The sequence below is a fragment of the Psychrobacter sp. NC44 genome (genome assembly GCF_904846655.1).
Lineage (GTDB): Bacteria > Pseudomonadota > Gammaproteobacteria > Pseudomonadales > Moraxellaceae > Psychrobacter.
Genome location: NZ_CAJHBN010000001.1, coordinates 173,014 through 230,684, shown reverse-complemented (window position 1 = coordinate 230,684; position 57,671 = coordinate 173,014). Strand labels below are relative to the sequence as shown.

46 protein-coding genes and 1 pseudogene (2 of these 47 only partly in view) are annotated in these 57,671 nt (G+C 43.9%); 19 read left to right on the top strand and 28 right to left on the bottom strand.

The window, feature by feature from the left end; all coding sequences use genetic code 11:
• A protein-coding gene (gene xseA / locus JMX95_RS00890; protein ID WP_201553717.1) for an exodeoxyribonuclease VII large subunit crosses the window boundary here: on the top strand, window positions 1-1,396 show its 3' portion. It extends 119 nt beyond the left edge of the window; only the last 1,396 of its 1,515 coding nucleotides appear in the window; the start codon falls outside the window, past its left edge; its stop codon occupies window positions 1,394-1,396.
• A 62-nt stretch (window positions 1,397-1,458) separates the two neighbouring features.
• Window positions 1,459-1,707 (top strand): exodeoxyribonuclease VII small subunit, encoded by a 249-nt coding sequence (gene xseB, locus JMX95_RS00885; protein ID WP_045446121.1) that lies wholly within the window; start codon window positions 1,459-1,461, stop codon window positions 1,705-1,707.
• Between the two features lie 12 nt (window positions 1,708-1,719).
• Here xseB and pncB read toward each other — a convergent pair whose 3' ends face one another.
• The 6 genes and pseudogenes from pncB to JMX95_RS00855 form a co-directional block, all read right to left on the bottom strand.
• Window positions 1,720-2,961, bottom strand: a complete 1,242-nt coding sequence (pncB, locus tag JMX95_RS00880) for a nicotinate phosphoribosyltransferase (protein ID WP_201559798.1) — start codon at window positions 2,959-2,961, stop codon at window positions 1,720-1,722.
• Between the two features lie 87 nt (window positions 2,962-3,048).
• A pseudogene (locus JMX95_RS00875) lies at window positions 3,049-4,145 on the bottom strand (RNA-guided endonuclease InsQ/TnpB family protein).
• 327 nt (window positions 4,146-4,472) lie between these two features.
• Window positions 4,473-6,287 carry a bifunctional peptide-methionine (S)-S-oxide reductase MsrA/peptide-methionine (R)-S-oxide reductase MsrB gene (gene msrAB, locus JMX95_RS00870; RefSeq protein WP_087814394.1) on the bottom strand — a complete coding sequence of 605 codons (1,815 nt, stop codon included), beginning with the start codon at window positions 6,285-6,287 and terminating at the stop codon, window positions 4,473-4,475.
• 289 nt (window positions 6,288-6,576) lie between these two features.
• Entirely contained in the window at window positions 6,577-7,485 is a 909-nt protein-coding gene (locus JMX95_RS00865) for an ATP-binding cassette domain-containing protein (RefSeq protein WP_201559796.1), read from the bottom strand.
• Between the two features lie 75 nt (window positions 7,486-7,560).
• Window positions 7,561-9,492, bottom strand: coding sequence for a glycine betaine ABC transporter substrate-binding protein (locus JMX95_RS00860; protein WP_176393037.1), 1,932 nt, complete (start codon window positions 9,490-9,492; stop codon window positions 7,561-7,563).
• Window positions 9,493-9,841: 349 nt separating this feature from the next.
• The gene (locus tag JMX95_RS00855) at window positions 9,842-11,326 is read right to left on the bottom strand and encodes a coniferyl aldehyde dehydrogenase (RefSeq protein WP_176393036.1); all 1,485 of its coding nucleotides are present in this window, start codon (window positions 11,324-11,326) and stop codon (window positions 9,842-9,844) included.
• A gap of 602 nt (window positions 11,327-11,928) precedes the next feature.
• On the opposite strand from JMX95_RS00855, the gene lipB reads away from it, so the two are divergent.
• The 4 genes from lipB (at window position 11,929) to JMX95_RS00835 (ending at window position 14,581) form a co-directional block, all read left to right on the top strand.
• Complete coding sequence (lipB, locus tag JMX95_RS00850; protein WP_201559795.1) at window positions 11,929-12,711, top strand: lipoyl(octanoyl) transferase LipB; 783 nt, start codon at window positions 11,929-11,931, stop codon at window positions 12,709-12,711.
• 208 nt (window positions 12,712-12,919) lie between these two features.
• Window positions 12,920-13,450 (top strand): inorganic diphosphatase, encoded by a 531-nt coding sequence (locus JMX95_RS00845; protein WP_010198287.1) that lies wholly within the window; start codon window positions 12,920-12,922, stop codon window positions 13,448-13,450.
• Between the two features lie 161 nt (window positions 13,451-13,611).
• Entirely contained in the window at window positions 13,612-14,079 is a 468-nt protein-coding gene (locus JMX95_RS00840; protein ID WP_087814391.1) for a hypothetical protein, read from the top strand.
• Window positions 14,080-14,254: 175 nt separating this feature from the next.
• Entirely contained in the window at window positions 14,255-14,581 is a 327-nt protein-coding gene (locus tag JMX95_RS00835; protein ID WP_087814390.1) for a ribonuclease E inhibitor RraB, read from the top strand.
• Window positions 14,582-14,950: 369 nt separating this feature from the next.
• Here JMX95_RS00835 and cueR read toward each other — a convergent pair whose 3' ends face one another.
• Both cueR and JMX95_RS00825 read right to left on the bottom strand, forming a co-directional pair.
• Complete coding sequence (gene cueR / locus JMX95_RS00830) at window positions 14,951-15,343, bottom strand: Cu(I)-responsive transcriptional regulator (RefSeq protein ID WP_087814389.1); 393 nt, start codon at window positions 15,341-15,343, stop codon at window positions 14,951-14,953.
• Window positions 15,344-15,407: 64 nt separating this feature from the next.
• Entirely contained in the window at window positions 15,408-17,885 is a 2,478-nt protein-coding gene (locus JMX95_RS00825; protein WP_109590098.1) for a heavy metal translocating P-type ATPase, read from the bottom strand.
• 150 nt (window positions 17,886-18,035) lie between these two features.
• Here JMX95_RS00825 and JMX95_RS00820 point away from each other — a divergent pair, with 150 nt between their 5' ends.
• A complete protein-coding gene (locus tag JMX95_RS00820) occupies window positions 18,036-18,230 on the top strand; it encodes a heavy-metal-associated domain-containing protein (protein WP_109590099.1) in 195 nt (64 codons plus the stop codon).
• Window positions 18,231-18,371: 141 nt separating this feature from the next.
• On the opposite strand, the gene cadR is transcribed toward JMX95_RS00820, so the two are convergent.
• On the bottom strand, window positions 18,372-18,782 hold the full coding sequence (gene cadR / locus JMX95_RS00815; protein ID WP_045452168.1) for a Cd(II)/Pb(II)-responsive transcriptional regulator: 411 nt from the start codon (window positions 18,780-18,782) through the stop codon (window positions 18,372-18,374).
• Between the two features lie 152 nt (window positions 18,783-18,934).
• Here cadR and JMX95_RS00810 point away from each other — a divergent pair, with 152 nt between their 5' ends.
• Window positions 18,935-21,088, top strand: a complete 2,154-nt coding sequence (locus JMX95_RS00810) for a heavy metal translocating P-type ATPase (RefSeq protein ID WP_109590101.1) — start codon at window positions 18,935-18,937, stop codon at window positions 21,086-21,088.
• Between the two features lie 115 nt (window positions 21,089-21,203).
• On the opposite strand, the gene JMX95_RS00805 is transcribed toward JMX95_RS00810, so the two are convergent.
• Window positions 21,204-22,184, bottom strand: coding sequence for a GlxA family transcriptional regulator (locus JMX95_RS00805; RefSeq protein ID WP_109590103.1), 981 nt, complete (start codon window positions 22,182-22,184; stop codon window positions 21,204-21,206).
• 108 nt (window positions 22,185-22,292) lie between these two features.
• Between JMX95_RS00805 and JMX95_RS00800 the strand changes: the two genes are divergently transcribed.
• The 4 genes from JMX95_RS00800 (at window position 22,293) to JMX95_RS00785 (ending at window position 25,547) form a co-directional block, all read left to right on the top strand.
• On the top strand, window positions 22,293-22,838 hold the full coding sequence (locus tag JMX95_RS00800) for a cysteine hydrolase family protein (protein ID WP_087814383.1): 546 nt from the start codon (window positions 22,293-22,295) through the stop codon (window positions 22,836-22,838).
• 93 nt (window positions 22,839-22,931) lie between these two features.
• On the top strand, window positions 22,932-23,846 hold the full coding sequence (locus JMX95_RS00795; RefSeq protein ID WP_087814382.1) for an MBL fold metallo-hydrolase: 915 nt from the start codon (window positions 22,932-22,934) through the stop codon (window positions 23,844-23,846).
• 92 nt (window positions 23,847-23,938) lie between these two features.
• The gene (locus JMX95_RS00790; protein ID WP_087814381.1) at window positions 23,939-25,006 is read left to right on the top strand and encodes an LLM class flavin-dependent oxidoreductase; all 1,068 of its coding nucleotides are present in this window, start codon (window positions 23,939-23,941) and stop codon (window positions 25,004-25,006) included.
• Between the two features lie 262 nt (window positions 25,007-25,268).
• Complete coding sequence (locus JMX95_RS00785; RefSeq protein WP_045446094.1) at window positions 25,269-25,547, top strand: peptidylprolyl isomerase; 279 nt, start codon at window positions 25,269-25,271, stop codon at window positions 25,545-25,547.
• A gap of 370 nt (window positions 25,548-25,917) precedes the next feature.
• On the opposite strand, the gene JMX95_RS00780 is transcribed toward JMX95_RS00785, so the two are convergent.
• A complete protein-coding gene (locus JMX95_RS00780) occupies window positions 25,918-26,805 on the bottom strand; it encodes an SDR family NAD(P)-dependent oxidoreductase (protein WP_087814380.1) in 888 nt (295 codons plus the stop codon).
• Between the two features lie 189 nt (window positions 26,806-26,994).
• On the opposite strand from JMX95_RS00780, the gene JMX95_RS00775 reads away from it, so the two are divergent.
• Window positions 26,995-27,384, top strand: a complete 390-nt coding sequence (locus tag JMX95_RS00775) for a DUF1622 domain-containing protein (RefSeq protein WP_087814379.1) — start codon at window positions 26,995-26,997, stop codon at window positions 27,382-27,384.
• Between the two features lie 50 nt (window positions 27,385-27,434).
• Here JMX95_RS00775 and dusB read toward each other — a convergent pair whose 3' ends face one another.
• From dusB to JMX95_RS00760, 3 genes are all read right to left on the bottom strand, one after another.
• Window positions 27,435-28,466 (bottom strand): tRNA dihydrouridine synthase DusB, encoded by a 1,032-nt coding sequence (gene dusB / locus JMX95_RS00770; RefSeq protein ID WP_087814378.1) that lies wholly within the window; start codon window positions 28,464-28,466, stop codon window positions 27,435-27,437.
• Window positions 28,467-28,598: 132 nt separating this feature from the next.
• Window positions 28,599-30,644 (bottom strand): BCCT family transporter, encoded by a 2,046-nt coding sequence (locus JMX95_RS00765; protein WP_087814377.1) that lies wholly within the window; start codon window positions 30,642-30,644, stop codon window positions 28,599-28,601.
• Window positions 30,645-30,963: 319 nt separating this feature from the next.
• Window positions 30,964-31,404, bottom strand: coding sequence for an HIT family protein (locus JMX95_RS00760; protein WP_087814376.1), 441 nt, complete (start codon window positions 31,402-31,404; stop codon window positions 30,964-30,966).
• A 258-nt stretch (window positions 31,405-31,662) separates the two neighbouring features.
• On the opposite strand from JMX95_RS00760, the gene JMX95_RS00755 reads away from it, so the two are divergent.
• The 3 genes from JMX95_RS00755 to JMX95_RS00745 all read left to right on the top strand — a co-directional run bounded on the left by JMX95_RS00755 (window position 31,663) and on the right by JMX95_RS00745 (window position 36,157).
• Window positions 31,663-32,424, top strand: coding sequence for a hypothetical protein (locus JMX95_RS00755; RefSeq protein ID WP_227675916.1), 762 nt, complete (start codon window positions 31,663-31,665; stop codon window positions 32,422-32,424).
• Between the two features lie 205 nt (window positions 32,425-32,629).
• Window positions 32,630-34,516: a dihydroxy-acid dehydratase gene (ilvD, locus tag JMX95_RS00750; protein ID WP_201559793.1), complete on the top strand. Its 1,887-nt coding sequence runs from the start codon at window positions 32,630-32,632 to the stop codon at window positions 34,514-34,516.
• Window positions 34,517-34,897: 381 nt separating this feature from the next.
• On the top strand, window positions 34,898-36,157 hold the full coding sequence (locus tag JMX95_RS00745; RefSeq protein WP_087814373.1) for a cation:proton antiporter: 1,260 nt from the start codon (window positions 34,898-34,900) through the stop codon (window positions 36,155-36,157).
• Window positions 36,158-36,163: 6 nt separating this feature from the next.
• On the opposite strand, the gene JMX95_RS00740 is transcribed toward JMX95_RS00745, so the two are convergent.
• The 4 genes from JMX95_RS00740 to JMX95_RS00725 all read right to left on the bottom strand — a co-directional run bounded on the left by JMX95_RS00740 (window position 36,164) and on the right by JMX95_RS00725 (window position 41,235).
• Window positions 36,164-37,576 (bottom strand): serine hydrolase domain-containing protein, encoded by a 1,413-nt coding sequence (locus JMX95_RS00740; RefSeq protein ID WP_201559792.1) that lies wholly within the window; start codon window positions 37,574-37,576, stop codon window positions 36,164-36,166.
• A gap of 261 nt (window positions 37,577-37,837) precedes the next feature.
• Window positions 37,838-38,380 (bottom strand): beta-lactamase hydrolase domain-containing protein, encoded by a 543-nt coding sequence (locus tag JMX95_RS00735; RefSeq protein ID WP_087814371.1) that lies wholly within the window; start codon window positions 38,378-38,380, stop codon window positions 37,838-37,840.
• Between the two features lie 176 nt (window positions 38,381-38,556).
• On the bottom strand, window positions 38,557-39,474 hold the full coding sequence (locus JMX95_RS00730; RefSeq protein WP_087814370.1) for a MaoC family dehydratase: 918 nt from the start codon (window positions 39,472-39,474) through the stop codon (window positions 38,557-38,559).
• Between the two features lie 360 nt (window positions 39,475-39,834).
• A complete protein-coding gene (locus tag JMX95_RS00725) occupies window positions 39,835-41,235 on the bottom strand; it encodes a 3-oxoacyl-ACP reductase (protein WP_087814369.1) in 1,401 nt (466 codons plus the stop codon).
• 577 nt (window positions 41,236-41,812) lie between these two features.
• Here JMX95_RS00725 and JMX95_RS00720 point away from each other — a divergent pair.
• Both JMX95_RS00720 and ppk2 read left to right on the top strand, forming a co-directional pair.
• A complete protein-coding gene (locus JMX95_RS00720) occupies window positions 41,813-43,372 on the top strand; it encodes an acetyl-CoA C-acetyltransferase (RefSeq protein WP_087814368.1) in 1,560 nt (519 codons plus the stop codon).
• A gap of 248 nt (window positions 43,373-43,620) precedes the next feature.
• Window positions 43,621-44,634 carry a polyphosphate kinase 2 gene (ppk2, locus tag JMX95_RS00715; protein ID WP_228139068.1) on the top strand — a complete coding sequence of 338 codons (1,014 nt, stop codon included), beginning with the start codon at window positions 43,621-43,623 and terminating at the stop codon, window positions 44,632-44,634.
• A 291-nt stretch (window positions 44,635-44,925) separates the two neighbouring features.
• Here the strand turns inward: ppk2 and JMX95_RS00710 are convergent, their stop codons facing one another.
• From JMX95_RS00710 to rsmG, 10 genes are all read right to left on the bottom strand, one after another.
• On the bottom strand, window positions 44,926-45,273 hold the full coding sequence (locus JMX95_RS00710) for a PilZ domain-containing protein (protein ID WP_045446052.1): 348 nt from the start codon (window positions 45,271-45,273) through the stop codon (window positions 44,926-44,928).
• A gap of 55 nt (window positions 45,274-45,328) precedes the next feature.
• Entirely contained in the window at window positions 45,329-46,465 is a 1,137-nt protein-coding gene (locus tag JMX95_RS00705) for a DNA polymerase III subunit delta' (protein WP_201559791.1), read from the bottom strand.
• An 84-nt stretch (window positions 46,466-46,549) separates the two neighbouring features.
• Complete coding sequence (gene kdsB / locus JMX95_RS00700) at window positions 46,550-47,362, bottom strand: 3-deoxy-manno-octulosonate cytidylyltransferase (RefSeq protein ID WP_201559790.1); 813 nt, start codon at window positions 47,360-47,362, stop codon at window positions 46,550-46,552.
• Between the two features lie 37 nt (window positions 47,363-47,399).
• The gene (lpxK, locus tag JMX95_RS00695; RefSeq protein WP_201559789.1) at window positions 47,400-48,539 is read right to left on the bottom strand and encodes a tetraacyldisaccharide 4'-kinase; all 1,140 of its coding nucleotides are present in this window, start codon (window positions 48,537-48,539) and stop codon (window positions 47,400-47,402) included.
• An 85-nt stretch (window positions 48,540-48,624) separates the two neighbouring features.
• Window positions 48,625-50,412 (bottom strand): lipid A export permease/ATP-binding protein MsbA, encoded by a 1,788-nt coding sequence (gene msbA / locus JMX95_RS00690; RefSeq protein WP_227675915.1) that lies wholly within the window; start codon window positions 50,410-50,412, stop codon window positions 48,625-48,627.
• Window positions 50,413-50,506: 94 nt separating this feature from the next.
• Window positions 50,507-50,938, bottom strand: coding sequence for an ExbD/TolR family protein (locus tag JMX95_RS00685; RefSeq protein ID WP_201559788.1), 432 nt, complete (start codon window positions 50,936-50,938; stop codon window positions 50,507-50,509).
• Window positions 50,939-51,038: 100 nt separating this feature from the next.
• The gene (locus tag JMX95_RS00680) at window positions 51,039-51,773 is read right to left on the bottom strand and encodes a MotA/TolQ/ExbB proton channel family protein (protein ID WP_201559787.1); all 735 of its coding nucleotides are present in this window, start codon (window positions 51,771-51,773) and stop codon (window positions 51,039-51,041) included.
• A gap of 85 nt (window positions 51,774-51,858) precedes the next feature.
• On the bottom strand, window positions 51,859-53,004 hold the full coding sequence (locus JMX95_RS00675; protein ID WP_201559786.1) for a ParB/RepB/Spo0J family partition protein: 1,146 nt from the start codon (window positions 53,002-53,004) through the stop codon (window positions 51,859-51,861).
• Window positions 53,005-53,144: 140 nt separating this feature from the next.
• On the bottom strand, window positions 53,145-53,924 hold the full coding sequence (locus JMX95_RS00670) for a ParA family protein (protein WP_201559785.1): 780 nt from the start codon (window positions 53,922-53,924) through the stop codon (window positions 53,145-53,147).
• Between the two features lie 225 nt (window positions 53,925-54,149).
• Window positions 54,150-54,866 (bottom strand): 16S rRNA (guanine(527)-N(7))-methyltransferase RsmG, encoded by a 717-nt coding sequence (gene rsmG / locus JMX95_RS00665; protein WP_087814359.1) that lies wholly within the window; start codon window positions 54,864-54,866, stop codon window positions 54,150-54,152.
• A gap of 372 nt (window positions 54,867-55,238) precedes the next feature.
• On the opposite strand from rsmG, the gene JMX95_RS00660 reads away from it, so the two are divergent.
• A protein-coding gene (locus JMX95_RS00660) for an ATP-binding protein (protein WP_201559784.1) crosses the window boundary here: on the top strand, window positions 55,239-57,671 show its 5' portion. 423 nt of this gene lie beyond the right edge of the window; 2,433 of the gene's 2,856 nt are visible here — the first part of the coding sequence; it begins with the start codon at window positions 55,239-55,241; its stop codon lies off the right edge, out of view.

Sequence of the window (57,671 nt, the reverse complement as noted above, 5' to 3'; positions counted from 1 at the left end):
AGATACCGTTCTGCGGTTGAGTGACTATTTATCAGCCGTTGATATGGTTATCAAACAGACCTTTAACCACCGTGTATGGGTAAAAGCAGAGATTCGCAATCTATCTAGTAAAGGCGGGCATTATTACTTTGAATTGGCAGAAAAAGATGATGACGGTAAGGTCATTGCTAGTTGCCGCGGCAATCTTTGGCGCTTTAAAGCAGCACGCGTCTTAGCAAAATTTGAGCGCGCAACTGGCATGCCCCTTGATCGTGATTTGACAGTATTGCTCAAAGTATCCGCAGGCTTCCATGCGCAATATGGCTTCTCTCTCACTATTGAAGATATTGACCCTAGCTACACGTTAGGCGACTTGGCGCGGCAGTATGCAGAGATGGTCGACCGCTTGACGGGAGAAGGCTTATTAAACCTGAATCAACAGCTGCCTGTTCCATTTGATATTGAGCATGTGCTGGTCATTGCCCCTGAAAAAGCCGCTGGATTAGGCGATTTTCAAGCCGACGCTGATCGCTTAGCGCGCACAGGTGCCTGTCATTTCCATTATCATAATGCGACCTTTCAGGGTAATCATGCGCCAAGCGAGATCCGCCAAGCAATCGTTAACGCCCAGCAGCAGTTTTTTGATACTTATAAGCACCTGCCAGACTTATTAGTCATTATTCGTGGCGGCGGTGCGGTCGGTGATTTAGCCTATCTAAATGATTATGAATTGGCAGCATTGGTTGCCGAGCAGCCTATCCCTGTCTGGGTTGGCATTGGTCACGAGCGTGATAAAGTGATCTTAGATGAAGTCGCGCATACTAGCTTTGATACCCCATCAAAGGTGATTGCCGCTATCATGACGCATTTAGCCCAGCTCGTCACTCAAACGCTGCAATACCAAGCGCAAATAAAACAAGCTGCTCAGCGTCAATTAAGCACCGCTGCACAACAAACGACACGCCAGTTGAGCCAAATACAATCACAAACAATTGGTCAATTAACCGCTCTGCAAAAAGACAGTGATTATGCGTGGCGTAGTATTCAGCAAAGCGCTCAGCGCCAAGTCAAGCAAGCCGCCAGACTCACCAGCGAGCTACGCACACAGACTCAAGCGGCTGCCTATCAGCAGTTAACAGTGGCTGCTAGCGCCAGTCAAAATAACCAAAAAACGATTATGCATTCCGCACAGCAGCAGTTAATACAAGCACAGCGTGATAGCGAACATCTGCGTGATATTGTGCTCCTGCACCGTCCTTCTCGGGTGCTCAAGCAAGGCTATACCATGCTTACTGATGCAAAAGACAAGCAAATACTGACCAGCGGTACGCAGCTCCATCCAGAACAAACGGTGCACATTCTCTTAAAAGACGGTAAAGCAAAAGCACAGATTATTGACGTAAATATTAATAAATAAGAAGTACAACCTACCGTCGATTCAACTTAATCAAAGACTTTATTTTAAAATTAGGAAACCTTATGACAACCCCTACTCGCAAACGCAAAAAAGCCGCCCCAAAAACCTTTAAAGCGGCTTATGATATTCTAAAAACCAATGCCGCTGAATTACAGCAACAAGATGAGCCAGATATTGATAATCTGATGACGACTGTTGAAGAGTCGATTGCTGCTTATCGCGTTTGCGAAACCCGTATCAATGCGGTACAGCAAGCACTAGATGCCGCTTTTGCTGAAGAAGAAGATAAAACAGAGAATAGCGACAGTTAAGTTAAGTCAATTCTATTCAGGCTCGTCGACTTCAAATACTTGGCGCAAATAGGCAAGATACGTGTCGTTATTAATCATGGTCTTGCCTGGACTGTCTGACAGTTTAGCGACTGGCTGCCCATTGCATTCCACCAATTTTAAGACAATATTTATCGGGGTGATACCCATATCATTGGTGAGGTTGGTACCAATACCAAAGCTGGTCTTTATTTGACCTTTAAAATACTGATGTAAATCCCAAGCTTTATCCAAATCTAAGCCATCACTAAAGGTTAAAATCTTGGTTCTTGGGTCTATTTTAAGATTTTTATAATGAGCAATCGCCTTATCACCCCAGATATACGGGTCACCGCTATCGTGACGTAAACCATCAAACAGCTTAGCGAAATACAAATCAAAGTCACGTAAAAACGCATCCATCCCAACGACATCGGTCAGCGCAATACCCAAATCGCCTCGATACTCATGCACCCACGCTTCAAGCGCCGCTTTTTGTGAATCACGTAAACGCACATCCAAAGCCTGAAATGCCTGCATAAATTCATGTGCCATCGTACCGATTGGCGTCATTCCCAGCTTTTTTGCTAAATACACGTTGGAAGTACCGCTCACTATTTTTGGTTCCGCTTTATGCAAAGTCTCAACCACATGGGCTTGCCAAGCTTTGCTAAAACGTCTACGAGTACCAAAATCAGCGATAATTAATGGCGGGGTATTAGCATCAAATTTTGCCTGCTCTGTCGCATATTGATGCAACAATGTGACTTTTTCATCCAATCTGCGCTGCCCTTCTTCAATCACACTGGCATTCGATAGCGCATCAAAATACAGCTCATTAACGATGGCGAGTACAAACACTTCAAAGAACATCGCTTGAATCATCGGTCCTTCGATATCGATAAATAAGCGACCTTTATCATCCGTACTGACGGTAATAAAACGACGTTTCAACTTAAACAATTCTAGATAGTCAACGAAGTCTGAGCGCATAAAGCGCAAACCACGTAAGTACTCTAGTTCATCCTCTAAAAATCGTAATTCACATAAATTGTCTAACTGCTGCTCTAGATCATCTTTAATATCAGCCAATGGATACAGCGTGTCTTTATTATTACGGCAGCGAAAGCGATACACACCATGTGTCTGTGGAAACTGATGCAGCATGGCTTGCAGCATCGTAAATTTATATAAATCATTATCGAGTAAAGAGGTAATAATAGGTTCGAAAGGTTTAGAGGTATGAGTAACGGTCATGTTACAGCCTTAAATACAAAAATGAAAAGCCGCCAAACAAATCCAGCGACGAAATAGGTATACATAACTTTGACTTCCTCCCCGCCCTCAAAGGAGGGGGATTCCTACTAAAGACGGCCAAGCCCGACCGCGAGAATGTTTTTTGCTCCATTAACATCTCTGTTATGGGTCGTTTTACAAGAACGACAAAACCATACTCTTATACCAAGCGCTGATCTACCTTTCGGACTGTCTTGGCGAGAGCCGCAACACGAGCAGGTTTGGGTGGTGTACGCTTCATTCACTTCGATATAGTGGCAACCTGCGTTCGCGCATTTATAATCCAGTTGCCGCTTAATTTCAAACCAACCTGCATCATAGACGGATTTGGCAAGTTTGCCCTTAGTGAATGATGTTGATTTTATTTTACCAACAACAATTAGGCTGTTGGCTTTGACAAGCTTTGATGTGAATTTATGAATGAGGTCTTGACGGGTATTTTTAATCTTGGCGTGAATGGCCTTGACCCGCTTTTTATTCTTAGCTCTTTGAGCAATGGCCAGTTTTTCAGCATATTGATGAGTGACTTTGGTTTGTAGTTTGTCGCCATCACTACTGACTGCTGAATCTTTGCAACCTAAATCGATACCGACTTGACCAGTGCCACACGCTGTTTTTGGAAATTCTTTAACCGTCACACAGACGTACCAGTGACCGCGATGGTCCTGTACCAATTCGCAAGTATTGATGGTGTAGAGCGCTAAGTTATAGCTGTCCCATAGGTCAATAGTGAGTTTTTTACCTTTAGCTAAGCTGAATTGCAGGGTGCTTTTTAGACACTTTTTACCACTTTGGCGGGTGCTGATATGCTTAATAGCGGTCTTTTTAAACGGAATCCAACCAAGAGAACTACGTTTGGCTTTAGGATTATTGGTGCGCCAGTTGAGTTTGGCTTTTTTAAACTGTTTACGAGCCTTGGCATGGGTTTCGGTCACTGCTTGTAAGGTTTGGCTGTGTAGGTTTAGATATTCACCCGCACCTTTGGTGTAAGTAGCCAAATCATAAGCCGAAAAGAATTGACCAGTACTCTTGAGGTGTTTAAAACTTAGCTCATTGACGTAATTCCAGACAAAGTTAACCGACCCCGCTAAGATATTTAGCTGAGTGGCATGTTTGTCTTTGATGCGTAGTTTGAGCGTTTTCATGGGGTAATTATGATCTCAATGTATTTGGTTATCAAGGTATGTTCAATCTTAGGTGACAACGGTTGACGCCTGATATCCACGCCCTAGAAGGACGTGGTTTTACGGCGCTAGATGATAAAAGTATTAATAATAGAAAACGCTCAGCTTTTGAGTATAACGAAGTTTGGTTGGTTTTTCATAATTCAACGGCTATAACAGCAAAAATACAACGATAATAAAACGAACCATCATGCTGTGATAGTAATTATGCTCAAGGCATCAATCATAAAAAAGACGCTAAGAATTATCTTAACGTCTCTATATAAAGTCGATTATCAGTATTAATAATTAAGGTTTTGCAGGCTTAACCAACTTCACTAATGGCGCATAGCCTGACTGCGGCATCACATCGACTGGAATAAACTGTAGCGCCCCGCCATTGATACAATAGCGCAGCCCGCCACGATCTTTTGGCCCATCAGGGAATACATGACCCAGATGTGAGTCTGCTACTCGCGAGCGAACTTCAGTGCGTACCATATTAAAAGCGGTGTCTTCATGCTGGGTAATGACTTGCATGTCAATCGGCTTGGTAAAGCTTGGCCAACCACAGCCAGATTGGTATTTATCAGTTGATAAAAATAAAGGCTCACCGCTCACCACATCGACATAGATACCCGGCGCAAATAAATTATCATATTCATGGCTAAAGGCGCGCTCAGTACCGGCATCTTGCGTGATATTGTATTGTGCTTTGGTCAAGGTGTTTTTGAGCGCGCCTTTATCAAATCCTGCGTAACGCTTAGGATTTAAAGTCTCAGCAACGGTACTTACAGGTGCAAGCTTGGTACGCGCAGTACCTTCTGGTTTATCATCGGCAAGGCTTAAATCAACATGACAATAGCCGTTTGGATTTTTTGCCAGATAATCCTGATGGTACATTTCAGCTAAGTAGAAATTGTCTAGCGGCTCATTTTCTACTACAATTTTTTGTTTATACTGGCTTTGCACACGTTGGAGGGCAGCATCAATCACTGCTTTATCTTCTTTATCGGTGTAATAAACGCCTGAGCGGTACTGCACACCGTGATCATTGCCTTGTTTGTTGAGGCTGGTTGGATCTATCACGCGGAAGTAGTATTTTAAGATAGTATCAAGGTCTGTTTTATCCGCATCGTAAGTGACTTTGACGGCTTCGGCATGACCTGAACCACGAATCACTTGCTCGTAACTTGGATTGGCGGTATCACCGTTGGCATAGCCTGATACAGCGTCGACCACACCCTCGACGCGCTCCATGTAAGCTTCTACGCCCCAAAAGCAGCCGCCCGCCAAGTAGATTGAGCGCGTATTAATCGCTTTGCCTTTATCGTTATAATAAACGCCCTCTTTTTGTTTGATGGTTTCAATCTTGCTGTTGTTGTCTAAGGTTTGCGCGTTTGCTGGTTTAGCACTCCCTGCTTTAAGCTCAGCAAAATCATTATTGGCATTTTCAGCAAGGGCATAGGCTTGCTCTGCCGATATATTGCCTTTCACCAAATGCACCAAGTTGCCGCTTTTATCGAGTATCGCCCAGCTTGGATAAACTTGCACACCAAGTTTATTAATCAGCTCGCCTGAAGCGTCAGACAATACTGGTAGCTTTGGATAGTCTGCTTGGACGCCTGCATACCAAGTGCTAAAGTCGCTATCGGCTTTTTCGTTTAGATGACCGGGACTGACAACAGTCACGACATTTAAATCAGCGAACTTGGGATCGGTGCGCCATTCTTCGGTTTCTGCCAACGTACCCAAACATAATGGGCACCAGCTTGCCCAAAATTTAATCAATGTCGGTTTATTAGGGTCAATGACTGCTGTGCCCGTGTCACCTAAGCCTTTTGTCAATTGCGGCAGCGCTCGCATTTGTCCAAGCATATCGGAAGGCAGCATGTCACGTGAGCTAGTCACTCCACTGTTTTGCTTGGCTGATTTAGTCGTGCTACTTGCATTGCTCTCCGCACTACTCATTTGTCCACAAGCGACCAATATGCCAGCACTCAGTACTGTCGTGACACCAACGGCACTAATGTTTTTTAGCCAACGTGATGAATCACATGGTGAGTCTGTCGCTAACTTATTAGTATGACTATGATCATTATGGCGAATTTTCTTATGCGGCATGCGAGGTCCTTTTTACGAAGTCTTACGATCATAAACTGAGTTTTTATGCTCGCTCATGATCTTCTTACGTAATCAATGAGAGTGGATAAATCAAGATTTTAGCAAAGCTAATACACTATTAGAGTATCTTAATAGTATACATCGATGATGGAGTTTACTTTAATAGTAACTAAGGGGTTGCTACACTTTTTTAACACCAGTGTAAGAATAATGATATAGACAGAAATCTATCATTTTGCAGGTGTAATTTATAAAACAGCATTTAAAAAAACGTCGTATTATTTTTAAATTAAATTTTGGCACGCATAAATTGCGCCACATACTCATCAGCTGGGTTGTGGCGTAATTCACTGGGTGTATCCGTTTGTACCAAACGCCCGCCATTTAAAATACTAATCCGCTGACCGACCTTAATCGCTTCATCGATATCATGAGTGATAAAGACGATGGTTTTGTTTAGCCGTGCTTGTAGCTCAAGTAGTTGGTCTTGTAATTGGGCACGAATAAGGGGATCAAGGGCAGAGAAAGCCTCGTCCATCAGCAATATTTGATTGTCGGTTGCTAAGGCACGCGCAAGCCCTACTCGCTGCTGCATCCCTCCTGACAGCTCATCAGGGTAACTTTTCTCCAAATTTGCTAGCCCAACTTCATTAAGCCAATGCCGAGCAACCTTGTGGCGTTCTTTGATACTCATTTTTCGCACTCGCAAGCCGTAAGCGACGTTTTGCAGCACCGTCATATGTGGCACCAAACCAAAATGCTGAAAAACCATACTGAGTGTCTGCTGGCGATAATGCTGTAGCGCTTTATCATTTAGCTCTAAAATATTAATAGCAGACGATGATCTTCCATTTTCTAATACATCAGCAGAGGGTTTGGCATTAGTGGAGGGCTTAGCAATAGTAGACGGCTTAGCATTAATAGAAGTATCAACCCATATTTTACCGCTGGTTGGGTCAATCAAACGATTGATATGGCGTATCAAGGTTGATTTTCCTGAACCTGACAAGCCCATAATACAATGCAGCTCACCTGCTTTAACGCTTAAATTGATGTCATAAAGCCCGACCGAATAGCCTGTTTGTTCCTTTACCTGAATACTATCCATACCTTCTGCTAGTAATGCCAATGCAGACTTTGCTTGCGAGCTATTGGCATTATAAATCTTGCTGATATTTTCCAATTGAATATGATTCATGATGGCTCTCATTTTTATTTTTCTAGTTATCATTATGATTAGGGCGTGTTGAACATTCGACCAGGGCACTGATAATTAACCAATGGGATGCCTGCCAGCATCGATGGTTTTTTGCCGAGCACGCTTGCCTTGACCGAACGCTTGGGTGATACGGTCAATGATAATGGCAACGATGACAATCGCCGTACCTGCTTGCAAGCCCTGACCGATATTAAGCGTTTGAATCGATTGCAACACATCTTCACCAAGCCCCGGTGCGCCAATCATAGACGCGAGCACCACCATAGAGAGCGACATCATCACCGCTTGATTCACGCCCGCCATAATACTGGGTAATGCTTGCGGCAATTTAATCCAAATGAGCAGCTGCAAGTGTGTGCTACCGAACGAGCGCCCTGCTTCGACCATCTCATGATTGACTTGGGTAATCCCCAATGTCGTCAGCCGAATCAGTGGTGGCAAGGCATAAATAATAGTGGCAAATAACGCAGGCACTTTGCCAATCCCAAATAACATTAATACGGGTATCAAATAGACAAAACTTGGCATGGTCTGCATCACATCCAGTATTGGCGTCACAACCTTGCGAAGAATTTTACTGCCCGACATAGCAATGCCTATAGGAATACCAATCACGACGGTCACCAACACTGATACGATGAGCAGTGCCAAGGTATCAATCAATGCGCCCCATAGTCCAAATGCACCAATGAGAAAAAGTCCTGCGCCGCATGCCAGTGCAAACCAGATTTTACGGACACCAAACCATGCCAATACGCTCACAAGCGCAATGATAAGCCAAGGCGGCATAGTGGTTAATAGACGCTCAATCGGTAGCAATAGATAGGTTAACGCCATGGTACTGACAGTACGAAACACATCGCCATAATTTTGGACAACGCTTGCTAATGTATTATTAAGCGGCGTCTCAAGTGACCAAGAAGGAAAGCTCGATAATGAGGTCGCTCGATTAGTGCTAGAGACGGTTGCATCTGAAGTGATAGCCTCGCCCGTTAAGCTGATGCCTAGCTTAGCCGCAAGGTTACTGGCTGCTTCATCAGACAACCATGCTTGCCAGACGCTCGGATATTTACGCAAAAATGCTAGTGCTTGCTCATCGCCACTGCGTTTATTTTCACTCATCTCCAAGATAGCACCATTGAGCTCATCGGAGCTAAACTGAACTTTTTTAAAGACATCAGCAAGCTCTGGATTGGATTCAATAAAGGGGGTAGATACTGCGATACCTAAAGGTGAGACAGGGAAGCCAGACACACAATCGGCGGTGCCATCCGCTCGTAACAAATCTTGCCAACAAGCGTCATCATGGGCAGGGAACTCTAATGGCGCAAAGTCATATTTTGCCATCAAGCCCGTAGGCTGCCAGTAATAAAACAGTAGTGGCTTATGTTGCTCAAAAGCAGAGGCAATCTCAGCGTCGAGCGCTGCCCCAGTGCCGGGATGGGCATTATTAAAGATACTGTCCAAACCTGTATTCTTCAGCAAGCGAGTATTGAAAATCTCACACGTCCAACCAGACGGACAATTCATAAAGCGTGATTTGCTAGGGTCTTCAGGATCTTTAAACAGCTCAGCATATTTAGGCAAATCTTGATAACTGCGTAGACCTGGGTTTTCTTCTAATACATATTTGGGTACATACCAACCTTGAGTTGCGCCGCCTTTGAGCGTATCACCGATGACTGCCACTTTATTCTGCTCGATGGCTTGTTCCATAATTGGCGAGCGTCCAACCCACTGCTCCCCAATCACTTGAATGTCGTTTTGTGACAATGCCGTTTCGAGTGCAGGACCAGCACCCGGCACCTCTTCAATTGTACAATCATAGCCATCTTCAGCGATGTACTTAAGCACCCCAGAGATAAACTGACCGCTCTCCCATGTCAGAGCGCCAAATTTGATTGGTGAGTCGCAGGCTGCTGATGCCGATACTGGCAGTAACAGCACGCTCATGCATAGTAAACTTAACGCAATCCATTGGCGCATAAGATGTCCTATTTATAATTTTTATTATGGAAATGAACGCCCAAGTCAATAACATTATTGCTTTACGCCAAGCGTGTATTGCTTTTGACTCATTCAGTCGTTGAAGACTAGACAACGTCTTCATCTAAAACTAATACTACTATCGTTTAGGCTCACTACAAAGTGTAGCGATTTATAGACAAGATGACAAATGCTCATTAATTTTTTATCGCTTACTTTTATACAAAAAAATAGCACCTATTGAGATAGATGCTGTTTTTTAAAGTTGCTTATATGATTGCTCACAATGATTAGGTATTTTTGTTTACTTGAACGAAAGTTATGTCAACTTTGCTCACTTTAGCATTTGTTATTTTAAAAACATTGCCATGGCTTTTTTAAACAACCCGCCATAAGGTGGCAACAACAAATTCAACCCATTTAACTTGGATTGTACAAATACTGGTTTCATATGGCTAAGACGCTCGAATCCCGCTTTACCATGGTAAGCCCCCGTTCCTGAATCGCCAACCCCGCCAAACGGTAAGTCATGCTGGGCAACATGTATCAGCACTTCATTAATACATAGGCCACCAGAGACCGTATTGTTACGTACTTTCTCTAGGGCGTTATAGTTATCACCAAAAACGTATAACGCCAGTGGGCGTGGTCGCTCGTTGACAAAATGAATGGCATCATCAAGCGTATCGTAATGCATCAATGGCAAAATCGGCGCAAAAATCTCTTCCTGCATCACATCACTATCGGGGGCAGGCTCACTCACGATGACAGGCGGCATTAGACGCGTTTCGATATTAGACTCAGCATCAGTGAGCTTATGGATCCCATCGCTCGATAATGCATCTAGATAGCCTTTGACACGCTTAAATTGCTCGCCATTGATAATACGTGAGTAATCTGGATTGCTCTCAATATTTGGATAGTGCTTTTCCATCCACTCTTTTGCTAAACGGATAAACTCTTCATGATATTGGCGCTGAATCAGTACATAATCAGGGGCAATACAGGTCTGACCCGCATTTAGTGTTTTGCCCATCATCACACGATTGACGGCGTTTTCTAAGTTTGCGCCCTCTAACACGACGACCGGTGATTTACCGCCCAGCTCGAGCGTGACGGGTGTTAAGTTAGGAGCCGCCGCCGCCATGACTTTTTTGCCCACAGCCGTAGAGCCCGTATAAAGCAGATGATCAAAAGGCAGCTCACTAAAAGCAACCGCAATGTCTACCTCACCCAGTACTACACAAATCATGTCTGGTGAAAAATAACGAGCAATCGCACTGGCAAATGCTTGGGCAAATTGCGGTGCCGCTTCACTCATCTTGATCATAACTCTGTTGCCAGCAGTGAGTGCATCAATCATCGGTCCTACTGCTAAAAATAACGGATAGTTCCAAGGCACCATGATACCAACCACGCCCAATGGCTGAGGCTGGATTTCATTATGAGCTGGCATATACAGCGCTGAAATAGAAGCCCGCTGAACTTTCATCCATTTTTTACCGTGCTTTTTGGCATGACTGATACCAGTAAAGCTAGGAAACAACTCGGCAAACTGGGTCTCTGATTCGCTACGATAACCAAAGTCGGCACTGATCGCTTTGGCGAAACTGGCTTGGTTATCGCTAAGCATGACTTCTAGACTGTCTAGTTGGGTTTCACGAGTGGCCCAGTCATTGATTGGCTGCGTGCGACTGAGTGTTTGTAAGCGTAAAAATTGCGCTCGCATCTCATCAACCGTATTAGCAATACTAGGCGATTTTGGCGCAGGTTGCTGCAACATATCCGTGTCGATTGAGGTCTGCTCATTCATGTTTTGATTATTATCTGTCATTTATCTTCCTTGTCATCTGCGTTGGAGTCAATATACTCTATTGGGTTAGAGACTCTGTATTTCTAGGGCTTATCCTCATTTTAAAAATGGTGATAAACATGAGATAAATTGCCGTCAAACAAGGAAAGTAGCGCAAATAATATCGAGATATTAAGAAGCTATTTGACGATGTTTGGCAAAATTTAGCCATTTTCAGCCCATTTAGAAAGTAATCTATTGAATTAAGGACACGCCCTAATCAGCGGGTTGCATTGATGGCAACCCCTGAACATAAGTAATGCGATTCCATTCATTGCACTTTAATGTAGCGCATCAACGAATCAATGAACAGCACATTAAGTTGACTCCTGCGTCTGTATGAAATAAGTGTCTATAAACACGCATCACAATGCTAGAAATTTCATATTAAGCACTGAGAACTTTTGCTTATTATGGCTACTCCGTTAGGGCATTTATCAGTGTTTTGATTGTTGAGTTTTACAGCGTGACCAGAGATAATCTTGGGTACCAATCGCAAAAACTGCTACACTCACTATCGATATCACGACTAAATATCAGTGATACACCTCTTCGAACCAGACCACAATAAGACTGCGACTCTCATGCAAAACACCACGCAACAGCTTAATGACACACTGATCAGCAAATCTCTAACAACAGCCGATTACGTTCCCACTCTCGATGCGATGCTAGCACGTACACTTGCACGTATTGACTTAAAAAAACAGCAAGGACTGCGCACACCTGACGAATTATGGATTGTCGATCACAATGATGTGTATACTTTAGGGCAAGCAGGTAAAGAAGAGCACATCTTGCAACGTACCAATACGCCTATTATAAAAACGGATCGCGGCGGTCAAGTGACATGGCATGGTCACGGGCAGCTGGTTATTTATTGGTTGTTCGATTTGAATAGCTTGGGCTGGAGTGTGCGCAACTTGGTCTCGCATGCCGAGCAAGCAATCGAAGACGTCATCAATGACTGTTTGCAAAATCTTGCTTCATCAGACACAACAGCCATCAGCGCCCATGCGCGCCGTGACGCACCCGGTGTTTATCTATATGCTGATACATCTGTAGCGGATGATAAAATGATGCTTGGAAAAATGGCATCGTTAGGCTTCAAAATTAAACATGGATTTAGCTATCACGGTATCGCGCTTAATTTAAATTGTGACTTATCCGCATTTAATGCGATTAATCCGTGCGGCTATGCGGGGATGCAAATGTTACGGTTATCCGACTTTACGGCTATGCAAAAAGAGTCAGATGAACAAACTGGTGAAGCCTTAAGCTATGAACAAGTGACCCAAAAACTTATTGATAACATTGCTAAGCGTCATGCTGGACTCATTGAGCTACGCGCACTCGCACCCAAGTGAGGTCTTTAGGTCCGTTTTTGCATAATCTTTTTTTGCATAATATCGTGCACGCTTAGACTTAAGCATTGTGAGAAAATTTGAGTCAAACTTGTTATAATCGCAGGCGGCACATATTGGGCACAGTGATAATATCGCAGTGCCGCAACGTTATTCTTTTATCATCACTTATTATTCAAGCACTTAAAACAAAAGCAAATTGGAGTACTTTATGGCAGATTTTAACAAAATTTTGGACGCAGGCGATGTAGACGGCGGCATTATCAACGTAGTAGTAGAAATCCCAGCTGGTAGCAGCCATAAAATTGAGTGGAATCGTGAACTGGCGGTATTTGAGCTTGATCGTATTGATCCACAGATTTTTGCCAAGCCTTGTAACTATGGTTTTATACCGCAAACGCTTGACGAAGATGGTGATGAGCTTGACGTGTTATTGCTGACTGAGCAGCCGCTACCAACTGGTATTTTCTTAAAAGCCAAAGTCATTGGTGTGATGAAGTTCGTTGATGATGGCGAAGTCGATGACAAGATCGTCGTCGTACCTGCTGACGACCGTGATACAGGCAACGCTTATAACAGCCTAGCGGATCTACCAAAGCAGCTAATCAACCAGTTAGAGTTCCATTTCAGCCACTATAAAGATCTGAAAAAACCAGGCACTACGGTCGTTGAATCTTGGGGCGACGTTGCAGAAGCAAAAGAAGTCATCAAAGAGTCTATCCAACGCTGGAAAGACCTATAGGCTATCAAAAATTGGCAGAAATGCTAATAAAGGATAGCTATTAAAATGCCGCAGTCATTATCGTGATTGCGGTATTTTTTTGATTGAATATTACTGCTATAAAATGGTTATAATAATCAACACTATCGATGCCTATTTTTCATATCGCCATAAGGACAGTCATGTTTAACCCCGACCCTAGCTCAAAACCAGTCAACCCAAAGCTGCCAAGAGACGTCATCATGATGATCGAAAAAAACAATTTAGTGATGGCGATCAAAACTTTGGCGGCAGATGAAGACATTAGTATGGATGACGCCAAGAATAGGATTGATGCCTATGAGACACAACTAAAGGTGAAGCAGCAGCAAAAACTCAACACTATCGCCAGCAAGCAAGGCATTCCTAACCATGCTATTAGCTTTGATAGAGAGCAAGGTGCTGAGGATGAAGCTGGACATCTGATAAAAAATCGCGTCAAAACGACTAAGCAAAGTCGAGGATTCAAGAGTCTACAAAATGGTGTGGACAGCCAGCTTAATGATTTAGGCTATAAAAAACCGCTGATACCCTATTGGCTGAAACGGCTATTGGTGATTGCCATCATTATGGCTGGATTATTTTGGATATTATGGCGAGTATTTGGTTAAATAGGACAGGATATCGTCGTGTTAATTTTTTTATAGTCTGTTATAAGTGGTTCTGTTATATCAGTCTGTTTTAAGTAGTCTACTAATACGCATGAGGGCTGAAATAACTGGTTTCTTTGAGGTATAGCCTTTTCTAATATCTCTATTACTTTAAATATGAACAAAGGACATCAAGATGAATAAGGAACTACCGAATGATAATACTGGAAATGCATTGCAAAGATTAAAAGATGATGGAACAGATTTGACAAAAATGATCGAAATAGATTTTTTTATCTCAGTACCATCTGAGAGTTTTGGAATCTTAGTAGTAGAAAAAATTAAGGAAGCTTTACCAAATACTACTTTCAGCATTGAAGAGGAAGAAGATGATTTTACATGCTATTGTAAAATATCCATGATTCCTAACTATTATGATGTAGTAGAAACTGAATCATTACTGAATGCTATAGCAGAGCCGTATGGTGGTTATATAGATGGTTTTGGATCTTTTGGTAATTAAATCAAAAACCAACCTTTGAGTTATATTGAACAAACTGTAGAGATAAACCTTATAGATTTTAATCAAACAGCTCAGTAGTCATAACCTATACTGTAAATTTCATAGTCATGAAAGTCATATCTAAAACTAGTAGTTCGACTCCTGTATAGCGCACCGATCACAGATAGAATATATATGGTAAGTACACCATGAAGTATACTGCGACTATTTCAGTGGGCAAAACCATTGATACTATTAGCTTACAGCCGAGTGTTCAAGTCCTCACTAGGAAACCATAGCCTTAATTTTTTCTGAAAGTATTCTTTTAGACACATGTTTTTTTAGACTGAAATATGCATAAAAAACAGATGAGATTACATGTAATTTACTTTATTTATTCTGTTCAAGATCTTTTAGTATGGCACAATCGGCGTTTGCATCACCTGAGCAATGATCAGCTGAAATCTGTAGTGAGCTCACCATATCTTGCAATTGAGCTATTTTTTGGTTCAAAGTTGCGATATGTTGCAGTGTCAATTGTTTAACATCAGCACTCTGCCGATCTGTATTTTTCCGCAAATCAAGCAACTCTTTCATCTGTTTGGACGAAAAACCTAAATCACGAGCCTGTCTTAAAAAGCATAAGTCTTTTATATCTTGTTTAGAATAGATTCGATATCCTGAATTTGAGCGTTTTGCGGCATCAAGTAACCCAATCTGTTCATAATAGCGGATCATTTTGGGAGAGATTCCTGATTGCTCTGACGCTTGACCGATATTCATAACTTTCCTCCTGATATAAAAAGGGTTAAAGCCAAACGGGTACTTTAACCCTATATTAACAGTTCTACGCTTTAATCACGGGCACCTGAAAGTACTTTAAGCGTAAGGCATTACCTAGTACAAAAACAGAGGATAGCGCCATTGCGCCTGCTGCAAAAATAGGTGACAACAAAATTCCAAATGCTGGATATAAAACCCCTGCGGCAATTGGAATTAAAGCAATGTTATAGAAAAATGCCCAAAATAGATTTTGTCGAATATTTTTGATGGTAGCCTGACTTAAAGCAATCGCATTAGGAACCCCTTGTAAACTACCTGACATTAACACTACATCTGCGGCTTCAATTGCCACATCTGTCCCTGTGCCAATTGCCAGTCCGACATCAGCTTGAGCAAGAGCGGGTGCATCATTAATACCATCACCAACAAAAGCCACTCGTCCATATTGTTGTTGCAGTTGACGTATTGCATCTACTTTTCCATCAGGCAACACTTCTGCGATCACTTGATCAATATGTAATTTTGCTGCAATAGCTTGCGCAGTATGCCGATTGTCCCCTGTAATCATTGCTACTTTTAAGCCCAGTTGATGTAAACCTGCAATCGCGGCATAAGTGGTGTCTTTAATGGGATCTGCAACGGCAATAATAGCAACCAATTTCTGATCAATCGCGACATATATGGGGGTTTTAGCTTCTTGTCCTAAGTGCGCGGCTTCGTCTTTAAAGGGAGTAACATCAAGTCCTAATTGCTGCATATAACGATCAGCACCAATATGAACGGCTTGACCTTCAACTCCTGCTTTGATTCCAAATCCCGTCACAGAGTCAAAAGTGGTAATCGGCAATAAGCTAATATTCTGTTGCTCTGCGGCCTGAACAATGGCTAAGGCAATGGGATGTTCAGATTTTGCTTCAACCGATGCCACAATACGCAAGACTTGCTCACGTTCGAACCCTGGTTGGACATAAAAATCTGTTAAGGTTGGTTTGCCTTCAGTCAATGTGCCAGTTTTATCGACAGCAATGACTTTTACTTCCTGTAAAGCTTGTAACGCTTCACCTTTGCGGAATAAGACGCCCATTTCTGCGCCGCGACCTGTACCAACCATTATGGATGTAGGGGTTGCCAATCCCATTGCACAGGGACAAGCAATGATTAGGACGGCAACGGCGTTGACGAGACTAAACGTCAACGCAGGGTCAGGACCAAAGATAAACCAGACTATAAAAGTGAGCATTGCTAAGAGCATGACCATGGGGACAAACCACATAGTGACTTTATCAACCAATGCCTGAATCGGTAATTTAGACCCTTGAGCCTGTTCAACCATGCGAATGATTTGTGCCAATACCGACGATTCTCCGATAGCAGTCACCCGAAAATTTAAGGTTCCATTCTGATTGACTGTTCCTCCGACCACTTGATCACCGACTTGTTTTTTGACAGGAACGGGTTCACCTGTAATCATGGATTCATCAATATAACTTTGACCTTCAATTACTTCACCATCGACTGGAACACGCTCACCGGGACGAATCTCAACAATCGTTTCTGTGGTCACCTCTGCAATCGGTACTTCAGTCACTTGCCCATTGTGGTGAACACGTGCTGTTTTTGCTTGCATACCCACTAGATGTTGAATGGCTTGAGAGGTACGCCCTTTGGCTTTTGCCTCGAAATAACGCCCTAATAAAATTAAGCTCACAATCACAGCCGCCGCTTCGTAATACACATTCACAGTACCCTCAGGTAGAACTTGTGGAATAAATGTTGCGACTAGCGAAAAACTATAAGCCGCCAGTGTTCCAACAGCCACCAATGAATTCATATCTGGAGCCAAGCGCCATAATGCTGGAATACCTTTTTGATAAAAACGTCGGCCTGGAAAGATGAGTACCAGCGTGGTCAAAACAAATTGAATCAGCCAGCTTTGTTGCGTGCCGATATTGTCCATGACCCACATATGAAAAGCTGGAATCATATGTGACCCCATTTCTAGAATAAAAACAGGCACGGCTAGAATTAAAGAGATCATCAAATCTCGTTTCAGCTGTTGCTGCTCCGTGGCTTTTTTATCCTGTCGAACACGTGCATTCTGCTCAATCTGCTTAGCCGTGTACCCCGCTTTTTTAACGGCTTGAATCAAATCGCTGCTCTGTACTTGAGCGTTGCCTTGTACCCATGCGCGTTCAGTAGCAAGGTTGACGTTTGCTTGTTGTACGCCTTCAACTTTTTTTAAGGCTTTTTCTACCCGTCCAACGCAGGAAGCACAAGTCATACCTTCTATCGACAGCTCAATCGGCTGAGAGGCCAAGACCTTATAACCGGCTCGTTCTACGGCTTTGGTTGCTGCGATAAGATCTAAAGGTTGAGACGAGGAAATCATGGCGTTTTCAGTCGCAAGATTCACCTCAGCATTTTCAACACCTTCAACTTTTTTTAATGCTTTTTCCACCCGCCCCACACAGGAAGCACAGGTCATACCTTCAATGGGTAATGTTTCATTGTAAAGATAAGACTTACTATTTTCTGAGTTCATAACATCCTCTATCATGTTCAATCTGTTATCAACAGCATAGAGGTTGACATGATGGTAAGGTCAAGCGTGTTTTTTTAAAATATGTTTGACATTACCATCAAGACAAGGCTTAAGCTTAGTGATGAAATAAAACTTATTTGGAGAAAGGCTATGAAACTATGGATTGGAAACATGAAATATGGCGGCTGTGCTCGTGGTGTGACAGCAATTATTCACGATATCGACTCAAACGCCAAGGTTGACATGGATTTAGCAGCCAAAGTGGTCAGTATTGAAACCATCGCAAGTGTTGAGCAGATGACGGCTGCTTTAGCAAAGGCTGGCTTCCCTGCACAAGTGCAATGAGTCAGTCTGATAGACGCGCAGTCTATACGATTAACAGAAAGGATTATGGGCTGAATCATTTTGAATTTATTGACCACGCGCGTTTGGTGATAGGTCTACTTTTACGTATGAAAAGTGGATAATGTTACCAAAATGAATACTTTATTTATGACAGGAGTTATCGGCAAGCGCATGCAATATTCCGCAGGATTCAGCCAGCGCTTCACTTGCGCATTTTTGCCGCAACGCTAGTAGATGTTGCTTTAACTGAACCAATTCTTCCATACGTGTTTCTACCGCATCGATATGCTCATCCAATAGCACATTGACCTCACCGCAGTTTTCCTCAGGTTTATCTCTATACTGAAGCAGGGTTCGTACTTCATCCAAAGTCATATCGAGCGTACGGCAGTGCAGGATAAATTGTAGACGCTCAAAATGCGCCTCATTGTACAAACGATAGTTGCCTTGGCTACGCGCAGGCTCTGGTAATAACATCTCTTTCTCATAATAACGAATGGTTTCGACCGTCGCACCGGTGCGCGTGGCAAGCTCGCCAATTTTGATAAGCATGTGTATCTCCTTAAATAGTATTTTCTATTATCTAAAACAATAAAGTAACTATAAGGTTTGCTGATAAAAAATCAAACCCCTTTATCGTTAAAAGCCTTGACCCTGAAGCTACTATAGGGTTAATAATATCTTCAATAAGAGGATAAATAACTATGCAATATCATATTGAAGGTATGGACTGTGCCAGTTGTGTTGGCAAAATTGAGCGGGCGCTCATACGTATGCCAGGCGTCTCTGGTGTTCAGTTAAACTTTGCGACCCAAAAGCTAGAGCTAATCTTGGCGTCTGATGCAGCGACTGATGTTAAAGATATCGAAAAAACCATTAAGCGTCTCGGGTTCGGTATATCAGCGTTAAATGGTCAACAAGAGAAGAGTAGCACTGATGAAAGTCAATCAGCGATAGAGAATCAGCGCTGGTGGCAAACCATAAAGGGTAAGCAGGTTATTGGTACTGGGATTTTGATGAGTGCCGCATATATGTTGTCCTTAATTTTCCCTGAATATGGCGCATGGGTTTTTATTGCCGCTGTGGCTATCGGAGTCCTACCATTTGCTCGTAAAGCTTTTGCACTGGCGTTAGTAGGTTCGCCTTTTTCAATTGAAATGCTCATGTCTGTTGCGGCTATCGGCGCCCTTATCATTGGAGAGGCAGAAGAAGCTGCCGCCGTGGTATTTTTATTCTCAGTTGGTGAGCTGCTAGAAAGTGTCGCAGCTGATCGTGCGCGCGCTGGCATCAGAGCGTTATCATCGCTAGTGCCAAAGACAGCTATCTTGTTAGACACGCAAGGACAACAACGTCAGGTGGCAGCGACTGCATTACAGATTAACGATAAGGTGCTTGTGCGTCCCGGTGATAGAGTTTCTGCTGATGGGGTGATTATTCAAGGAATATCTAGCCTTGATGAGTCACCTGTGACAGGAGAATCTGTTCCTGTTGCCAAAACCATAGGTGCTGAGGTCTTTGCTGGATCTATCAACGTTGATGGGGTACTACAAATACGCGTAGAAAAGACAGCAGCAGATAATACGATTGCGCGTATTATTGAACTTGTGGAGCAGGCGCAATCGTCCAAAGCACCGACTGCACGCTTTATTGAAACCTTTAGCCGTTACTATACGCCTATCGTGATGGCGATTGCAGCGCTGGTCATTATTATCCCACCTCTACTGATGGGAGCAGAATGGGGAATATGGTTATATCGCGGTTTGGCGCTATTACTGATAGCTTGTCCTTGTGCTCTTGTGCTGTCAACACCTGCCGCTATTGCCTCAGGTTTGGCGGTCGGCACGCGCCATGGACTGCTTATCAAAGGCGGTAATGTCATGGAGTTGGTTGGTCAGGTCAGCACCGTCGCTTTTGATAAAACGGGTACTTTGACTGAAGGAAAACCACGGGTAACCGATGTCATTGATTTTAAAACAGTACATGGCGATGCTGAGGGTCACGATAAACTACTGTCACTGTTTGCGAGTGTCGACTCCGTCTCTAGTCATCCGCTTGCTATCGCTATTGTGGATCATGCCAAAGCCGCTAAGGTAGTCATACCTAGATCCTCCAACGCCTTTGCGACTGCCGGTAAAGCCGTTCATGCAACGGTTGCTGGACGCTCTTTGGCCATCGGCTCACCAGTCTACGTCGCTGAGAAAGTGAGGTTGCCAGCTGAGCAGCAGATTCAAATTGAGATGCTACAAAATGATGGTAAAACGGTTTCTATTTTGTTTGATGAGCACACGAGGGAGGCGCTCGGATTGGTCGCTCTACGTGATGAGTTACGAGAAGATGCACAGCAAGCCATTGCCCAGCTCAATAAAATGAACGTGCGCTCTGTCATGCTCACAGGTGACAATAGCCGTACGGCAAAAGCACTTGCTAGTCAATTAGATATAGAGTGGCAGGCTGAGCTGTTACCTGAAGACAAGCTACGTCTACTCAGCGAGATGCAAAGCAATAGTAAAATAGCGATGATTGGTGATGGTATCAATGATGCACCCGCTTTGGCAGCGGCAGATATTGGCATTGCGATGGGCAGTGGCACGGATGTGGCTATCGAAACGGCTGATATTGCCCTATTAAAAAGCCGCGTGATGGACGTTGCTAACCTTATTGCCTTATCCCGCGCCACCATGAGAAATATCCATCAAAATGTCATATTTGCACTTGGGTTAAAAGGCATATTTCTGATAACCACTGTGCTCGGCGTGACAGGACTTTGGATTGCTGTGCTAGCGGATACTGGTGCTACGGTACTGGTGACGCTGAATGCATTGCGTTTACTGCGTTTTAAAGGAATGTCTTCCCGTTAATGACAGTTAAAGAATAAAACGGTTATGGCTACATCAGTGGCCGTTTTATTACATCCACCTCTTACCTAGAAGCAGTCAATGAGCCTACCTTTAAAAAAATCATTACCTAAACCTATCACACCTTATTCGAATTAAATCTACGTCGATACTCACTTGGTGTCAACCCAACAATGCGCTTAAATATTTTACGAAATGCACTGGCATCACTATAACCAACTTTCCACGCTATTTGCTCAACAGGAGATGACGAGAACTGTAAAAAGTCTTTTGCCTCTCCGATGCGTAATCGCTGACAATATTCTGTGGATGTCATGCCCGTCGCCTTATGAAAACGACGCAGAAAAGTACGCTCTTCTAACTGTGCGCAATCGGCTAAGGTAGATAAATCGATATCTTGTGCATTGGTTCTTTGTAGCCAATGCTGCACTTTTAATATGGCTGTGTCTCCATGGGTGAGGTTGGGTGAGAAAGCACTGTAATAACATTGTTCACGCCTTGAAGGGTCAATTAATAACATACGAGCGGTCTCATTCATCACCTGAGAACCAAGAAAGCGATCCACCATTCTCAATCCCAAATCCGTCCAAGCCATCGCGCCACCAGCGGTCACAATATCACCGTCTTCGATAATAATGCGATCGACATCGAGCTCCACATCAGGGAAACGCTGCTTAAAATCCTCTGCATAACCCCAATGCGTGGTTGCCTTTCGCTTGGAGAGTAGTCCTGTTTCGCCCAATAAAAAAGCACCGGCGCAGACGGACGACAGTATCACCCCTGTCGAATGCTGCTCTTTTAGCCATTCTAGCCAAGGTTCTGCCGCTTGCTTTGCAATCGGTGCTTCTAACGTGGGTGGAATGATGACGGCTGTTAATCTTCCTACGCTATCAGGATTGCTCGAAAAAGTGCGCTTAGGCTGCTGCTTAACGCCGCAAATCTCCCAGTGACTGACCTGTAAAGGCAGATCGGTTGTATCTTGACGTTTAGCGGCGAGTTTACTGGCCACCACGAATAAATCAGTCAGTCCAAGGACAGCCGCCGTTTGTGCTTTCTCATAAACGATCAAGCCAATTTCAATAGCATGTTTTTGATTCATATGTCGTTATTAACCTCTTATGTGTCGATGTAGCCACTCGTTAGTGTAGCACAGTGCTTGTAAAATATACGCCTATACAGTCACTTCCATAAACAAAGAGGCATTATCATGAACACACAAGCATTGATCGTTGTCGACATTCAAAATGAGTATTTCCCACAAGGTAACTTATCACTTGTAGGTATTAACGAAGCCGCTGATAATGCAGCTTTGGTGATTGCGTCTGCGAGAGAAAAAGGTCATACCGTCATTCATATCCGTCATGAAATGCCTGCTGACGCACCGATCTTTACGCCTGGTACCGATGGTGTAGCAATCAATGAAAAGGTAAAACCAATAGAGAATGAAGCCGTCATCACTAAGCATTACCCCAATTCGTTCCGTGAGACCAATCTGAAAGAGCTATTAGATAAAGAAGGTATCAAAGAAGTGACTGTGATTGGCGCCATGAGCCACATGTGTGTGGATGCCACAGTTCGTGCTGCAGTGGACTTTGGTTATACAACCACTACGGTTCATGATGCCTGTGCCACGCTTGATCTTGAATTTAATGGTACGAAAGTACCTGCTGTTCAGGCTCATGCCACCATCATGGCAGCGATTGAGTTTCTATATGGCGAAGTGATTGATACCCAAACTTGGATTGCCCGTTAATCCAGAGTTGTTAGCCAAACCATGATTTAGTCATGAAATAGACTCTTAAACCCTAGTCCCATTAAGAAGAATTTCCTCAATAAGGTAACTATTATGAATATCGCAAAATCACTGACCGGCACCACACTGTTAAGTGGCGTCATGTTGTTAACGGCATGTACCACCTTTGCCAGTCCAGCAGCAAATTCTAACGCGGTAAAACAGACAGCTACCAATACCGTTCAATTTCAGCAAATCCGTAATGCCACGATCAAGCTTGATTATGCTGGCACCACGTTTTTAGTGGATCCGATGCTAGCAGCTAAAAACGCTTATCCAGGGTTTGATGGCACAGTAAATAGCCAAATACGCTATCCAATGGTGGATTTGCCGATGACTGTTGCCGAAGTGCTTAGGGCTGATGCCATTATCTTGACGCATCTTCATGCTGACCATTGGGATGATGCCGCACGCAACCTCGTGCCGCGTGACATGCCAATTTTTACCCAAGATGAAGCGGATACGGCAATCGTACGTAAAGATGGTTTTACCAATGTTATAGCATTAACAGAGCAAGGCTTTGTGTTTAAAGGCGTTACAATTCATAAAACCATCGGACAGCATGGTACTGATGAGATGTACAAAGTGGCACCATTAGCTGAACTACTGGGCAAAACGATGGGGATTGTATTCCAGAAACCAAACTACAAGACCGTTTATGTCGCAGGGGATACCGTTTGGAATAAGGAAGTGGAAGATGCATTCACTCGCTATAAGCCTGATGCGGTCATCCTTAATACAGGCTATGCGAAGTTAACTACCTTTGTTGATGACTCTATCATTATGGGTAAAGAGGATGTATACCGTGCGTATAAATTCTCTCCTAATGCTCAGATCGTGAGCGTGCACATGGATACGGTCAATCATGCCACCCTCACCAAGGCAGAGCTGCGCCGCTTTATCGAAGAAAAGCACTTAGACAAGCAGCGTGCGCTTGTCCCTAATGATGGTCAAACCTATAAATTCTAGTGCTTGATGGTTGGGTCTTTAAATCTTCCCTGTGTGGCAATACCCAAAGTGTGTTGCTATGCATCGTTAATACGGTAAAAATGAGATCGTTTATGAATATGCCAAATCATTCAGGTAGCGCCCCTTTCGTTCTTTCGGTGCTCGACAATGCCTTCACCGGCGTTAGTCACACGGCAGAGGACACCTTTCAAGAGATGATTGCGCTTGCGAAATTGGCTGACAAAAGAGGCTTTCAGCGGTTTTGGATGTCTGAACATCATGCCATGCCTGGTGCTTCGGTGCCTTCACCGCAGATGATGGTGGCTCGGCTTACTGGGGAAACTGAGCGAATTAGGCTTGGTGCAGGCGGCATCATGCTACCGAATCATGTGCCTTTGGTCATTGCTGAACAATTTGGCATGCTCGATGCGATGGCGCCAGGACGAATTGATCTTGGTTTGGGACGGGCACTGGGTACGGATGGTGCAACGGCTTCCGCTTTGCGTCGGCATAAGGCAGCAAACGATGAATTTCCTCAGCAAGTCGCAGAGTTGTTGGGCTTTTTAGAAAACAGTTTTCCAAAAGACCATCCTTATCATGCGGTTCATGCGGTGCCAGGCCCATGGCAAGCCGAGCAAAACCGAGTACCCCCATCGAAGACCGCTGCTGATGTTTGGATCTTAGGGTCATCGACTTACTCCGCGCATCTGGCAGCAAAGCTGGGTAGACCTTATGCATTTGCTCTACAGTTTGGCAATGCTGATGTCTTAAGTGCCATGCGCATTTACCGAGAGAATTTCCGTCCTTCAAAAATTCTAGCCAAGCCATACTGCTTAGTCAGCATTGGCGCGATTGCGGACGAAGATCCTGTAGAGGCACGTCGCCAGTCAACATCGTCTGCCATGGCAATGTTGAGAATGTTTCAGCGCAAGCCTTTTGCTTTACTGCCTCCTGATGAAGTAGCCGCTTTTCAAGGCAATATGCAAGAGCGCCAGATTATTGAACAGTATACCGATCAAACCCTGCATGGCACTGCTGCCGAGGTCGCAAAAGGTTTAGAGGATCTTCAGGAGCAGACAGGTGTCGATGAGGTAATGATGGTGGTTCAGGGCTATTCGCGCCGCGCCCAATCGCGCACTGTTGAGCTAATCGCAGATCATTATGGTATGCCAAATCACTAGATCCTGTTGGGAATAACGATATTAAAAAGTTAGCAAAGCGCTTAATGCCTAACCATTAGGCTTGATTGGGCTCGTAAGCTACCCAAATGCATTGCACCGATGTAATGACAGCGACACTCAAAAGACACTGATTCTCATCCAAATAGTAGTCCCTGTGTAGATAATGGCTTTTGAAGAAGTAGCGCATACAAGTGAAGTTAGCAACCAAGATAAGCCGTGATATAATGCCCCGATAATTGATATTTTATGAAAGGTTTACATTATGGCTCGTACAGCTAGCGCATTACACATTTTAGTAAAACACAAAGAGCAGGCTGAAGACATTATTGCCAAGCTTCAAAAAGGCGCTAAGTTCGATGTGCTGGCGAAACGACATTCAACCTGCCCATCAGGTAAAAAAGGCGGCAGCTTAGGTGAGTTTCAACAAGGCGACATGGTACCGCCATTTGACAAAATCTGCTTCAGCGGCAAACTCTTCACCCCACATTTGGTAAAAACCAAATTTGGCTGGCATGTGGTCAAAGTACTCTACAGGACATAAGCATTAGGAGCGGAGCTTTAATTATAAGCCGACTGACATATGCCTTAAACATTATCCTGACTCATACAGGATCTAACATCATGGCAATCACGATTTGAGCTGCCATGATTGACTCATTTATGACCCAAAACGACTTATGATCTAATGTCCGTGTCATATCTAAATTTGAGTTGAAGACACTTTAGTTCCCATAAAAGTGATGATGATAGACATTTATAAATAGGTTTTGATCATAATAAAGCGTTAAGAACAAAAGGCTGCTACTGCCCTCTCTCCTATTTTATATCAACAATAATAATTTTTAAGGCATTAAAAAAGGACACCGCAGCGTCCTTTTTTATTCTAAATCAAGGCTCATATACAGCCTATTCTAATGATGCTCACCAGGCAGTATTCTGGCAAAAGCACGCTGAGCAAGGTTTGGCTTCTTATCGGTAGTCAGTCCAGCGCGGGTGCTTGGAAAAATACGATAACCCATCGACTGAATACCAACGTTGATTGCTGGTGCCAGTGAATAAGTAGCTGACGCAAATTTACCCATGTTGCTGGCAATACTGTTTGGTTTATGGACAATCGCTTTGGCAACCATCATCGCGGCTTCATCAGGCATTAATGCAGGCATGTAACGGTATAACTTAGTAGGCTCAATCATAGGCGTACGCACCAATGGCATAAAAATATTGGTAATCGTCACATTATCGCCCTTCACTTCAGCAGCTAAGCAGCGGCTAAAAGCGTCCAATGCCGATTTTGAGGCAACATAAGCGGCAAAACGCGGACTGTTTGCCAATACGCCAATCGATGAGATATTCACAATTTGACCAGTCTGACGTTCAATCATCCTCGGCAAAAACCCAAGAACTATTTTAACCGCGCCAAAGTAATTGATATCCATAGTACGCTCAAAATCATGGAAACGATCAATAGACTCGTGAACCGAACGCCGAATTGAACGACCAGCGTTATTGACCAAGACATCAACATGTCCGAAATCTGCCAAAATTTGCGTGCTAACTTTTTCGATATCATCCATATTGGTCAAATCACAAGGGTAATAACTGGCATTGCCACCAAGCTCCTCGATACTTTCTTTAACGGCTTTTAGTTTGTCTTCGGTACGTGCTAATAAGATAACATGCGCACCGCATTCACTAAGTAAATATGCTGTACGCTCACCAATACCGCTTGATGCCCCTGTGATAATGATATGCTTATCTTTGACCGCTTTGTTGATTGCTTTTTTTGAGGGATTGGCCATAAAAAATCCTTTTTGTTGTTTCTATGCCTATGAATGTTCGATTACAGCATAGCAAAAAATTATGGCTTAAAGTGAACAAAACCGCCGTCTCAGCCAGATAATTTGCCGATCATAAGGATCGATAAACGTATAATCGCAGTATTTTTCAGACTTACGCTTTTCACCGAGCATCGATAAGGAGTATCTATTTTGATTGCAACTCTAGCTCATTACATTGATTTAATTGCTAAGATAGTCGAGGTCATTGGCGTACTTATTATGTTTTTTGGACTGTTTTTTGCTTTTTATCGAGGGATTCGCCTAACCAGTGGGTTTAACCATGAGACCTATATCGAAGTCAGACAAACCGTCGGTAAATCTATTTTGTTAGGATTAGAAGTCCTCATCGCCGCTGATATTATGGCGACTGTCGTCACAGAACCGACGTTACGCAGCGTCCTAGTACTAGGTTTTATCGTACTCATTCGGACTTTTTTGAGCTTGTCACTACAAGTAGAATTAGAAGGCAAATTCCCTTGGCAAAAAGAAAATACCGCACTCAAAAAAGAACCAAGTACCGCTAAAGTGGACGAGCCTTAAAGCTTTTTTATTATTTAACAAACGCTTAGCATGAACCCTCTGCTCACTTACTATCCGTGCGCCTGCAAAAAATCTTCGACCACGCGAAACTGTCCAGCGGTACTTTCTTCACCATACATTGCTTGGCGAAAAGCATTAGAATTAGGAATGCCTGTGGTATACCAAGCAATGTGCTTGCGAGCGATACGGCAGCCAGAGTACTCACCATAAAAGTCATATAGCTCTTGCAAATGCGCCAATACGATCTCTTTTATCTCACTGACGCTCGGTGCATCAAGACTCTCACCAGTGCGTAAGAAATGCTCGATATCGCGGAATATCCACGGTTGTCCTTGGGCAGCACGCCCAATCATCACCGCGTCACAGCCTGTCAACTCATAGACACGCTGGGCTTTTTGCGCGCTATCGATATCGCCATTGGCAATGACGGGAATGTTGATACTTTCTTTAACTTCGCGTATCAGCTCATAACGCGCCTCGCCAGTGTACATATCCTCGCGCGTGCGTCCGTGAATGGCAATCGCTGCAATACCTGCTTGCTCAGCGCGCTTCGCCACACGCAAGATATTCTCACGACCATTCTCATAGCCCAATCGCGTTTTTAAGGTCACGGGGGCATTTACGCTATTTACCGCCGCATCTAGTAAACGGGCAACCAAATCTTCGTCTTGCAACAGTGCAGAACCTGCCAGCCTACGGCAAACTTTTTTGGCAGGGCAGCCCATATTGATATCAATAATTTGCGCGCCATTATCGATCTGATAACGTGCCGCTTCTGCTAATTTATCAGGCTCAGCCCCTGCAATTTGCGCTGATATAGGCGCAATTTCATTGTCAAAATTGGCACGATACAAGGACTTTTTGCGCGCGTAAAGCGCCGTGTCAGCGATAATCATTTCACTCACCGCATGACCGGCACCAAAGGATTTACATAAACGCCGAAAAGGATTGTCCGTCACGCCAGCCATAGGAGCAACCATGAGGCGGTTTTCAATCGTCAGGCCACCGATATTCAATGGTTGCAATAATGGATGGTCAGATACTGGCAAAGACGACGGTAAAGCAGGAGAATCAGTAGACATAACAAACGGCTTGCCATTAATTAAAATAAGATAATAAAAACAAGCCGTTATTCTAAGGAATCGTACGCATATTGCAAGCTATTAACATGAATAACTTGCATTAAGAAACACGACTTTTTCAACAGTGTACCCTTACTTATCAAACACACTGCCCTGTTCTAGTGTGATGTCCTCATCATGCTCCTGCATACGCCACGGCAAACTATCTGGCGACACATTTAAGAAGTGTAGGTATTTTTCGAACTGATCAATAATATCGTTAATCACCGACTCTGATTGATAGCCATATAAATCATAGGTTTGACCACCACGGCGCAAATACACCTCAGCACGATGATGGTGCTCTTGTGGTAATTCATTGGCCATATCTTCCGTATAATAGTCAGGAATTTCATGCTCTGACAAACGAACTTCATACCAGAACTCTACATTGTCACCGCGTCTTAATTCCAATACAGCACGGTTATTGACCTCATCATAATTTACATCAGGCAACCAGCCTGTTTCGGCAAATTTCTCTGCCACCTCATGCATCGATGATAAAACCGTACCTTTGATATAACCCAGCACTTTTTCGCGCGTTGGTTGATTGGTGATATAGTCAATACGATCACGCCATGCGTCGAGCTTAAGTAGATGCGGCGGCAAATGATTGTCATTGGCTAGGCTTTGATTGCGATGTCCTTCAATACGTAGTGCGCGCCACATACCAAATGTCGAAATCAATATAATGATTGCAAACGGTAAAGCACTAACGATAGCTGCTGTTTGTAGTGCACTTAGACCGCCTGCGATAAGTAGAACCGCCGCGACCGCCCCCTCGGTTACCACCCAAAACGAGCGCTGCCACCAAGGCGTATCACTACGTCCACCTGCGGCGAGCGAGTCAATCACTAATGACCCTGAATCCGATGACGTCACAAAAAAAGTAATAATTAACAGTACTGTCAATGACGAGACAATCTGCGTGAATGGTAAATTCTCTAGCAATTTAAATAACGCAATCGCTTGGTTGTTTTGCACTTCGCTAATCAGCGCGTCGTAACCATCGACCATAATCATATGCAGTGCCGTATCGCCAAACACTGAAAACCAAAAGAAGGTAAATAGCGTTGGCACTAACATGACGCCCAATACAAACTCACGAATGGTGCGGCCGCGACTGATCTTGGCAATGAACAGACCCACAAAAGGCGCCCAAGCAATTGTCCATGCAAAAATAAATAGTGTCCAACTACCGATCCAATCACTCGATTGGTACGCTTGTAAGCTAAAAGTACGCTCAACGATATTGCCCAGATAGCTGCCCGTATTTTCCATGAAAGCATTGAGAATAAAAATCGACGGACCAACGATAAAGACAAATAACATGAGTGCCGTTGCTAATACCATGTTTAAGATAGACAAGCGCTTGACGCCTTTGTCCATACCTGCCAACACGGAAACCAAGGCAGCTGCTGTTACTAAAGCAATGATAATAACCTGCACCGTCGTATTAACTGGCACCATCTCTGGTAGCAAATAATTTAGACCCGCGTTAATTTGCGCCACCGACAGACCCAAGCTGGTGGCGATACCGAACATCGTACCCACGATCGCAAACACATCAACAGTATGTCCGATAGGGCCATAGATTTTGTCACCGATTAATGGATATAGCGTTGAGCGTACCGACAATGGCAAGCCATGACGAAAAGAGAAATACGCCAGCGACAAACCTACTACGCCATAAATCGCCCAAATATGAAAACCCCAATGGAAATAGGCAATTTGCATGGCTTCTTTGGCAGCTTCAATCGTCTGCGGCGTGGAAAGTGGCGGACTGGCAAAATGCAATACGGGCTCTGCTACGCCATAAAACAATAGCGCGATACCGTAGCCTGCGGAAAACAGCATGGCGAACCATTCCAGAAACTTATACTCAGCCTCCGCATGGTCAGGGCCCAATTTAATACTGCCATAAGGCGAAAATGCCAAGGCGATAATAAACATCAAAAATATGGCGACTGCCAACATATAAAACCAGCCGAAAGTGTCGGTGGTAAATGCCAGCACTTTGCTGAACAGCTCGCCAGCAGCGTCAGGGTTGATGGCTGTGCCAATCACCAATAACAGCATAATCGCTGCTGCCGGTACAAAAACCGGCAACAAAATAGTGGAGCGAGGTAATTTACTCATAGAAAGTGATATCCCCAAAAAGTAGCAATGAAAAATAATCTTCGATATCAAGATTAATAATCAGAAGGAGCAGTGCCTTTTTTATAAAAAGTGACTCACAAAGGCGAAAATGCATCAGTTATTATTAAACAAATACAATTTTTATCACACTATGCTCAAAAACCCCAGACAAGCGCCCAACTTGTAACATGACTTTAACGATTGTTACATGACTATTACCAAGTAATAAAAAAGGCCGCTTGTTAGCGACTTTTTTATTTTATTCTGGAACAATTTACGTTTTGCTTGTTAATTCGACAGCTATCTCGTTTTTTTATTACTAAACAGTAATGGTAGCAGCAAGTTGCTTAGCCGTTTCAGCCAGTTCTGTGTGATCAGCTTGGGTCACTGCATGTCGACCGAGCTGATGAATACTCGATGGAATGAGATGCACGTGATAATGAAAAACGGTTTGACCCGCCTCGCTACCATTTAATTGCATCTGAATAATGCCTTCACGCGCAAACACTTGACGCTGTGCTTGCATGACTTTTTTAGCGGTCATTAACACCGCTGCGGCATACTCTGGTTCAAGATCCGCCAAATCAACGGCTTTTTGCTTAGGAATCACCAGCACATGCCCCTCTGCTTGTGGCATGATATCCATAAAAGCAAGGGTTTTATCATCTTCATAAACTTTGTGATAGGGAATGTCACCGTTTAGCATTTTGGCAAAGATATTGTTATCGTCATACGCGGCTTGCTCATTGGCTTGGGTCATTATTTTTTCCTTTACTTGTTTGATTATTGGTTGCTCAACAGCTTTTAGAGGGGGTGGGACAACCTGTAATATAGTGGACGAAATGTCGTTTAAGCACAAGTTGCGATAGCACTCGTTATTAAAAATTCGCAATACGTAAGCTAATCGCGGTAGCTCACTAATTTGGTTGGCGAGTCAGGCGCTTTAAATGTTATATTAACCCTCTACTTTAACAACACTACGTTTATGGATTCGTCTACTTTGCCGACTCAATCAAATATGAGTAACATTTACACAGAACCTGCTCAAGCAGCGCAAACGTCTGTCACAGCTGGCTCTGTATTCAATAATGGAAAACAACCAAGCAGCGCTGAGACTGAAAATGAGACTCAAGCCCCCACTCAAAGCATTGAGCCTAACGCGCTCATTCTGGCCGAAGCACTGAGCGACAAGACGATTGGTTGGAAGATACACAATTGCAAAATCACTAAAAAGACGGTCACACAGGATTTACCACTACCGTTCTTATATCATTACGACAGTTTGAATGATGCGATTAAGCAAGCAAATCCGCTCACACCCGCCCTTCTGTCACAGTTCAATGCGCCTATGAGCGCTCATGAAGCAGCCAAGCTGATTGGTATTAACGAAGCACTAATAAGCAGCCCTTGGCATGTCAAAATCATCGGGTCATTGGTGGTGTTTAGCGAAGCGCTGCAGTTAGCCGTACGCTTGCATTGGACCAATACGGGCAAAGACACCCAACAACTTTATACCCAGAATGAAGCAGATGCTGTTACAGCCGCTTTTAAAGATTGGCAGTTTTTTGGTCGTATCGATGTACTCTACAAAAATAATAAGCAAACCTTAATCAGTATAGATGAACAAGCTGAAGGTAATGAGCAACTACTTCGTATTGAAGCAAACGCTGATTATCAATGCTTGCCAGCGACTCATGCGTTAGTGGTTATCGCTAAATTGGAAGCGGAAAAAATAGAGCTACCTTGGTTTGAGGCGGCGATAGTAGAGCGCGTCGAATAACACCTTATCTTCCAAATACTTACGATGTTATGACTATTATTGACTTGGCATTATCAATGAATAGTTTTCAGTGATTCATATCTAATGGTATGGTAACGACCTAGTATTATTCACTAGTCCTCGCATTTTATAAAAAGCACACTATCAATATTAAAATTGAGGGTACACATTTTCACAAACCTCGCCTATTTGTAAGGAACATCACATGGATTATCGCTCAAAAACCTCTACTGGCGGCCGTAATATGGCAGGCGCGCGCGCATTATGGCGTGCGACTGGTATGACTGATGGCGACTTTGGTAAACCAATCATTGCGATTGCCAACTCGTTTACCCAGTTCGTACCCGGCCATGTGCATCTAAAAGACTTGGGGCAACTGGTCGCACGTGAAATTGAACAAGCAGGCGGCGTGGCTAAAGAGTTCAATACCATTGCAGTCGATGATGGTATTGCCATGGGTCATAGCGGTATGTTGTACTCGCTACCCAGCCGCGACCTAATTGCTGACTCGGTAGAATACATGGTCAATGCCCATTGCGCAGATGCACTAGTGTGTATCTCCAACTGCGATAAAATCACGCCGGGTATGTTAATGGCTGCGATGCGCCTGAATATCCCTGTAGTGTTTATTTCAGGTGGCCCAATGGAAGCGGGCAAGATTTTAGCCAGCACGGTTGGTAAGAGCCATAATACCGATGGTAGTGATAGTAGTGCCATTCGTAAGCTTGATCTTGTCGATGCGATGATGGATGCCGCTGATGACAGCATTAGTGATGAAGATGTCGCCGCTATCGAAGCCTCAGCTTGCCCAACTTGTGGTTCATGCTCCGGTATGTTTACTGCCAACTCAATGAACTGCTTAACCGAAGCGTTGGGCTTGGCATTACCAGGTAATGGCTCGCTACTGGCCACCCACTCGCTACGTCGTGAGCTGTTTTTAGAAGCAGGACGCACCATTGTCTCGCTTGCCAAACGTCGCTATGAGCAAGATGATGATTCAGTATTGCCGCGCTCAATCGCTAGCAAAGCGGCTTTCGAAAACGCAATGACCTTAGATATCGCGATGGGTGGTTCAACCAATACTATTTTGCATCTGTTAGCGGCTGCTAACGAAGCAGAAGTCGATTTCAAAATGTCAGATATCGATCGTCTAAGTCGCGGTGTACCTTGCCTTGCAAAAGTCGCCCCTGCCTCACAAAAATACCATATGGAAGATGTGCATCGTGCTGGCGGTGTCTTTGCGTTATTGGCCGAGCTTGATCGTGCTGGATTACTGAAGACTGACGTACCGACCATCCATAGTCCAACGATGAAAGCCGCGATTGATAAATGGGACATCATGAATCCTGATAATCAAGAGGCACGCGCACGCTTCCTTGCAGCACCGGGTGGCATACGCACCACTGAGGCATTTTCACAATCAAAAGAATGGTCAAACCTCGACGTCAACCGTGAGTCAGGTTGCATCCGTAGTGCCGAACATGCCTATTCTACAGATGGTGGTTTGGCCGTATTGTATGGCAATATCGCAGAGCGTGGCTGCGTGGTTAAAACCGCAGGCGTTGACGACAGTATATTAGTATTTACCGGACGCGCGCGCCTATTTGAATCGCAAGATGATGCTGTCGCTGCAGTATTGGCTGACGAGATCGTGGCAGGTGATGTGGTTATCATCCGCTACGAAGGCCCTAAAGGCGGCCCTGGTATGCAAGAGATGCTCTATCCAACGACTTACCTCAAGTCAAAAGGCTTGGGTAAAGAATGCGCCCTACTCACCGATGGTCGTTTCTCTGGTGGTACCTCAGGCCTATCAATCGGTCATGCCAGCCCAGAAGCAGCGGAAGGTGGCGCAATTGGTCTGGTTGAAGAAGGCGATACCATCCATATCGACATTCCTAATCGTACGATTAACATGCAAGTCAGTGATGCCGATTTGGCCACTCGCCGTGAAGCGATGGAAGCTCGTGGCCGCGATGCGTGGAAGCCTGTAAGCCGTGACCGTCATGTGACCCCTGCGCTACGTGCCTATGCTGCCATGACTACCAGTGCCGATACTGGTGCGGTACGTGACGTGAGTCAAGTTGAGCGCTGAGCCTTCAATTATTAATCATTAAAGTATATTGGTAAAAATCTATTAAGCCTGCACTATGCAGGCTTTTTTTTCACCAAAAAACAACGCATATGTCGTTTTGATAACGATTTTTTGCGGTAATCATTATTTTTTAGCGTCATTATAATGGACTAGGGCGTGTCCTCAATTCAACCGATAGCAATCTAAATGAGCTAAAAATGGTTAAATCTTGCCAAACATCGTCAAATAGCTAGGTAATATCTCGATATTATCTGCACTATTTTCCTTGTTTGACTGCAATTTACCTCATTTTTATCACCATTTTTAAAATGAGGACACGCCCTAGTAAATATGACCTCACTCTAACTTTTTAAGATAAACATAACAGCGTGCACCTACCTTATGATTGAAAACTACAATTTATTTTTATTGGTCTGCGGTATCGCTTTTCTACTGGGGGCGTTGTTCCCCATTATATTTAAGCGCACGCCTATCTCTTTGCCTATGTTGCAGGTCAGCTTTGGGCTGTTGATGGGATACTGGTGGACGACCTTATCATTTTTAGACCCTATGAATAACGGCTTAATTATCGAAAAATTAACCGAAATTGTGGTGCTCGTATCCTTGGTTGGTGCTGGTATCAAAATTGATACGAAGCTGTCTTGGCAATTGTGGCGACCGACCGTACGTCTGTTGCTTATTACCATGCCGATTGGCATCTTTGCGATGGCGGTGCTAGGCTACTATGCATTTGGTCTCAGTCTGGGAGCCGCTATATTGCTGGGCGCAGTACTGGCTCCAACCGATCCCGTATTGGCTTCTAGTATTCAAGTAGGGCCACCCAATACAGGTCGCGAAGACACACCTCGCTTTACCTTGACGTCAGAAGCAGGATTGAATGACGGACTGGCTTTCCCATTTGTTTATTTGTCCATAAAAATAGCGGAAGCTTTTAGCCAAGGCAATCGCTTTACCCTCGAGATGCTCTGGTCATGGTTCACTCATGATGTCTTATGGAAAATTGGTGCTGGGCTAGTGGTTGGGATTGTCGTTGGTAAAATTATGGCTAAGCTGGTATTTTCAAAATACAGCCAAAACACCACTATTTCTCAAGGCTATGTGGTCATTGCGCTAACGTTAGTGGCTTATGGACTTGCCGAATTTGTACATAGTTATGGGTTTATCGCCGTATTTATCGCGGCATTTGCCTTTCGCCGCTCAGAGCATGAGCACAGCTATCACCACAAGCTCCATGATTTTGCAGAACAATCAGAAGGCTTGCTCATGTCTTTAGTGCTGGTCACTTTCGGCATGTTTCTTGGTCAAGGATTACAGTCGGGTGTTGAGCTGACATGGCGTGTTTACATCGTCAGCTTCACCTTCCTCTTGTTGATACGTCCCATTGGTGGGTTTATTGCTTTATCAGGACTAAACATGCCACACACTGAAAAATATGCCATCTCTGCTTTGGGCATCCGTGGTATTGGTACGCTATATTATTTATCTTATGCGCTCAACCAAGGTTTTTTCGGTGATGAAGATGCGCTTAAACTGTGGGTCGTCTGTTCGATTGTCATTTTGGCTTCAATCTTTATCCATGGTCTTAGCGCCACAAGGCTGCTTAAAATGACGCCAAATAAATCACATCAACCTTATCGATAGAGCTATTTAGCGCCTTGAAAGCTCCGAATCGATTAAGTTAAGTACCGCTTCCGTTAGTGCAAACTGACGGACATCATTCAGCATCGTGGTGTCAAAATTATGGATAAAGGCAAATGACAACTGACGCTCTGGGTCACACCAAGCCACTGCACCGTTATAGCCCATATGCCCAAATCCTTGCTTGTTTGTATCAACTTTTTCATTATCTATAGGTTGACAAAGGCTAAATAACCGATGATAACCCAAGCGCCAATCCATGTTTGCTGGCATGACGGCATCTAGCCCTGTGACTTGCGGTTTGGATAGTTGCTCAAAAGTAGCGCTATTAATAAACGTGTGTCCTTGCCATGTTCCGCCAGTGGCTAACATGGCATAGATGGTCGCCAATGCCTGAGCTGAAGCGACACCATTTGCTGCTGGAATAATGGCCTGTAGTGTCTCACGACTGTGATAATCGATTGCTTGTTTGCCAGCAGGTATGAGTGCAGCCTTATAGTTTTTTAGATTAAGCTGACTGGTATTGAAGTACAAACGATTAATATGAGCCGTGTCTAATATCGGTAAAGTATTTTGCTCATCATCTGACCTTAGGTCTGCCGCTTTGCCATCCATTAAAGCTTGCTGCTGCCAGCAAGCATAACTAGGCAGACTAGCATAAGTACGTAAAGTACTTTGTGAGTCGGATTTGAGCGTTGGTTTATGACGTTTATTACGCAGTTGTGAGCCAGCCTCATTTGATGCTTCGAAGTCTTTGGTCAGTCTTGCTATTTGGTTGACTTTATTCTCTGGCACACCAAAATAGCAACTATCAGCAATACCTAAAGGCTCAGTGAGATAATGGCGCAATGCCTCAGCTAAAGACATTTCAGTAACGGCTTCTATCAGACCGCCCAACACCCAACCATAGACCAGAGCACTATAAGCGCTGTCATATAGCTCGCCATGGTCTGGTGCTGTGATTGGCATGGCAGCAACTTTATTGAGCATTTGATCCCAATCAAGCAAAGCTTCGCTATCCACATCGATACTCTGAATTGAGAATAAGTTGGCTTGATGCGACATCACGCTACGTAGCGTAATATTCCCTTTATTCTGTGCAGAAAATGCGGGCCAATAATGGGCAATAGGCTGGTTATAATCAAGCATCTGCTGCGAAACCAATATATGTACAAGCGTCGCCAATATACCTTTACCCGTCGAAAAGTTAATCGCCAAAGTATCAGGCTGCCATGGCATCTCTGGACGTGCCATCCCTACACTCGCCTGTGCAATACATTCTCCTGCCTGATAGACAACCACGGCACCCCCTGCTGGTGCATCATCTAGCTGTAAGTCGGTGAGTATTTGCTGCAAACGTTGTTGCAACGTTATATTTATCTGTTGATCAAAAATCTGCGTGGTTTTATTATTATCGATCATGGCTACCCTGCTCCATTTCTATAAAATAGCTAAACGGTAAGAACTATTTAGCCCTTAATATTAAGTGTTCATATGATAAAAAATACATTATTTGCTAAGGCGTAACTGTTCAATATCTCAATATTAGCAAGTTATTTTTTCGTTTGCTTAGGGCGTGTCCTTATTTTTAAAATAACAACGCGCCTTAATAAAAAAGGCAACCTAGTGGTCGCCTCTCTGTCATTCAACACTTCTCAATAATACGTTGTCATCCTTATGGTCTTAACGCGGTACCAACAGACGATTATGAACTTCTTGCTCAAGCTTCGTTAAGCCATGACTGCGCCCACGTTCCATAGCGGTGTCCATTTTACGTCCACGTAACCATCCTGCGCGTAGCGCCATTGCGGCACCCACTCTATTGCCTGAGCCACAATGCACTGCCGTTTTTTTGCCATGATGTTGGCGCAATATATTATCAAATGCCAATATATTAAGCTGCTTTAAGTCTGCAGCACCATTAATAGGCAGATGCTCATAGTGCATGCCAGCTCGCTCGACCGCTGCGGCTTCATCAAAGCTCAATTCATCATCTGGCTGTAAGTTAATCACTAACTCAACCCCAGCTTTCGCTAAGGCAACCACTTTTTCGTCATTGAGTGCACCGCATACAATGGTAGTGTCATCAGGACGAAAATAAGGCTCAAGAACAGTACTAAGATCAACACCATTGTCTAAAACGCTATTGCCAGCATTCGATACTGTGTCAATAGCTACTGAATGATTCAGTTGATCTGGGTTTGGTACGGCGGTATGTGAAGTCATAATTATAAATTTGTTCGTTATATTGACTATGGTCAATTCCAGTTAAAATAAGTACAAAGCAACCGCGTGTCGATGTATAAGCAATACTTCAAGCGAGGTTAACGCTATCACTTTTCTATCATGAATCGACCATATTGAGATATTTTTTAGTTAAATGACAGTCGTTCTACTGGCTTTTACTCATTGCCACTCTGTAATTTAACCGTACCTGCCAAATGCGGCTTGTCATTTTTAGAGCTAAATAAACCAAACTCACAGGTATCGTCTGTGTCTTCAAGTGCAGCTACCGGATCAGCGATAAGCTCTACTTCGGCTGGCAAAAAGATAGGTAGTTTAAATGACACATCAACCGTACAAGCATCCGGCAACTCGTCCATCATAGCAAGGCATTTGGCCTTTGACCACATGCCGTGAGCAATCGCTTTAGGAAAGCCAAACGCACGCGCAGATAATGGATGGAGATGAATGAGGTTAAAGTCACCTGAAACAAAAGCATAACGACGACCGATATCTTCTGGCACTTCAAAGATACTATGCACGCCTTCTGGATTGACTGATGGCTTGACCGTTATTGGACGTGGAGTGCTTTTTTTGTCTTTGCTGCTGATTGGTTTTTTGCTACGTGATAGATACGTCGAAGTACCTTCCCAAATCACCTTATCTTCTGACTTGACCGTCGTCACAAAATCAAACTGCTGACCCTGAGCATGGTCACGCAAATTATCAAAGGTGACTGACATAGCAACCGTTTCACGCTCACCGATAGGACGATACTGAGTCACACTATTATCGACGTGCACTAGACCTAACATAGCAAATGGAAATGGCTCTTTGACCATCATATTCATTTGCAGCGTCTGAGACAGCACTGAGAAGTAAGTAATGGGTACTTTGCCATTATCTGTAAAACCACAAATTTTACGATAATCGTTTAAGTTACTTTGGTCAATGTGCAAATCGTCGACATAGTAAGTCGCTTGCGGCAATTGGTCTTTACTGATTTTGCCGTTATTACCAATAGGCAATAAACTTTTAACGATATTGGCATAGGTCGTATGCGCTTTCGGCAACGCATCATAATGTTTGTCTGACATAATAAATCCTAAGTGGGGCTTGAGCAAATTTTCTTGGTGTATCTAAAGATGCTATGACATTATTGGTTACAGCCTATCATTGAGCAATGCCACCGGTATTATGCCTAAATTAGGCACAATTCATAGGCGTGGTTTTAGACAATGTAAGCAACTCTCACAGCAAAAAACAATTTGGCTACTGGTTCTCTGTGTTTTTATCATAAAAAAGCCACCCTTGGGCAGCTTTATTACGATTTATAAGCAATTTTTTCGTAAGCATATGTGAGGAAAATTAAAAATAATGATTAATATCAGCTATTTATAATTATCTAAATCATCATTTACACTTACTTATAATTGACACTTACTTATAAAGTGCTATTAAGCACCCAATAAGCTTTGACCACAAACGCGAACGATGTTGCCATTTAAGCCACCAGAAGCAGGTGATGCAAACCATGCGATGGTCTCAGCCACGTCTACTGGCAAGCCGCCTTGGCTCATAGAGTTCATACGGCGACCCGCTTCACGAATAGCAAATGGAATGGCTTCGGTCATTTGCGTTTCAATAAACCCTGGAGCAACAGCGTTGATCGTCATGCCTTTGGCGTTGTCTTCTAACTGCTTAGCAGTGGCATTCACCAAACCAATCACCCCTGCTTTAGAGGTGGCATAGTTGGTTTGACCCAAGTTGCCAGCGATACCTGAAATCGATGACACACAAACGATACGGGCATTGTCTTTTAATACGTCGTTGTCTAGCAAATAGCGGTTCAGCCTAGCAATACTACCTAGGTTAATATCGATAACCATGTCCCACTTTTTCTCGTCCATGTTTGCCAATGTCTTATCACGAGTGACGCCAGCATTATGGATGATTGAATCTAAGCCGCCACGCTTTTGTGCGGCTTCGGCGATTTGCTTACCAGCATCATCACTGGTGATGTCGACGGTCAATACTGAGCCACTAATTTCGCTAGCGACTTTTTGTAGGTCTGCTTGCTGCTGCGGTACATCAAGGCAGATAACGTGAGCGCCTTCGCGAGCCAATACACGAGCAATTGCTTCACCAATACCGCGACTTGCGCCAGTTACCAGCATGGTTTTGCCGCCAAGAGGCTGTGTCCAATCGACATCAACATTACTGCCTTTACTAACGCGTACGACTTGTCCTGAGACATAAGCTGAACGAGCTGAGGTGAAAAAGCGTAAAGTCGAATCTAGATTTTGCTCTGCGCCGTCTTCCACATAAATAAGCTGTGCAGTAATACCGCGTTTGAACTCTTTACCGACAGACTTTACAAAGCCTTCAAGCGCACGCTGAGCCAAAGCTGTATCAATGTCAGTGATATTCTCTGGTGGGCGACCAATAATAATGACGCGACCAGACTTTTCTACACGACGAGCCACAGTATGGAAGAACTCATACACTTCTTTTAATTGATCGGCATTGCTAATATTGCTGGCATCAAACAACAAAACTTTAAATTTATCATCGCCGCCCGTATTGGCTTTTGCTTCGATGCCTGCATCAGCAAGGGCATCTTTGATATCATCACTGCTGTTTACATAAACATCAGCATGTACGTCTGACAAAATTCGCGCAACAGACTCACTGACGCTTTTATCATCGCCATTAGCACGACCAACCAATACGCTACCACGTACTAAAGGCTCACCGCTTTCGAAGCGATCAAGGGTAACAGGTAACGGTAGACCCAAATTTTTGGCCACTTTTTTGCCAATAGAAGACTGAACAAAATCACCATAACGGTCTGACATAATATAATCCCTATAACGAACGGTTAGAATAATAGTAATAAATGTAATGTGCCTATTATATAGACTCAATAACCTCATAATTATTTATATTTAGTAAATGAGTCTAAAGCTGGCCTAACTATACACTGCCATCTTAAACAAGTCCAAAAACCGATAATGTCTACAACAATCTGTAAACAACTCAGTATACAAGGCGGTCACTTTTTCTGGATTTAAAAATCACCACATTGTGCTAAAATCAGACCTATAAGTTATAGCAAATGCAATTATCGATAACAATATATTATCAAATCTATCGTTATGCAATGCCAATAATCGATACTAGCCAGTCTACGAAAGTCATATTGATATCTTTCAAAGCTGATACCGACCTTAGATAAGCGTCACATAGTTTGCCAAAGATATACAGTAAGGTCGTAAAAACGTCTTATCATAAACAGTTATGCTGCGTAATAAGTGATAATATTTGCTTTTTGTTTATTTTCGATTATTGAATTTTTTAATGTAATCATTTTTATTATTAGCTTTACTATTGTTACCCTCTTTTCTTCTGCCCATATTTTTTAAGGATAATATTATGAGTAATAAAAACAATCACCCTGATAGCCCTGTTGTTGAAAGCACAGTGGTCAAAGCCAGTGCGTCAAAATCTACTGATAATAAATCAGACAGCGCCAAAACAGAAACGGCTGTTAAAAAAGCTAAAAGCACGACAGCTACAGACATGTCTAATAAAGAGTCTTCTAGTAATAAAGAGTCTGCTAGCACTACAGAGGCGAATGATAAATCACCAGATTCTACTACGAAAAAGCCAGCGTCTGCCGCCAAAAAAACCAGCAAAACAAAAGCCGTTGCTGGTCAAAATCGTGTGGCTATCTTAGGTGGCAACCGTATTCCGTTTGCACGCTCGAACGGTTCATACGCTGACGTTAGCAACACCGACATGTTGACAGCTGCATTAGATGGCTTGATTGAACGCTATAATCTACAAGACGAAGTGTTGGGTGAAGTGGTGTCTGGTGCCGTCATGAAACTAAGCCGTGACATCAACCTAACTCGCGAAGCCACACTTAACACAGCGCTCAACCCACATACGCCAACTTATGATATCTCACAAGCTTGCGGTACTGGCTTGCAAGCGACTTTTGCTTCTGCCAATAAAATCGCACTGGGTCTTATCGATTCAGCGATTACTGGTGGCGTAGATACGACCTCTGATGCACCGATCGCGATTGGTGATGGTCTACGTAAAGTACTGATCAAACTGGGCGCGGCTAAAGACAACAAACAACGCTTAAAAGCGTTAATGGGTCTAAACCCAAAAGACTTAATCGATTCGCCACAAAACGGTGAACCACGCACTGGTCTATCAATGGGCGACCATCAAGCCATCACCACACTTGAGTGGAATATCAGCCGCGAAGCACAAGATGAGCTTGCTTTTAACAGTCATCAAAACCTAGCGCGCGCTTATGATGAAGGGTTCTTTGATGACCTAATCACTCCATACAAAGGTCTGACGCGCGATAACAACTTGCGTCCTGATACCACTTTGGAAAAACTGGCTAAATTAAAGCCTGTGTTTGGTAAAAAGAACGCCAATCCAACGATGACAGCAGCCAACTCTACACCATTAACGGATGGTGCCTCTTGTGTCCTATTAGGAACCGATGAGTGGGCAAAAGAGCGTGGTCTTAAGCCATTGGCTTATATCGTTCATCAAGAAACGGCTGCCGTTGATTTCATTGGTAAATCTGGCACCACAGAAGGCCTGCTAATGGCACCTGCTTATGCCGTACCGCGTATGCTTGAGCGTGCAGGTCTAACACTACAAGATTTTGATTTTTATGAAATCCATGAAGCCTTTGCATCACAAGTGTTATCAACACTAGCTGCTTGGGAAGATGAAAAATTCTGTGAAGAGCGCCTAGGACTAGATGCACCACTAGGCTCTATCGATCGTAACAAGCTAAACGTTAATGGCTCGTCGTTAGCTGCGGGTCATCCATTTGCCGCAACGGGCGGTCGTATCCTAGCCACTGCAGCGAAGCTATTGGATCAAAAAGGCTCAGGTCGTGCACTAATCTCTATCTGTGCAGCTGGTGGTCAGGGCGTGACTTGTATCTTAGAGAAATAACTCTTTGACTGCTATTATTTGATTGGTATCATCAGTCAATAGTTAGCATAGATACTTTAAAGCACTCTTTAATCGATGGATTAGAGAGTGCTTTTTTATGCCCATTCACTACTCAAAACTGGATCTTAGTCATTGTCTTGCTAACAACACAATAATGAAACGTAGCCAACGCATAGCTCTATCGGTAGTTATGCTAAAGTAAGAGGATAACCAATAAAAATCATAACAACACTGATTAGGAGTTTTTTATGGGTAAGATACCTTCGTCTATCAATCCCAAATCCCTCACGCCACAAGAGCGTCAGGAACTTAGCTCACCTGAGCAACACAGTTTTATCGAGCGTATGGATAAGGAGGTTTTTAATGATCAGTTGCGTCGTAAGATGCACGAAGACCTCATCGATACTTATGATGAAGAGCTAGAAAACGAGATAGATGATTATGTGCGTGACTTTCGTTTTGATGGGCGCGAAATGAGTGAGCAAGAAAGACTTGATCGTCGTATGTACTTTCAAGAGTTGGTAAGGCTACAGCGCGAGCTTATTAAGTTGCAAGACTGGGTCGTTGATCGCGGTGAGCGTATCGTCGTCATATTTGAGGGTCGTGACTCGGCGGGTAAAGGTGGCGCTATCAAGCGTATCACGCAGCGCTTAAACCCTCGTGTGTGTCGAGTGGCTGCCCTACCTGCACCGACGGAACGTGAGCAATCACAATGGTATTTTCAGCGTTATGTCGCCCATTTGCCTGCTGCTGGTGAAATTGTTCTGTTTGACCGCAGTTGGTATAATCGTGTGGGGGTTGAGCGTGTGATGGGTTTTTGTACCGATGCACAGTATGAAGAATTTTTTCAGTCGGTGCCTGAGTTTGAACGTATGCTAGTCCGCTCAGGTATTCGCTTGGTGAAGTACTGGTTTTCGATCACTGATGATGAGCAGCATTCACGCTTTATGAGCCGTATTCATGACCCGCTCAAGCAATGGAAGCTCTCAGCCATGGACTTACAATCACGCCGCCGTTGGGAAGACTATACCAAGGCTAAAGAGACCATGTTTGAGCGAACGCATATCCCTGAAGCACCTTGGTGGGTGGTTGAAGGTAACAATAAAAAACGCGCAAGGCTAAACTGTATTGCTCATCTACTCGAACAAATTCCTTATAAGGAAGTGCCACGTGATGAGGTAGAATTACCCGATCGTAAACGTGATGACGAATACTACCGTGAGCCTATTCCAGATGATATGTATGTGCCACCGCGCTATTAAAAGATATGATGGCTTTACTTAGGCTGTGTCCTAAATCCAATCGATTGTCCTCTAAATGGTCTAAATTTTGCCAAATATCGTCAAATAGCTTATTGATATCTCGATATTATTTGCATTACCTTTATTGTTTGACGACAATTTTTATCACCATTTTTAAAATGAAGACACGCCCTAGTCTTATGCTCATAAAAAAAAGCCGCCTTATCGATATATAAGGTGGCTTTTTTTATACTGTTTATTTAATAATAGTCGTCTAATACTTATCAAAACCATTACAAGTACAATGAATAATTACATAGTATACGTGGACTGCAAACCATCTATTTTACCCGCCAATAATCGCTCAACTTCATTTTTAATTCTTTGACCTGCAATATCAGTTCCAATCTGTACCGCAAAACCTGCCGGTCGGCCACCTTGCGTTTTGGCGTTGATCCAAACCACTTTGCCATTCATAGGCAAACGCTCGCTAGAATTGGGTAAAGTGATGGCGATAAATACCTCGTTACCTAGCTGCTGAGCGTCATTGGATGGCACAAATAATGCGCCATTACTGACAAAGGACAAGTAGCTGGCATATAACATTTCGATATTTTCAATGTGGCAGGTTAATATCCCGCCGCGTCCTGGCATGGCCATAGTCAGCTTCCTTCATTAAGTTTGGTATTTTTATTTGCTATCAAGGCAGATTTTCTTATAAACAAGCCAATTCTTGCATTAGCTTATCATAGGCAAATTTTTCTTGCACATTTTGTTGCAGAGCGATTTTTGTCTGCTGTAAGCTATTAGAAAAAAGTGCTAGGCCATTATTGTCAGGTGGATAATTTTCTAAGGCAGCGGATAGATTGACGTCTTTTTGAAGCTCATTAAGCCCTAAGCAAACACGGCGCATATCAAGTAGCATCAGCTCAGACAGCTGAATAAATTCCGTGATACTCAATTGGTTTTGCCAATAGTCACTGGCTGCCACACTACTACGTTTACCGCTCCGCAATGCCTGCCACGTCGTCAACCATAGCGCACGTTTGCTATACCATGGCGCTTGTGCCATGGCTATTGCTGCCAAAGGTGCGCCATTTGCCAATTGGATAAGCTGCTCAATCGCAGCCGTTCCGACCGCTTCACGATTGACCATAGAGCCAAGTGCCTGTGTCACATAGTCAACGGCGATCACAGGCTGCATGGTCTGTAATGGCAACTGCTGCACCCGACTTTTAATGGTGGGCAGTAGTTGTGCTGGAGTATCGCTGATCAAAAATAAATGGACTTTAGCTTGTGGTTCTTCCAAGGTTTTGAGTAGCGCGTTGGCCGCGGCAATCGTCATTTGCTCTGCATGGTCTAACACACAGATACGCATTCCTTGACCACCTTGGTAGATAAAAGGCTGCAAGTTACGGATATCATCCACTTTAATCTTAAGAGCACTGTTATTGGCTGTTTTGGGTGATTTTTTATCCTTTGCAGCGTTACTTAATTTCTCTTTATTATCAGTATTGTCTGCACTGATTGGCATACTGATCAGTGGCAATACCTGTAAGCTTGGATGCGTGCCAGATCTTAGCCATTGGCAACTTTCGCACGCGCCGCAAGCCCCTGTGGGATGGCTATCACGCTCACGGCATAATAGCCAAGCGACCAAACGCCATACAAAAGCCCGCTTGCCCATACCCTGCATACCAGCAGCTAATAGTGCATGTGGCAAAGATTGCTGTGATGTCAAAACTCGCTTGGTCAATTGCGACCACAGATTTTGCTGCCATGGCAATAACGCGGCGAAATAAATGTGGTCTGTGCTATCCATTGTGCCTGTATTTTGCGTCTTATCACTCATAGCTAACGTCCTATCACTTCGCTTGATTATTCAGGATATAGCGTGTTCATGACGCCTTAGATGAAATATTTTTGCTTAGGCTATTCATCCAATGGGGTTCTGAAATTCAGTCAAACTCATGGCATTTAAGCGGTCTAAATCTTCTTGAGTATCGACCCCTGCAGGTAGATGACAAGCGGCAACTGAAATAGCAATCTGCGCTCCATTTTCTAAAACGCGTAACTGCTCTAGGCTTTCAAGTGTCTCAAGTGGCGTTTGCGGCCAATGCACAAACTGCTGTAATAAACGGACGCGATAAGCATATAACCCTAAATGACGATAAGCATTTTTTGGTGGGTTTCTATGATTATCATTGGACAATACGACATCACGATCACAAGGAATGGGCGCTCGGCTAAAATAAAGCGCACGTTGCAAGTCATTAGCGTGTTGACTGACAACCTTGACCACTGATGGGCGCATAAAGGTCTCATAGTCGTCGATAGGCTCGCACAAAGTCGCCATCACGCTATCACTGTCTGCGACCAAAAGCGCCTTTACCTGCTCCAATAATAACGGTGGCACTAACGGTTCATCGCCTTGCATGTTGACCACGATATCATGGTCAGCCCACCCTTTGATGGCGGCAACTTCTGCCAAACGGTCAGTGCCTGAAGCATGCTCGCTACTGGTCATCACCACATCAAACCCTGCATCCATGCATATCTTGGCAATATCGTCATCATCCGTGGCAATACACATATCATCAGCGAAGTGCGCTGTTTGCGCCTTTTCAGCAACCCAAAGAATCATCGGCTTACCATGTATCTCTAGTAATGGCTTGCCAGGCAGCCTTGTGCTCTTAAAACGAGCAGGGATAACAATATGAGTTTTGGCGGGCATAATCACTGACGACATGGGGTTTCCTATAGCAATTTTTATACGGTTTAAAGCATCATCTATTATTTGCTTTGGTATTATTATTGGTACTGTTATCGTTTGCGATATCAATACCTAGCTTTTTTAGCTGCTGCTGCAGATTATCATAACAGCTATCAGAGAGTTCGGCGGTTACTGGCAGCACCCATAGCCTGTTTATCAGCGTTTGATACTCATTATTCAGCGCTTTATCAGTAGTGGCTTTCGATAGCAACGCTCTTATTTTTACCGCATCTTTACTGGTTACTACGATTGGATATTCGGTATACAGCAATAATTCCGCCAACTCAAAATCATGATGATCAGGATAAGCATGTCCAACGACATCGAAGCCAAGCGAATTTAAAGTATCAAAGAACCGCTGCGGATAACCAATACCGCTCACCGCATGCACTCTACAACCTTTTTTAGGCATATCAATTTGAGAATAAGATAAAGTAGGTTGCCATAAGAGTTGCAGAGCATCCGCTACTAGATGCATTGTCAAACGATGGGATCGGTACAGATTGCTATTATCTTTATTCTTGTCCACTGAATCTGTTGTTAGTGGCTCATGGTAGATGACAGTTGCACCCTGCAATCGCGACATCGGCTCACGTAAAAACCCTGTTGGCAGGAGTTGCTGATTACCAAAGCCTCGTGCTGAATCGACCACAATCCATTCAATGTCACGTTTCAGTGCATAATGCTGCAAGCCGTCGTCGGCAATAATGAATTGCAAGTCAGGATGGGCAGCTAATAAGGTCATAATCGCTTGCTTACGATCAGGACATACTGCCATGGGTGCATTTGTCATATTGACAATCAAACAAGGCTCATCCCCTACCACATTGGGCAAACTGGCGGCATCGACCAAAGCGGGCATTTGACTGTTGTCGCCACCGTAACCACGGCTGATAACCCCTACCTTTATTCCACGTTCTTGTAGATAATCAACCAAGGCAATAATCAATGGTGTTTTGCCACTACCACCCACGCTGATGTTACCGATCACCATCACGGGAACAGGCGCACGATAACTTGCTAACAGCCCAGCTTTATAAGCTTGACGACGCAGCGTGGTGATAAGTCCGTACAACCAACTAATAGGTAGCAATAGCCATAGCCAAGCGGCTTGACGTTGCCAGGCACGCGTCACTGTCGTTTCAATACTCATGATAATTGACCACTTACCTATTCAGCTAAACTTGAACTTAGCACGATTTGAACGTCAGAGCTGCTCAAAGAATAGTCCAATAATTTTATTCAAAGTCGCGTTCATACATTTGCGCATAATGACCTTGCAATTGCATAAGCTCATCGTGCGTGCCTAATTCGACGATTTGACCGCTGTCTAACACAGCGATACGATCGGCTGATTCAATAGTGGTCAGTCGATGTGCAATGACTAATGTGGTACGATCTTTCATCACATTATCAAGCGCTTGCTGAATGTAATACTCTGATTCATTGTCTAACGCACTGGTTGCTTCATCTAAAATTAAAATCGGCGCATCTTTTAATAGCGCACGAGCAATCGATAAGCGCTGACGCTGCCCGCCAGACAGCTGCAAACCTTCAGCACCGATTTCACTTTGATAGCCGTTTGGCATTTTCATAATAAAATCATGAGCAAAGGCATCTTTTGCGGCGCGCTCAACCTCAGCCTGGGTTTTATTGGCTAAGCCACCATAAGCAATATTGTTAAATACCGTGGTATTGAACAGGACTACTTGTTGATTGACCATCGCAATCTGCGCCCGTAAGCTCTCAAGCTTAATGTCTTCAATCGGTATACCATCCAAGGTAATTTGCCCAGAAGAGGTCGATAAGGTGCGCGTCAGTAAATTTACTAAAGATGACTTACCAGCACCACTTCGCCCTACCAATGCAACCGTCTCACCCGCTCTTACCTCTAACGTAAAGTCACGCAAAGCGACCGTTGAGTCAGGATAAACTAGACTGACATTGTCCAGCTTGATTTCGCCCGTCAAAGCAGGGCTAAGCACACCAGTATCTGATTCTTCTGGCTCATCTAACAAGGCAAAAATAGACTCACCTGCCGCGATACCTTTTTGCAGTTTTTGATTGATGTCAGTCAGTGAGCGTACCGGCTTGCTGAGCAAACCTGCAGCGGCGATATATGAGATAAACTCACCTGCTGAGATATTGTCGATCACCGATGGGCGTAGTGCGAGCCACACCACAACTGACATGGCGACAGCCATTAGCAGCTGTACTGCTGGCGTATTGATACTGTTGGTCACCACGACCTTCATGCCTTGGCGTAAGTTCTTTTTTGATGTTTTATCGAAGCGTGCGGCTTCGTATGCTTGACCGCCATAGTTTTTGACAACCTGATAGCCACCAATCACTTCATTGGTAATATGGCTGACATCACCCATCGTCTCTTGTATACCCTTAGACAACTTTAGATAACGCTTTGAGGCGATGCGAATAAGCCACAATATTGGCGGTAGCACAACGAATAAAATCAACGTCAAACGCCAATTGCTATAAAGCAAGAAACCTATCAAGGCGACGACTGTCAGACCATCCCGCAGGAGCGTCTTCATAGAGTCTGTACTAGCGGCGGTGACTTGCTCAACATCAAATATCAGCTTGGATGAAATGGTACCAGCAGGATTGGCTAAGTAAAAAGAGCTTGGCAGACGAAGCAATTTATTAAAGACTTCCACTCGCAGCTCATATACCAAATTACGTGAGACCAGAGCAGAATAGTAATTACCCAAAAAGCTACCAAAACCGCGGACAAAAAACAGACCAATGATCAATAATGGAAATAAATCCTGTTTGCTTTGATCGTTCTGATTAATGGCATCGGTGATATATTGAAGTAATTTGGCAATCCAAATCTCTGTCGCCGCATTAATTGCAAAGCCCAACACAGTAAGCATTAATGCCCACCAGTATGGTTTTAAATAACTCAGCAAACGCAGCAAGGTCTTATGTTTAGGTATGTTTGACGGCTCTGCTGATAGTTTTTTAGCAGCAGTTTTTGCAGAGTCAGGTTGATATGCTTGGCTCATAAAAGCCTCAATTTGGGGGTCATAACATGAATGGACTGCGTTAAAATCGCAGTTTTATAAGAGCATCTATCAATGGCACTAAAGTAGCTATAGGCTACTGCAGTAACGGCTGACCAAGTGGCACGACCGTACTGATATTAAGGTTCAAAAATCCCAGTTTACCCGCAATGTCCATCACTCGCACAACCGATTGATGGGTGGCATTGGCATCCGCAGCAATAACAAATAGCATGTCACGATTACTACCAGCTTCTTGTTGTAGCATACTGGTCAACTCTGCCTCATTGCTACTGGCAAGCGTAATACCGTTCACCAGATAACTGCCATCTTCTTGTACTGCCACTTCGATACTGTTTTTCTCTTCTGTCAGCGCAACACCTTCAGCTTCAGGAAGAATAATATTTAAACGACTAAAATGATTAAACGACGTTGCTAACAGTAAAAACACAATCAAAAACAACAAGCAGTCAATCATCGGGGTCAAGTTAATTTCGAGCGGCTCAACAGTCGGTTTTCTAAAGCGCATATCACTCTCTTTAATTTACTGAATACTCATGTGCTTGATGGATTACTATAGCGTGTTGAACAGTCACAAATACTAAGAAATAAATGCTAAAAAATAAATGCTAAGAAGTGACGGCAACACCATTATTTGAGCTTAATCCATCCACTGTATACTCATTATCTACAACGTTAGCCGATGGCGCACGATGTTCAGGCACATTCAAGCCAGCAGTAGACGTATTTTCCAGCAAATGATAATCATACAACTCTTGAATCATGAGCCCCGCTTGCGTCTCAAACTGGGCATTAATATCGATAATACGGCGCTGAAAATAACGATAGGCGACGAGTGCTGGGATAGCCACGATCATACCAGCAGCAGTCGTAATCAACGCTTGTGACACACCAGCAGCAAGCATCGTTGGGTCTTGCATCGCCCCATCGGTAATCGCCAAAAACGACGAAATAATGCCTAACACCGTGCCTAACAAACCGAGTAGTGGCGCAATCGCCCCTATGGTCCCAAGCATATTGATGTTTTTTTCTAACTGATGCACTTGTACGCTAGCGCGGTTTTGCATATGCATCGTCATCGAGTCTAAGCCATATTGACGATACAGCAGCCCTGTCGCTAAAATATCTCCCAAAGGTGTTTTTTCTTTGACATTCATCAACTGTGTACGACCAATATCCCCATTCTCACGTAAGCGCGTGATTAGCTGCTCGCGCAATCTACTCGGAGCAACTTTATTAAACTGTAAAGTATGACTACGCTCGATGATGATAACCAATGCCAATATTGAGCACACCACGATAGGTGTCATCAACCAACCACCCGCTTTTACCAACTCCCACATATTGACTCTCTTTTATATTTTTATAAAAATAGCGGTTATCAAAATATCTTAAATTTACAGCATCATGACAAACTCGTTAGCAATATCAAGCCTGTGCTTCTATGTGCTTAATCAAAGCTGCTAACTGATCTTGGTTATGGAAAAATATCTCAACACTACCCTGACCATCTTTTTTGTGTTTGAGTTTGACTTCAGCCCCTAACATATCTGTCAGTCTTTGCGTCAAGCGCTCAACCTCACGAGATTGCGTTTGCTCAGCACGATTGGCTTTAGGCGCAGGCTGCAAGATCGATTTAACCAACTTTTCAGCGTCGCGTACCGTCATACCACCGTCGATAATTTTTTGCGCGATAATCGGCTGCTGCTCAGAGGATAATGCCAAGAGCGTGCGCGCATGACCCATATCTAGAGCACTATTTGCTAAATGATCTTTGACTGTATCATGCAGTTGATTGAGACGCAGCAGGTTTGATACGGTGGTGCGCGCCTTACCAACGACTTCGGCAATCATTGCATGACTCATACCAAATTCAGTATGAAAGCGTTGTAATGCGGCGGCCTGTTCAATCACAGACAAATCTTCACGCTGGATATTTTCAATCAAGGCCAGTGCGATGGCAAGCTCATCAGATAAAGCACGTTCAATCGCTGGAATGACAGATTTTCCAGCCATTTTTGCCGCACGCCAGCGGCGCTCGCCAGCAATGATCTCATGGGTAACGAATGCTTCACTCTTGTCTTCATTGGCCAATAACGGACGGATAACGATCGGTTGCATGACACCGTGCTGCTCAATCGAAGACGCCAGCTCTGCAAGCGCCGTTTCACTCATATCACGGCGTGGCTGATACTTACCCGCTTGCAAACGCGTGACATCTATTTGCACCAAGCTGATCTGGTCTTCAGAGGCAATGGCATCTGTTCCATTAACACGACTCTTATTAGCCGTACCTTTATTTATCGTGCGCGGCGACCGTGTGGTTCGACTGCTGGCAGTGGTGTCAGAGGCGATAGGTTTGGTCGTTGGCTTTTCACTGGTCTCATTATCATCAGATTGAGCAGGCGTGCTAATATTTAATCTATCAGCGTTTAGCGTTTCAGCTGGCAAAGTACTCTCACGCGCCGCCATATCGTCTTGCAAGGCAGAGGCGGTGATTTGTTTTTCTTTTTTGATTGACCCCAATAAGGCATCTAAGCCTCGATTGGCAGCCAACCCTCTTTTCTTCGCCATGATTACCTATCCTCTAACGCTAAAATAAAAGCCAAATAATTATTAATACAGCTTACTCATTACTTATAAATACGACATTCAATGGTCAATATCTGTTTGCACGCTTTTGCTCGCAGTCTATCATTGGTGCTAAGAAAATATTAGTCACTTTGTTTCATGACTTCAGCCGCCAATTTTTGATAAGCGCGCGCCCCTTTTGACCATCTCTCGTAAGCGATAACTGGCAAACCATGCGCTGGTGCTTCTGCCAAGCGAATATTTCTTGGAATATGGGTCTTATACATAATATCGCCAAAGTGCGCTTCCAGCTCGGCAGACACATCACGAGCCAGTGTATTGCGTGCATCAAATAATGTTCTCACCACACCGCGGATATATAGCTTTGGATTCAATTCCGTCAAGCGCTCTATCGTCTGCGACAAATCAGCCAAGCCTTCTAATGCATAGTATTCACACTGCATGGGAATAATAACGCTATCTGTAGCAACTAACGCATTAATCGTCAGCAAATTCAAGCTGGGTGCACAGTCTATAACCACATAATCGTAAGCAGGTTTTTTAGCAGCTAGCTGATCATTAACCAAAGCCACCATTGATGTTTTAAACAGCTCATGACTATTGGTCTTGTTCATTAGGGTGATATCCATGCCTGCCAAATCACGATTGGCACCGATCACATCAAACCCCGCCGGACTGGTAACAATAGCATCAGACAGCGACACCCCATCCAATAATACGTCAGCGATAGTTAGCCCAAGCTCGTTTTTATCAACACCCGTACCACTGGTCGCATTACCCTGTGGGTCTAAGTCAATCAGCAGTACATGCTTGCGCTTCGCAGCCAAGCTGGCGGTCAAATTTACTGCCGTCGTGGTTTTGCCCACGCCGCCTTTTTGATTCGCAATTGCTATGATTTCCATACACTCACTCAATTTAATTAGGGTCTATTACTGTTATTTTACTTTTGGCTTACACAATCAATTTTTCGCTAAACTTTGCATAGCATCATACTCATAAGCGTAAACAATACGAGTACCTCTATATAATTAGCGCGATTTGCATCACTATATTATGAATATTATGCCATTCAAATATCCACAAAATCATGTGATACCAACATGTATCACTTAAAAGGTGTTCATAGCTTAGACATTTTTATAGGACAATTCAATTAAATGACGACTATTGTGTAAACGAGGCACTTTAAGTTTAATCGTCTTAACATGCCAGTCATTGTCCAGCGCTTGCAGTTCTTCATCGCTTGGCGCTTTGCCTTTCATCGCGCATAGGTAACCGTTATCTGCTAAGCGTGGCTGAGCCACTTCGACAAAATCGATCAAACTGGCAAAGGCTCTAGAAGTCACAACGTCATAGCTAGCTTCATGCGCCTCGATACGAGAAGCAATTGGCTGCATATTATTCAAGCCAAGCTCACTGCTGATTTGCTTAATAAAACGAATTTTTTTCTGATTACTATCAAGTGCGGTGCATTGACGCTCTGGCTGACAAATCGCAATAATAACCGCTGGCATCCCTGCTCCTGTGCCAATATCTAACAGTGACCCTGACGGTAAATGCGTTATAATAGCCAAACAATCAATTATATGTTTGATCAAAGCCTCTTCTGGATCAGTGATGGCGGTCAGATTATACGCTTTATTCCACAACAAAAGCTGGTCTAAGTACAATAATAATGTGCGCTGCTGCGTCTCACTCAAGGGTAGACTAAGCTCATTGACCGCTTGCGCCAAGGTATTCGCCAGCGCTGGCAACTGTGCGCCAAGCTTTACAAAGCCAGTCGGATCAATACGGATATTGCCCGTGTTAGCAGAGGATGAAGATGTTTTAGTAAAGTCTGACATACAACGAGTTATCCAGTTTTGACATGTGAACCGTCTATTTTATCATGCAGTCTGCCCATTGAATAGTTGCAGATTGCGCCAATGTGAGACATCTTATACTATCTGAGCCTATATTGAGGCGTTATTGTTCTTTAATCACGTTAAATGGATGATGAATGATTGCTTATATAGGCGTTTTTAACAGAGCCTGCTAATGATACAAAACTGCTTTTAATGATTTATTCAAAACACCGTTTTATCTTGTAAAATGTTTTTATGAACGATGCAAATTAACTAGAAAAAACCAAGTCTTAGCACTCATTAGTAAACTTAATAACACTTAATAGCACTTAATAACCACGCCACTTTCCACAAACGATATAATTTATCCCTATGACCAAACAGCCACACATCCCTACCTCTCAATTATCAAGAGACGCTAATAAAAAAGACGCTAATAATATGGCAACACCCATCATTGAATTAAAAAGCACCAAATCAGCAACACCGAATACACCGCATCCATGCTTTATTGATATCAAGCAGCGCTGCCTTGTCACCGCTGAGCAACTAAAACGCTATAGCGACCCTGATGAATTACCCTCGGATACCCGTACGGCACCAGATCTAGACGTTGGCTTTGGTCAACAGCGTGCCCTAAAAGCCTTACAAACAGCTTTGGATATCAAAGCCAGTGGCTATCATGTGTTTGCTGCTGGTGAAAATGGCTTGGGCAAACGCACCGTCATCAGCCGCTTGCTAACGCGCATTGCCGCCGATGCATCCACACCTGACGACTGGGTATATGTGCATAATTTCACCGATCCACGTACCCCTTTAGCGCTGCGACTACCTGCGGGGCAAGCCTCCTTATTGCAGCAGCAAGTCAATCAATTATGGCAACAAGCCAAAAAACGATTGAGCCAACGCTTTCGTAGTGACCAATATCAAAGCAAAATCGAAGCCATCAAAAATGACACACATCAAAAAGAAAGTCAGGCTTATGATGTGCTCAATGCAGAAGGCAAACAATATGATTTGGCGTTGACGTTTCGCTCCTTTGATAATAAAGCAGTGTTTGTACACCCCAGTCAACTCGCGACAGAAACTAGTGGTGGTGATGATAAATTATCTGCTAGCCATAAAAATAAATCCGTGAGCGATAATAGTAGTGAAGCGAGCATTCCTAGCACCGAGTATAACGATCCTGCGAATGCAGAGCAGAATGAAAGCAATACTGAATACGGTAATAGTGAATACGAAGCGGAGTTAAATAACTTTGTCCAAAAAAACCATATGCAAAAACGCTTAAGTCAGTTGACCATCGCGTTAGAGCAGTTAGAGGACGAAGCCAATGATGCGATAGAAGCCCTGCATCGCAATATTGCACGTCGTGCATTACAACCGTTATTTGCCCCTGTTTATGAGCAATTTGCCAGTCACCCACTGGTCATTGACTATCTCAAGACCGTATTTGCCGACATGGTTACGCATGTCGAGCGCATCGTCAATGGCGATGACGAAGAGTTTGTAACGGCAGTTTTGGCCACGACCCCAAGTCGCTATGCGGTCAACGTCATTGTCAGTCACATGCCGGACGACGGTGCACCCGTCATCTTTGAGGACTTACCGACGCACTTGAACTTGTTAGGTCATGTCGAGCAAATCACCCAATTGGGCACGGTCACCACTGATGTCAGTATGATTCGAGCGGGTGCTCTACACCGTGCTAATGGTGGTTATTTACTATTAGAAGCGAGTCACTTACTTGAGCATCCGTATGCCTGGCAGGGTCTCAAGCGGGCGTTACAATCACGCAAAATCAAACTCTCAAGCCTTGAACAAATGCTGACCTTAACAGGTAGCTTATCGTTAGCACCTGCCCCCATTGACCTTGATGTTAAAGTGATTTTGCTTGGTGAAGCAGACTTATATTATGAGCTGTTAGAGCTTGAGCCTGAGTTTGATGCGGTATTTAAAGTACGTGCGGATTTTCACGATGACGTGCCTCGCAGCAGTGAGCACGAATTGGCGTTAGTCGCGAAAATGGCTGATATCATTGACTATGCCAATCTCTATCCGTTTGATCGTAGCGCGCAAGCTGCCCTACTTGAGCATTTAAGCTTACAAGCAGAAGACCAAGACCGCTTAAGCTTGCACAGTGATTTATTAATCAAGCTGTTGCATGAGTCTAACCGCCACGCGCATTTAAGCGGAAAAAACATTGTTAATGCCTATCATGTCACACAAGCCATCGATGATATGGACGAGCGTTCAGGATACCTGCGTGACCTCTATTGGGATGAGCTAAGAAACGGTCAGCAGCTTATTCAAACTCAAGGCAGCGCTGTCGGACAAGTCAATGCGCTGACAGTGGTCAGCTATGCCGATAGCGAGTTTGGCATGCCCGCCCGCTTGACTGCCGTCATTCAACCAAATATCGGTACAGGTGAGATTCTCGATATCGAGCGTGATGTAGACTTGGGCGGTAGTTTACACGCCAAAGGCATGCTGATTATGACCAGCTATTTGCGCGCATTATTCAGCCAACATCATGCGCTCAACTTTAGCGCCTCGCTCGCTTTTGAACAAAGCTACGCCCATATCGATGGCGATAGTGCTACCGTCAGCGAAGGCTGTGCGCTGCTATCTGCCTTAGCAAACGTCCCGATTGATCAATCATTTGCCATTACTGGCTCTATGAACCAATTGGGCGAAGTGCAAGCGGTTGGTGGCATCAACTCTAAAATCGCCGGATTCTTTGATGCATGCCGCGAGCAAGAATTGACTGGGCAGCAAGGCGTGGTCATTCCAATGGCCAATGTC

What these genes read in the sequence shown, in the direction of transcription:
- JMX95_RS00865 (WP_201559796.1), bottom strand. Translation starts at nt 7,485, where the DNA reads ATGAATCATATTCAATTGGAAAATATCAGCAAGATTTATAATGCCAAT.
- rsmG (WP_087814359.1), bottom strand. Translation starts at nt 54,866, where the DNA reads ATGTCAGACTTTACTAAAACATCTTCATCCTCTGCTAACACGGGCAAT.
- ppk2 (WP_228139068.1), top strand. Translation starts at nt 43,621, where the DNA reads ATGGGTAAGATACCTTCGTCTATCAATCCCAAATCCCTCACGCCACAA.
- JMX95_RS00845 (WP_010198287.1), top strand. Translation starts at nt 12,920, where the DNA reads ATGGCAGATTTTAACAAAATTTTGGACGCAGGCGATGTAGACGGCGGC.
- JMX95_RS00760 (WP_087814376.1), bottom strand. Translation starts at nt 31,404, where the DNA reads ATGACCCAAGCCAATGAGCAAGCCGCGTATGACGATAACAATATCTTT.
- msbA (WP_227675915.1), bottom strand. Translation starts at nt 50,412, where the DNA reads ATGAGCCAAGCATATCAACCTGACTCTGCAAAAACTGCTGCTAAAAAA.
- JMX95_RS00735 (WP_087814371.1), bottom strand. Translation starts at nt 38,380, where the DNA reads ATGACTTCACATACCGCCGTACCAAACCCAGATCAACTGAATCATTCA.
- JMX95_RS00675 (WP_201559786.1), bottom strand. Translation starts at nt 53,004, where the DNA reads ATGGCGAAGAAAAGAGGGTTGGCTGCCAATCGAGGCTTAGATGCCTTA.
- JMX95_RS00730 (WP_087814370.1), bottom strand. Translation starts at nt 39,474, where the DNA reads ATGTCAGACAAACATTATGATGCGTTGCCGAAAGCGCATACGACCTAT.
- lpxK (WP_201559789.1), bottom strand. Translation starts at nt 48,539, where the DNA reads ATGAGTATTGAAACGACAGTGACGCGTGCCTGGCAACGTCAAGCCGCT.
- JMX95_RS00725 (WP_087814369.1), bottom strand. Translation starts at nt 41,235, where the DNA reads ATGTCAGACCGTTATGGTGATTTTGTTCAGTCTTCTATTGGCAAAAAA.
- JMX95_RS00755 (WP_227675916.1), top strand. Translation starts at nt 31,663, where the DNA reads ATGAGTAACATTTACACAGAACCTGCTCAAGCAGCGCAAACGTCTGTC.
- lipB (WP_201559795.1), top strand. Translation starts at nt 11,929, where the DNA reads ATGCAAAACACCACGCAACAGCTTAATGACACACTGATCAGCAAATCT.
- JMX95_RS00805 (WP_109590103.1), bottom strand. Translation starts at nt 22,184, where the DNA reads ATGAATCAAAAACATGCTATTGAAATTGGCTTGATCGTTTATGAGAAA.
- JMX95_RS00780 (WP_087814380.1), bottom strand. Translation starts at nt 26,805, where the DNA reads ATGGCCAATCCCTCAAAAAAAGCAATCAACAAAGCGGTCAAAGATAAG.
- JMX95_RS00785 (WP_045446094.1), top strand. Translation starts at nt 25,269, where the DNA reads ATGGCTCGTACAGCTAGCGCATTACACATTTTAGTAAAACACAAAGAG.
- JMX95_RS00840 (WP_087814391.1), top strand. Translation starts at nt 13,612, where the DNA reads ATGTTTAACCCCGACCCTAGCTCAAAACCAGTCAACCCAAAGCTGCCA.
- pncB (WP_201559798.1), bottom strand. Translation starts at nt 2,961, where the DNA reads ATGACCGTTACTCATACCTCTAAACCTTTCGAACCTATTATTACCTCT.
- JMX95_RS00685 (WP_201559788.1), bottom strand. Translation starts at nt 50,938, where the DNA reads ATGCGCTTTAGAAAACCGACTGTTGAGCCGCTCGAAATTAACTTGACC.
- cueR (WP_087814389.1), bottom strand. Translation starts at nt 15,343, where the DNA reads ATGAATATCGGTCAAGCGTCAGAGCAATCAGGAATCTCTCCCAAAATG.
- JMX95_RS00720 (WP_087814368.1), top strand. Translation starts at nt 41,813, where the DNA reads ATGAGTAATAAAAACAATCACCCTGATAGCCCTGTTGTTGAAAGCACA.
- JMX95_RS00710 (WP_045446052.1), bottom strand. Translation starts at nt 45,273, where the DNA reads ATGGCCATGCCAGGACGCGGCGGGATATTAACCTGCCACATTGAAAAT.
- msrAB (WP_087814394.1), bottom strand. Translation starts at nt 6,287, where the DNA reads ATGCCGCATAAGAAAATTCGCCATAATGATCATAGTCATACTAATAAG.
- JMX95_RS00795 (WP_087814382.1), top strand. Translation starts at nt 22,932, where the DNA reads ATGAATATCGCAAAATCACTGACCGGCACCACACTGTTAAGTGGCGTC.
- cadR (WP_045452168.1), bottom strand. Translation starts at nt 18,782, where the DNA reads ATGCTTATCAAAATTGGCGAGCTTGCCACGCGCACCGGTGCGACGGTC.
- JMX95_RS00855 (WP_176393036.1), bottom strand. Translation starts at nt 11,326, where the DNA reads ATGACAGATAATAATCAAAACATGAATGAGCAGACCTCAATCGACACG.
- JMX95_RS00810 (WP_109590101.1), top strand. Translation starts at nt 18,935, where the DNA reads ATGCAATATCATATTGAAGGTATGGACTGTGCCAGTTGTGTTGGCAAA.
- JMX95_RS00765 (WP_087814377.1), bottom strand. Translation starts at nt 30,644, where the DNA reads ATGAGTAAATTACCTCGCTCCACTATTTTGTTGCCGGTTTTTGTACCG.
- dusB (WP_087814378.1), bottom strand. Translation starts at nt 28,466, where the DNA reads ATGTCTACTGATTCTCCTGCTTTACCGTCGTCTTTGCCAGTATCTGAC.
- JMX95_RS00680 (WP_201559787.1), bottom strand. Translation starts at nt 51,773, where the DNA reads ATGTGGGAGTTGGTAAAAGCGGGTGGTTGGTTGATGACACCTATCGTG.
- JMX95_RS00825 (WP_109590098.1), bottom strand. Translation starts at nt 17,885, where the DNA reads ATGAACTCAGAAAATAGTAAGTCTTATCTTTACAATGAAACATTACCC.
- JMX95_RS00740 (WP_201559792.1), bottom strand. Translation starts at nt 37,576, where the DNA reads ATGATCGATAATAATAAAACCACGCAGATTTTTGATCAACAGATAAAT.
- JMX95_RS00745 (WP_087814373.1), top strand. Translation starts at nt 34,898, where the DNA reads ATGATTGAAAACTACAATTTATTTTTATTGGTCTGCGGTATCGCTTTT.
- JMX95_RS00670 (WP_201559785.1), bottom strand. Translation starts at nt 53,924, where the DNA reads ATGGAAATCATAGCAATTGCGAATCAAAAAGGCGGCGTGGGCAAAACC.
- JMX95_RS00790 (WP_087814381.1), top strand. Translation starts at nt 23,939, where the DNA reads ATGAATATGCCAAATCATTCAGGTAGCGCCCCTTTCGTTCTTTCGGTG.
- kdsB (WP_201559790.1), bottom strand. Translation starts at nt 47,362, where the DNA reads ATGTCGTCAGTGATTATGCCCGCCAAAACTCATATTGTTATCCCTGCT.
- JMX95_RS00820 (WP_109590099.1), top strand. Translation starts at nt 18,036, where the DNA reads ATGAAACTATGGATTGGAAACATGAAATATGGCGGCTGTGCTCGTGGT.
- JMX95_RS00800 (WP_087814383.1), top strand. Translation starts at nt 22,293, where the DNA reads ATGAACACACAAGCATTGATCGTTGTCGACATTCAAAATGAGTATTTC.
- xseB (WP_045446121.1), top strand. Translation starts at nt 1,459, where the DNA reads ATGACAACCCCTACTCGCAAACGCAAAAAAGCCGCCCCAAAAACCTTT.
- JMX95_RS00860 (WP_176393037.1), bottom strand. Translation starts at nt 9,492, where the DNA reads ATGCGCCAATGGATTGCGTTAAGTTTACTATGCATGAGCGTGCTGTTA.
- JMX95_RS00705 (WP_201559791.1), bottom strand. Translation starts at nt 46,465, where the DNA reads ATGAGTGATAAGACGCAAAATACAGGCACAATGGATAGCACAGACCAC.
- ilvD (WP_201559793.1), top strand. Translation starts at nt 32,630, where the DNA reads ATGGATTATCGCTCAAAAACCTCTACTGGCGGCCGTAATATGGCAGGC.
- JMX95_RS00835 (WP_087814390.1), top strand. Translation starts at nt 14,255, where the DNA reads ATGAATAAGGAACTACCGAATGATAATACTGGAAATGCATTGCAAAGA.